General features: G+C 70.1%; 36 protein-coding genes (2 of these 36 cut by a window edge). 28 read left to right on the forward strand and 8 right to left on the reverse strand.

Features of this window, described 5'->3' with window-relative positions:
* The 3 genes from B0293_RS04165 to B0293_RS04175 all read left to right on the forward strand — a co-directional run.
* On the forward strand, positions 1-3,083 hold the 3' portion of the coding sequence (locus B0293_RS04165; protein WP_143254476.1) for a non-ribosomal peptide synthetase. It extends 85 nt beyond the left edge of the window; 3,083 of the gene's 3,168 nt are visible here — the last part of the coding sequence; its start codon lies beyond the left edge, outside the window; the stop codon is at positions 3,081-3,083.
* Positions 3,077-4,273 carry an FAD-dependent oxidoreductase gene (locus B0293_RS04170; RefSeq protein WP_005153046.1) on the forward strand — a complete coding sequence of 399 codons (1,197 nt, stop codon included), beginning with the start codon at positions 3,077-3,079 and terminating at the stop codon, positions 4,271-4,273. The genes B0293_RS04165 and B0293_RS04170 overlap by 7 nt, the downstream gene beginning before the upstream one ends.
* 64 nt (positions 4,274-4,337) lie before the next feature.
* Positions 4,338-5,291, forward strand: coding sequence for a methyltransferase (locus B0293_RS04175; RefSeq protein ID WP_005153048.1), 954 nt, complete (start codon positions 4,338-4,340; stop codon positions 5,289-5,291).
* Between the two features lie 2 nt (positions 5,292-5,293).
* Here the strand turns inward: B0293_RS04175 and B0293_RS04180 are convergent, their stop codons facing one another.
* Positions 5,294-5,737 (reverse strand): helix-turn-helix domain-containing protein, encoded by a 444-nt coding sequence (locus tag B0293_RS04180; RefSeq protein ID WP_005153050.1) that lies wholly within the window; start codon positions 5,735-5,737, stop codon positions 5,294-5,296.
* 190 nt (positions 5,738-5,927) lie between these two features.
* Between B0293_RS04180 and B0293_RS04185 the strand changes: the two genes are divergently transcribed.
* Together B0293_RS04185 and B0293_RS04190 are read left to right on the forward strand one after the other, a co-directional pair.
* Complete coding sequence (locus tag B0293_RS04185) at positions 5,928-6,596, forward strand: O-methyltransferase (protein WP_039916167.1); 669 nt, start codon at positions 5,928-5,930, stop codon at positions 6,594-6,596.
* Between the two features lie 192 nt (positions 6,597-6,788).
* Entirely contained in the window at positions 6,789-8,201 is a 1,413-nt protein-coding gene (locus B0293_RS04190; RefSeq protein ID WP_052014325.1) for an MFS transporter, read from the forward strand.
* A 131-nt stretch (positions 8,202-8,332) separates the two neighbouring features.
* Here B0293_RS04190 and B0293_RS04195 read toward each other — a convergent pair whose 3' ends face one another.
* Positions 8,333-8,938: a response regulator gene (locus tag B0293_RS04195; RefSeq protein ID WP_005153056.1), complete on the reverse strand. Its 606-nt coding sequence runs from the start codon at positions 8,936-8,938 to the stop codon at positions 8,333-8,335.
* Positions 8,935-10,137: a sensor histidine kinase gene (locus tag B0293_RS04200; protein WP_157376418.1), complete on the reverse strand. Its 1,203-nt coding sequence runs from the start codon at positions 10,135-10,137 to the stop codon at positions 8,935-8,937. Before B0293_RS04200 ends, B0293_RS04195 begins: the two co-directional genes overlap by 4 nt.
* Before the next feature lie 650 nt (positions 10,138-10,787).
* Here B0293_RS04200 and B0293_RS04205 point away from each other — a divergent pair.
* The 7 genes from B0293_RS04205 (at position 10,788) to B0293_RS04235 (ending at position 18,187) form a co-directional block, all read left to right on the forward strand.
* A complete protein-coding gene (locus tag B0293_RS04205; protein ID WP_005153061.1) occupies positions 10,788-11,084 on the forward strand; it encodes a hypothetical protein in 297 nt (98 codons plus the stop codon).
* Positions 11,085-11,186: 102 nt separating this feature from the next.
* On the forward strand, positions 11,187-11,924 hold the full coding sequence (locus tag B0293_RS04210) for an ABC transporter ATP-binding protein (protein WP_005153066.1): 738 nt from the start codon (positions 11,187-11,189) through the stop codon (positions 11,922-11,924).
* 155 nt (positions 11,925-12,079) lie between these two features.
* Positions 12,080-12,532 carry a helix-turn-helix domain-containing protein gene (locus B0293_RS04215; protein WP_005153068.1) on the forward strand — a complete coding sequence of 151 codons (453 nt, stop codon included), beginning with the start codon at positions 12,080-12,082 and terminating at the stop codon, positions 12,530-12,532.
* 241 nt (positions 12,533-12,773) lie between these two features.
* Entirely contained in the window at positions 12,774-13,712 is a 939-nt protein-coding gene (locus B0293_RS04220) for an ABC transporter permease (RefSeq protein WP_005153070.1), read from the forward strand.
* Positions 13,712-14,707 (forward strand): ABC transporter permease, encoded by a 996-nt coding sequence (locus B0293_RS04225; RefSeq protein WP_005153077.1) that lies wholly within the window; start codon positions 13,712-13,714, stop codon positions 14,705-14,707. Before B0293_RS04220 ends, B0293_RS04225 begins: the two co-directional genes overlap by 1 nt.
* Positions 14,708-14,717: 10 nt before the next feature.
* Positions 14,718-16,400, forward strand: a complete 1,683-nt coding sequence (locus tag B0293_RS04230; RefSeq protein WP_005153079.1) for an ABC transporter substrate-binding protein — start codon at positions 14,718-14,720, stop codon at positions 16,398-16,400.
* The gene (locus B0293_RS04235; protein WP_077241225.1) at positions 16,397-18,187 is read left to right on the forward strand and encodes an ABC transporter ATP-binding protein; all 1,791 of its coding nucleotides are present in this window, start codon (positions 16,397-16,399) and stop codon (positions 18,185-18,187) included. The genes B0293_RS04230 and B0293_RS04235 overlap by 4 nt, the downstream gene beginning before the upstream one ends.
* 20 nt (positions 18,188-18,207) lie before the next feature.
* On the opposite strand, the gene B0293_RS04240 is transcribed toward B0293_RS04235, so the two are convergent.
* A complete protein-coding gene (locus tag B0293_RS04240; RefSeq protein WP_005151644.1) occupies positions 18,208-18,687 on the reverse strand; it encodes a hypothetical protein in 480 nt (159 codons plus the stop codon).
* A gap of 211 nt (positions 18,688-18,898) precedes the next feature.
* Between B0293_RS04240 and B0293_RS04245 the strand changes: the two genes are divergently transcribed.
* The 16 genes from B0293_RS04245 to B0293_RS44635 all read left to right on the forward strand — a co-directional run bounded on the left by B0293_RS04245 (position 18,899) and on the right by B0293_RS44635 (position 52,203).
* Positions 18,899-19,507, forward strand: coding sequence for a DUF1345 domain-containing protein (locus B0293_RS04245; RefSeq protein ID WP_005151645.1), 609 nt, complete (start codon positions 18,899-18,901; stop codon positions 19,505-19,507).
* Between the two features lie 385 nt (positions 19,508-19,892).
* On the forward strand, positions 19,893-23,315 hold the full coding sequence (locus B0293_RS04250) for an AMP-binding protein (protein WP_005151646.1): 3,423 nt from the start codon (positions 19,893-19,895) through the stop codon (positions 23,313-23,315).
* Positions 23,312-26,782, forward strand: a complete 3,471-nt coding sequence (locus tag B0293_RS04255; RefSeq protein ID WP_005151647.1) for a non-ribosomal peptide synthetase — start codon at positions 23,312-23,314, stop codon at positions 26,780-26,782. Before B0293_RS04250 ends, B0293_RS04255 begins: the two co-directional genes overlap by 4 nt.
* Positions 26,783-26,969: 187 nt before the next feature.
* Positions 26,970-32,300: a type I polyketide synthase gene (locus B0293_RS04260; protein WP_005151648.1), complete on the forward strand. Its 5,331-nt coding sequence runs from the start codon at positions 26,970-26,972 to the stop codon at positions 32,298-32,300.
* A gap of 140 nt (positions 32,301-32,440) precedes the next feature.
* Positions 32,441-35,476 carry a non-ribosomal peptide synthetase gene (locus B0293_RS04265; protein WP_005151649.1) on the forward strand — a complete coding sequence of 1,012 codons (3,036 nt, stop codon included), beginning with the start codon at positions 32,441-32,443 and terminating at the stop codon, positions 35,474-35,476.
* Positions 35,473-40,911: a non-ribosomal peptide synthetase/MFS transporter gene (locus B0293_RS04270; RefSeq protein ID WP_039915652.1), complete on the forward strand. Its 5,439-nt coding sequence runs from the start codon at positions 35,473-35,475 to the stop codon at positions 40,909-40,911. The genes B0293_RS04265 and B0293_RS04270 overlap by 4 nt, the downstream gene beginning before the upstream one ends.
* Complete coding sequence (locus B0293_RS04275; RefSeq protein WP_039915654.1) at positions 40,908-42,179, forward strand: ATP-grasp domain-containing protein; 1,272 nt, start codon at positions 40,908-40,910, stop codon at positions 42,177-42,179. Before B0293_RS04270 ends, B0293_RS04275 begins: the two co-directional genes overlap by 4 nt.
* Positions 42,176-43,441, forward strand: a complete 1,266-nt coding sequence (locus B0293_RS04280) for an ATP-grasp domain-containing protein (protein WP_005151651.1) — start codon at positions 42,176-42,178, stop codon at positions 43,439-43,441. The genes B0293_RS04275 and B0293_RS04280 overlap by 4 nt, the downstream gene beginning before the upstream one ends.
* Positions 43,438-44,373, forward strand: coding sequence for a TauD/TfdA family dioxygenase (locus tag B0293_RS04285; protein WP_005151655.1), 936 nt, complete (start codon positions 43,438-43,440; stop codon positions 44,371-44,373). Before B0293_RS04280 ends, B0293_RS04285 begins: the two co-directional genes overlap by 4 nt.
* 436 nt (positions 44,374-44,809) lie before the next feature.
* Positions 44,810-45,259 (forward strand): MerR family transcriptional regulator, encoded by a 450-nt coding sequence (locus tag B0293_RS04290; RefSeq protein ID WP_005151657.1) that lies wholly within the window; start codon positions 44,810-44,812, stop codon positions 45,257-45,259.
* A gap of 174 nt (positions 45,260-45,433) precedes the next feature.
* On the forward strand, positions 45,434-46,132 hold the full coding sequence (locus B0293_RS04295; RefSeq protein WP_245191842.1) for a FadR/GntR family transcriptional regulator: 699 nt from the start codon (positions 45,434-45,436) through the stop codon (positions 46,130-46,132).
* Positions 46,129-47,322 carry an MFS transporter gene (locus B0293_RS04300; RefSeq protein ID WP_143254478.1) on the forward strand — a complete coding sequence of 398 codons (1,194 nt, stop codon included), beginning with the start codon at positions 46,129-46,131 and terminating at the stop codon, positions 47,320-47,322. Before B0293_RS04295 ends, B0293_RS04300 begins: the two co-directional genes overlap by 4 nt.
* A 399-nt stretch (positions 47,323-47,721) precedes the next feature.
* Entirely contained in the window at positions 47,722-49,374 is a 1,653-nt protein-coding gene (locus B0293_RS04305) for an AMP-binding protein (protein ID WP_039915659.1), read from the forward strand.
* Between the two features lie 59 nt (positions 49,375-49,433).
* Positions 49,434-50,489, forward strand: a complete 1,056-nt coding sequence (locus B0293_RS04310) for a class I SAM-dependent methyltransferase (RefSeq protein ID WP_005151666.1) — start codon at positions 49,434-49,436, stop codon at positions 50,487-50,489.
* Positions 50,486-51,736: a metal-dependent hydrolase family protein gene (locus tag B0293_RS04315; RefSeq protein ID WP_005151667.1), complete on the forward strand. Its 1,251-nt coding sequence runs from the start codon at positions 50,486-50,488 to the stop codon at positions 51,734-51,736. The genes B0293_RS04310 and B0293_RS04315 overlap by 4 nt, the downstream gene beginning before the upstream one ends.
* A 35-nt stretch (positions 51,737-51,771) precedes the next feature.
* Positions 51,772-52,203: a helix-turn-helix domain-containing protein gene (locus B0293_RS44635; protein ID WP_280617623.1), complete on the forward strand. Its 432-nt coding sequence runs from the start codon at positions 51,772-51,774 to the stop codon at positions 52,201-52,203.
* A 196-nt stretch (positions 52,204-52,399) separates the two neighbouring features.
* Here B0293_RS44635 and B0293_RS04325 read toward each other — a convergent pair whose 3' ends face one another.
* The 4 genes in view from B0293_RS04325 to B0293_RS04340 are tightly spaced (at most 17 nt apart) and all read right to left on the reverse strand, a layout consistent with a single transcriptional unit that may run on beyond the window.
* Positions 52,400-53,155: a thioesterase II family protein gene (locus B0293_RS04325; RefSeq protein ID WP_245191844.1), complete on the reverse strand. Its 756-nt coding sequence runs from the start codon at positions 53,153-53,155 to the stop codon at positions 52,400-52,402.
* Positions 53,152-54,291 (reverse strand): acyl-CoA dehydrogenase family protein, encoded by a 1,140-nt coding sequence (locus tag B0293_RS04330; RefSeq protein WP_005151674.1) that lies wholly within the window; start codon positions 54,289-54,291, stop codon positions 53,152-53,154. Before B0293_RS04330 ends, B0293_RS04325 begins: the two co-directional genes overlap by 4 nt.
* Positions 54,288-57,443, reverse strand: a complete 3,156-nt coding sequence (locus B0293_RS04335; RefSeq protein ID WP_245191846.1) for a non-ribosomal peptide synthetase — start codon at positions 57,441-57,443, stop codon at positions 54,288-54,290. The genes B0293_RS04330 and B0293_RS04335 overlap by 4 nt, the downstream gene beginning before the upstream one ends.
* Before the next feature lie 17 nt (positions 57,444-57,460).
* Positions 57,461-57,671, reverse strand: the final stretch of a protein-coding gene (locus B0293_RS04340; protein WP_005151677.1) for a hybrid non-ribosomal peptide synthetase/type I polyketide synthase. The gene runs 7,217 nt beyond the window's last position; the window shows 211 of its 7,428 coding nt (coding positions 7,218-7,428); the start codon falls outside the window, past its right edge; it ends in the stop codon at positions 57,461-57,463.

The raw sequence follows: 57,671 nt of genomic DNA on the forward strand, positions 1-57,671 counted from the left end.
TCCAGCAGGGACTTCTCTACGAACAGCTCGGGCGCCCCGGCACGGGTGTCTACATCGAACAGCTTCGGTTGACCTTCGAGGAAACGGTGGACCCCGCACTGTTCGAACAGGCGTGGCAGGCGGTGGTCGACCGGCACCCGATCCTGCGCACTTCGTTCCACTGGAAACGCGACGGAACGCCCTTGCAGGTAGTGCACGGTACCGCGCGGCTGCCGCTGGAAGTCCTTGACTGGCGGTCCGACGGACCGGCCCGCCAGGACGAACGACTCGACGCGTGGATGGAACGGGAGCGGCTCGAAGGATTCGACCTGGCTGCCGCGCCGCTGATGCGCACGACGCTCATCCGGCGCGCGGACGAGGAATGGGTGTTCGCCTGGCGGTTCTCCCACCTGCTGATGGACGGCTGGTCCTTCACCCTGTGCATCCAGGACTTCACCGAGGCCTATCGCGCGCTGCGCCGGGACGCACCGACGGCGGCCGCCGCCGGACGGCCGTACCGCGACTACCTCAGCTGGTGGCACGGCCGCGACCCGGACGCCGACGCCGCGTTCTGGGAGTCCGAATTGGACGGTTACGAGCCGCCACCGCCGTTGCGGATGGGCGGTGGCGCGGTGGAAGCCGGCGAATCGACACACTCCTTCCTGGAACAGAGCCTCGCCGACCTCGCTCCCGGACTCACCGGACTGGCCCGTGCCGAGCGGCTCACACTGGCCACCATCGCGCAAGGCGCGTGGATGGTCGTCCTCGGCCGGTACCTCGGCCGCGAGGACGTGGTCTGCGGAATCACCACGGCACACCGGCCTGGCGATCTGCCCGGTGCGGAGGCGATCCTCGGCCCGATGATCGCGACCGTCCCGGTCCGCGAACGACTCCGGCCCGGGCTGCGCCTGCGCGACTGGCTGCGCGGGTTCGGGAAGCACGCCGCCGAGGTGCGGGAACACCACACCATGCCCTTGGCCAGGATCCAGGCGAGGTTCGGTGACCACGAGGCGGCGCCGCTGCTCCAGAGCAGCGCGTCCTACGAGAACGTCCCGATGCCGGACTTCGACCTGTCCGACGTCGGGACGCGCATCACCGGCCTCGCCTACGACGGGCGCCCGCACTACCCGATCACGATGGTGATCATGCCGGGCGACGACATGCCCCTGAGGGTGGTCTACGACCGGCGGTGCTTCGCCGACGACGTCGCACGGCGCTTCGCCGACGACCTGGTCGCCGTGCTGCGTCAGCTGGTGGACGAGCCGGAGGCGACACTCGGCGGCCTGGCCTTCACGGGAACCACGGTCCCCGGTCGTCGACCAGCGGAACTCGTCGTGGGCGAGCCGACGTGCCTGCACGAGGCCTTCACAGAGCACGCGAGGCGGACGCCCGACGCGGTAGCCGTGAGCGACGGCGGACGGGAATTCACCTACGGGGAACTGGATCGTTACGCCGACGCGGTCGCCGCGGCGTTGATCAGTGCGGGGGCACCCGGCCGGATCGGCCTGTGCCTCGGCCGCTCCGCCGACCTCGTCGCCGCGATGATCGGCTGCTTCAAGGCGGGCGCCGCCTACGTCGCACTGGATCCCGCCTACCCCGCGGAACGGCTCAGGGACATCCTCGCCGATTCCGGGGCGGAAGTCGTGCTGTGCACCGACGACGTCGTCGAGCGGCTCAGCGGATACGAGGGCCGGACGCTGGAGCTGGGTATCGACATCCGTCCGGACGCGGAAGTCGCCGAAGTCCCGGTCGCGCGCGACCCGGAGACTCCCGCTTACCTGCTCTACACCTCAGGATCGACCGGCAGCCCGAAGGCCGTCGTGGTCACGCATCGGAACGTGGGGAGTCTGCTGGCCGCCGGGCGAGCGGTGTTCGGTTTCGACGGCGACGATGTGTGGACGTTCGCGCACTCCTTCGCCTTCGACTACTCGGTGTGGGAGATCTGGGGTGCCCTGGCCAACGGGGGCAGGCTCGTCGTCGTGCCGCCCGCGGTCAGCCGTGATCCGGCCGCGTTGCGGCGCCTCGTCCACGCCGAGCGGGTGAGCGTGTTCAGCATGACGCCCGCGGTGTTCGAGCAGGTGGCAGCTCAGCCCGGCGAGGAGATGTCCGCGCTGCGCAAGGTCTTCCTCGGCGGCGACCGGCTCGACACGACGATGGTGCGCGCCTGGTTCGACCGGTATGCCGACGCGGACATCGAGGTGTACAACCTGTACGGCGTCACCGAGGCCACCGTGGTTTCGACCTACCACCGGGTGTGGGCGGACGACATCGGCACGGTGCCGATCGGTCGTCCGCTGCCGAACCAGCGGGCCGAGGTGCTCGACGCCTGGGGACGCCCGGTTCCCGAAGGCGGGACCGGCGAGCTGTGGGTGTCCGGACCGGCGGTGGCTGCGGGCTATCACGCGCGTGAAGAGCTTACGGCGCGGCGATTCGGCGTCACCGAGGCCGGTGAGCGCAGCTACCGGACCGGGGATCTGGTCAGGGCGCGGGAGGACGGGGCGTTGTGTTTCCTCGGCCGCGCGGACGATCAGGTCAAGGTCCGCGGCTTCCGGGTGGAGCCCGGCGAGATCGAGGCGGTGCTGCGCGCACATCCGGCGGTGCGATCCGCGGCGGTCGTCGTGCGTGGACCCGGCCGCTCCGCCCGGCTGGCGGGCTATCTCGTCGCCTTCGGCGCGCCGGTGTCCACAGAGGACATACGGGCGTACGCGGCGAAGCACCTGCCGGCACACATGGTCCCGGATCTCCTCGGCTGGATACCGGACATCCCGGTGACGGAGTCGGGGAAGGTGAACTCGCGTGTGCTGCCCGAACTGGAACACCGCGAGGCCGTCGAGTTCGTCGCGCCGCGGACCGAGGACGAGCGGGTGGTGGCCGCCGAGGTCGCGAAGGTGCTCGAACTCGATCGCGTTGGCGCACTGGATCGGCTGGACGTCCTCGGCCTGCACTCCCTGCACGCGATGCGCCTGATGGCGGCGTTGCGGTCGGCGAGCGGGGTCGAGGTGCCGCTGCCGAAGCTGGTGCGCGCCGGGACCGTGTCGGAGCTGGCGGCGGCGGTCGCCGCGGGCAGGGCGGCGGTGGTGGGTGGGGGTGACCGGGCGTGGTGAAGCTGAGCGCGGGGCTTCCTGTCCTCGTCGCCGGTGCCGGCATCGGCGGGCTGACGGTGGCCGCCGCGCTGGCGAGGCGTGGTTTTCCCGTTCAGATCCTCGAACGGGCCGACGCGGTACGCGGTGCGAGTGGCTCCGGGCTGACCATCTGGACCAACGGGCTGGACGCGCTCGACCGGATCGGTCTGGCGGACCGGGTGATCGCCGCGGGCATGCGGCTCGACCGGCAGCAGCTGTGGCTGGCGGGCGGTACCCGGCTCAACGAGGTCCCGGTCGGCGAGATCGGCACCGAGATCAGCAGGCCGGGGATCGGGATCCGCCGCAGGCTGCTGTTGCGGGAATTGCAGGCGGGATGCGCGGGAATCCCCATCCGCTACGAGGCGAAGGTCGTCGAGGTCGGCCAGGACGACACCGGAGTGTCGGTGCGGCTCGACGATGGCGACGAGGTACGCGGCGCGCTTCTGGTCGGCGCCGACGGGCTCCGGTCCCGCGTCCGGCGGGCGATGCTCGACGACGGTGACCCGCATCCCGAGTACCACATGATCTGGCGCGGGATCAGCGACAGCCACGCGAACTACCCGGAGCACACGTCGTACATGGTCTTCGGCCGCTGTGGCGCGAGATCGGTGTCCTGGCCGGTCGGCCCGGACGCGGTGTGCTGGTCGGTCAGCAGGAACGGCCCGCCCGCGGGCCGGGCGGACGTGCCCGACGGGACGAAAGCCGCACTGCTCGAGATGCTCGACGGCTTTCCCGACCCGGTCACCAGCATCGTTTCCACGACACCCGACGAGCGGATCATGCGGACCGACCTCTTCGTCCGGCTTCGCGCCGACCGCTGGGTCGAGGGCAGAGTGGCACTGCTGGGGGACGCCGCGCACGCGATGCCGACCACCTACGGGCAGGGCGCTTGCCAGGCCATCGAAGACGCGGTGGTGCTCGCCGACGCCCTCGCGGGCGCGGATTCCGTCGAGACCGGCCTGAAGGACTACGAACGCCGACGGCTCGGCAGGGTCGGGTGGATCCGGCAGCGCACCTTGCAGCTGAGCCGCTTCCAGGGCTGGGAACTCCCGGTGATGGTCACGACGCGGAACGGCGTCGTGGCGCGGATCCCGCCGGAGAGCCAGCGCCAGACCTGGCGCACCTTGCTCACCTTCGACGACGGAACCAGGGAGCCCGGACATGCCCGCTGACGTGGTTTTCGACGGGGTCAGTGGTGGCCGGGCAGCTTCGCGACGCGCACAGAAAGGTCGTTTCATGACGGTTCCGAGCCTCTCCCCGATGGACCGGACACAGGTCATCGGACTGCTGACCGGCGGATGGGTCGCCGCGGGTTGCGCGGCGGTGGCCGAACTGGCCATCGCCGACCTGCTCGCCGGCGGGCCACAGCCGGTTTCCCTGCTCGCCGAGCGCAGCGGCACACTGGCGGATCCGCTGTACCGCGTGTTGCGAGCGCTCTCGGTCGTCGATCTGCTCGTCGAGTCGGCGGATCAGGTTTTCGCGCTGGCTCCCGCGGGTCACGCATTGCGCACGGACGTCGCGCATTCCTTGCGGGAGGTGGTGCGTCGCGGGGGTGGACCGCTGGCTTCGCCGGCCGCCAGGCTCGTGGAGAGCCTGCGGACGGGCCGATCCGCGGCCGAACCCGTGCTCGGCACGAACGAGCCACCACCGGCACTTGACGACGACCAGGTGCTCCGTGGTGCCCAGCGGCTGGCCGAGATCTCGGTCGACGGCGGAGTCGGCCTGGTGCCGTTGCTCGGCGCGGCCCCTGCGGTCACCGGAACGGTACTGGTAGAGGGGCATCTCGCCGAGACCGTCCGGCGGAGGATCGAGGAGGCGGGGCTCGGCGAGCGATGCCGGGTCGTGGTGGGCGATCCGTCCGGCGAACTTCCCGGCGCGGACCTGTTCGTCCTGTCGCGGTCGCTGCGTCACTGGGACGACGAGACGGCGGGGCGAGTGTTGCGGGAGGTCCGCCGGGCCGTCGGCGCGAACGGCAGGCTGGCGGTGTTCGAACGGATCGTCCCGACCACCCCCGCGCTGCATCCAGTGAAGCTCGAGGACCTGTTCCTACTGCTTTCCGGGCCGGGGCGGGAGCGGACCGAGGTGGAATTCCGGAAGCTGTTCGACGCCGCGGGATTCGAGGTGACCGGACTCGTCGAGCCGCCGGTCGACCCGCGGGCCGAGTGCCGCCTGGAGGCGACGGCTCGATGAGTTCAGACCGCTCGCAGATCGCCGAGCGTTCCTCCGAACGCCTTGATCACCGCGTCGGTGCGGTCCTTGGCCTGCAATCGTACGAAAATCGCGTGCAAATGAGCTTTCACCGTGGATTCCGCGAGCCCGAGCTTCCGCGCGATCTGCCGGTTCGAGAGCCCGCCCCTGGCGAGCAGCTGCAGCACCTCGTTCTGCCGCTGGGTGAGCCCGCTGATCCGTATCACTTCGGCGCATTCGTTGTCTTTTTCGACGGCCGCGAGTTCTTCGAGAACGGTATCCGTGTGAAGGTGACCGACTCGCTGAAGCGGGATGGTGTGCTCTTCCCCATGAAGCATCCCCAGCGCGTAGTTCAGCAATTCGGTCGCCGCGGCCTGACATTTGGCTGCCTGCGCCAGCATGGCCAGCGCCAGTTCGCGCGTGTCACCGCGTTGTGGAGAAACCAGCATCGTGATCCCTTCCGCTCAGGGGGGACGCGCGAACCCCAGAACATCGCGTCGCCACCGACGCGGTGCCGCATCGCCCCCGGCCACACTATTCCGCCTCAAGTGGGCTTGAACTCAACACCTGCGGCGCTTTTCCGCCGGACCGCCATGGCAAGAAACCCCGAACGGCCTAACCTCGATTAAGGAAATTCGCATGAATGAAAAAGTTCCCGTGAAACACGTCACCATCACCTCGGAAATCCAGCAATACGTCGTCGGCAGCGGTCTCGTCCAGGATGACGTCCTGCGCTGGATCGTCGAACGGACCCAGGAGCTGGGCAGGCCCGCGATCCAGCAGATCGTGCCTGAGGAAGGGGCGTTGCTGACCCTGCTCACAGGGCTGACCGAGGCGCGTTTCGCCGTCGAAGTCGGCACGTTCACCGGCTATTCGTCCTTGTGTATCGCCCGCGGGCTCGCCGAGGGAGGCACGCTGCTGTGCTGCGACAACAGCGAAGAATGGACGCGGGTGGCACGTGAGGCATGGCGGAAGGCCGGGGTCGAGGACAGGATCACCCTCGAACTGGCCTCCGCCACCGAGACGATTCGCGCGCTGCCCCGCGAAGAGCATATCGATTTCTCCTTCATCGATGCCGACCTGCGTAATCACGCCGAATACTTCGACGAGCTGATCGTGCGGACCCGCCGGAACGGGGTGATCGTCATCGACAACACGCTGCTGCGAGGTCGGGTGGCCCACCGTGAACGTGACGAGGACGCGGAGATGGTGCACGCGTTCAACGAGCGGCTGCTCGGCGACGACCGGATCGAATCGGTGCTCCTGCCGTTCCACGACGGAGTCACCGTGGTGCGGAAGGTCGGCTGAGGCGCCACCGAGTCTCGCGTGGACGGTGCGACCGGTGTGTGAAGGGCTTCACGATCGCCGGGCGTTGCGTTCAAGCGCACTTGAAGCGGCAGGCTGTGGCCGAGCGGCCGGGGTTCACGGCTGTTCTTTTCGTTCGTCTTCGATGAACGATTCTGCTCAGCCTGCCGAGGGAGAAGAGAAAAAGTGGTAAACGTGGCGGAAGAGGCCCCGGTGTCGGCGGACCGCGCGAGGTCTGGCTGGACCTTGGCTCTGCTGCTCATCGCCGGGTTCACGTACGGCATCTCGTCGGTGATGGTGATTCCCGCGCTCGGTGCCATCGGGGAGCGTTTCGGGGTCTCGACGGGCACGGCGTCCTGGGCGCTGACGATCAACCTGCTCGGCGGCACGGTGGTGACACCGTTGTTCGCCCGGCTGGCGGATCAGTACGGGCGCAAGAGGATGCTGCTCGTGGTGATGGGCGCGCTCGCGGTAGGCAGCCTCGTGTGCCTGGTCGCCGGTTCGTTCGCGATGCTGCTCGCGGGACGATTCCTGCAGAGCCTGGGATCGACCGTGTTCCCGATCGGGTTCGGCGTGATCGGCGCGACCCAGCCCGCGCGCCGCGTCAAGCTGAGCATCGGGCTGCTGAGCGCGATGACCGGGCTTGGCGGGATCGGCCTGCCGATCGCCGGGGTGCTGGTGGATCAGCTGGGGCTGGCGACTTTGTTCGTCCCGGCGCTGGTGCTTTCGGTACTGGTCCTCGGCGGGCTGGCCGTGGTGCTGCCGCACGAGCGACAGGACGGTGCGGTCGCGCGGATGGACTGGCTCGGCGCGGGCGTGCTCGCCGTCGCGCTGACCGCGGTGCTGCTGGGCATCGATCGAGGGCCGGAATGGGGCTGGGGTTCCGCGCCGATCGTGTTCCTGCTGGCCACGGGCGTGGTACTCCTGCCGCTCTGGGTGCTGGTGGAACGCCGCGTGGTCGCTCCACTGGTCAACATGCGGGTGTTCGTGCTGCGCCCGGTGCTGATGAGCAATCTCAGCGCCTTCTTCGTGGGGTTCGGGATGTACGCGGCGTACGTCGTGATCCCGCAGATCGTCGTGGCACCGGTCGCGACCGGCTACGGCTTCGGCGGTTCGGTGACGCTGGGCGGTTTGGTCCTCCTGCCCGCCATGGTGCTGCTGCCCGTGGGCGTGCAGCTGGCGACCCGGCTCGCGCGACGCGCCGGTTCGCGGACCGTGCTCCTGCTGTCGATCGCGCTGATGATCGTGGCGTTCGCGTGGCTCGCCGTCTCGCGCGGTTCGCTCGGCGACCTCATCGCCACCGGTGTGCTGCTGGGCTTCGGTGTCGGCGCGGCCTATGCGGTGCTGCCGAACGTCATCGCCGCGTCGGTCCCCGCCGAGGACCTCGGGGTGGCCACCGGGATCAACCAGATCACCCGGGCCATCGGCGGGGCGTTCGGCACCGCGGTGTCGGCCACCCTGCTCGCGGCGAACAGCACCGCGAACGGAGCTCCGTCTTCGACCGGTTACACGGTCTTGTTCGTCGTCCTGGCGGCCGGTACGGCGCTCGCCTGCGTTTCGGCACTCGGTCTCGCGGGCGAACAAGCGGAGCGGAGCGCCGGCGTGTAAGGCTGGGTCGGCGGTGTTGTGAAAGCCACTTTCACAACCTTCAACGTTGCGAAAGTGGCTTTCACAACATCCGGAGCCGGTACGTTGGCGAGCGAGCAGGACACCCTGCCCTTCACCAAGGTCCGGGGTTGTCAAAGCCAGCCGACTCGCTCCGCGACGTGCACCGCGTCGACCCAGTTGTGGGCGTCGAGCTTGGCGATGATGCGGGTGAGGTGGTTGCGGACGGTTCCCTCGACGAGGCACAGCTGCGCGGCGATCTGGTCGGCGCTCATCCCTTGCGCGGCCAGTCGCAGTACGCTCCTTTCCCGCCGGGTCAAGGGGTTGTCGCCGACAGCGGTGGCGGTCGCCATCAGGTCGGAGCTGATCACCCGCTGTCCGGTGTGGACACTCTTGATGCCGTCGACGAGTTCGGACAGCGACGCGCTTTTCCGCAGGAAGCCGTGCACGCCCACGGCCAGCGCTTCGCGTACCAGCCCGGCGCCGTCGAGCGCGGTGAGCACGAGGATCTTGCACTGCGGGCGGAAGCGGCGCAGTTTCACGGAAACGGAGAGACCGCCTTCACCGGGCAGCCCCAGATCCAGCAGCGCTACGTCCGGCTGAGTCTGCTGGGCGAGCGCGAGTACCGTGTCACCTCGCTCGGCCTGTGCCACGACGAGGATTTCCTCCTCCGCGTTCAGGAGCGCGACCAATGCCTCACGCACTACGCGCATGTCCTCGGCGACCAGAACCCTGATCACGACAACGCGTCCTCCAGTTCGCATACCGGGCCAGTGGGAAGACCGGTCCGTCGGCATCCGGTGCCGGGCACCGTGACAGTGAGGGTGAACCGGCCGTCCTCGAGTTCGGTGCCCAGGGAGCCGCCGTATTCGTGAACGCGGGTGGAAAGGCCGTCCAGCCCTTGTCCTCGCGTGGCCGGTGATTTGGCGATGACGCCGTTGTTGACCACACGCAAGGTGAAGGTGCCGTCCTGCTCGCAAGTGGTGATGACGCATGACGTGGGATCGCTGTGCCGGACGATGTTCGTCACCGCTTCTCGCAGCACCCAGCCGAGAACGGCTTCCGTGCCGGGAGGAGGTGCGTGCTCGTCGCGCAACTCGCAGCGGACCCCGATGGCTTCGAGCAGGCCCACCGCTCCCGACAGTTCTTCGGTGAACGTGGGCTTTCGTGAGCCGTGTGCCACCGCCCGCATGTCGGCGAGCACCTCCTCGGCCGTCCGGTGGATCTCCAGTAGTTGGTGCCGGGTGGCGGCGATGTCCTTGGGCGCCATGCGATCGGCCAGTTGTGCTCGGAGAGCGATCGAGACGAGGCTCTGGCCCAGGCTGTCGTGGAGGTCGCGGGACATGTCCGCGCGTGCGTCCGCGGCGGCGAGCGTGGCAAGGTAGCCCCGCGCTCGTGCCAGCTTGTCGGCGAGGTCGCCGATCCTCAGCAGGCATTGGAGCAGGAGTCCGGACAGCAGCATGAGGACGCCGGCGAGCAGGCCTCCGGCCCAGCTGGGCGAGACCCAGCCGAGTACCGCGCGGCAGACGACGGCCAGGAACACCAGCCACGACCAGGGTGGCCGTAGCAGGATCAGGACCAGCCAGCCCAGGATGAGATCCGCCCCTTGCCAAAGCACGCCGAGCCACAGGTGTGGTAGGAGGGTCACCGCTGCCTCGAACGTGAGCATCGCGAGTGCCGCGCCGGGGTGGTCGCGAACGGCCCTCGTCCGGAACGTGACGCCGAGGCAGAGAAGCGCGGTGGCCACGACGAGGAGCAGCCCCACTTGGATCGCGTCGCCGGGGCTGCCCTTTTCGACCAGCGGCCACAGTGTCGGGACTGTGACCACCAGGGTGGCCATGGCCGCGGCGGCGGCGGTGCGGGCGAGCGTCGTGGACCGCGTCGGCGAGGTCCGGCGCCAGTGCGGCAGAGCGCCTCGTCGCCTTCGCACAGCTGTCATGGATCCCCCCATGGTGATTACCGGCTTCGCGGTGAAGTATCCGGCCGTTCGAGTCCGGACGACGGCCTTCGTCCAGATATACATTAGCGTCGGCCGTCGGGGCACGTACCCGTATCGACCGGGTGTAGTACGTATCCGGCGTGGGTGACGTGCGCATTAATGCATAGGTCTCCTGATGAGTGTCAGAGGTGCGTTGGTGGCACGGTTTCATGCGATAGAGCACCGAGTGGCTCGTGCACGGCCGGTACCAGGTGTAAATCGAAGGTTGTAGCTGGGTCGCTTGGCCCCTTTGGATTCCAGAAAGTCAACCCGATAAAAGGATGTGCGAGCGTCACGTGGCCGGTTTGGGCCATTCGGTCGAGTCTTGGCTGCCGCCGGGGGCGTGGCCGATTCGGTGGTGGCACGCTGCTGCCGTTGCCCGGATCTCTTCCGGTCCAAGAAAATGGCCCGTAGCAGCCTGATAACCGTGAATGATTCATGGTTTTCCTTGCTGTATTCCTCCGTTCGAGGGTTATTGATCGGTTAGGGCTATGCGCACATGTACATGTTCCGGTTAGCATGAGATCGCGGTGCGGATGATTCGAGCGTGCCGATCCGCAATCGACTATCGAGGAATGCCCACAATCACCTATTAAGGAATGTGACGCATCATGTCGACCAAACATCTCGAGCATGTCAACCACGATCACGAGCACGGTGAAGGCTGCGGTCACGTGGCTGTCCCGCATGGCGACCACGTCGACTACGTTCATGATGGGCACCTCCACGTCCGGCACGGCGACCACTACGACGAATGCGAGGTCACCGGCCACACGACCCACGTGGAGCATGCGCACGAGCACGGTGAAGGCTGCGGCCACGTGGCCGTCCCGCACGGCGACCACGTCGACTATCTCCACGACGGGCACCGTCACGCGGCACATGCCGGGCACTACGACGAACACTGAGCAAGGGGAAATGGGGCGGGCGGCGGAGTCGCTCGGCCCCATTTCCCGTGCTGTGAAGCCGAATCCCTGGTTGCCGATTTCGTCGAGAAGGAGCGGGCCCTCGTGATCCCCGGACTGGAGTTCGACAACGTCACCTTCCGGTATCCCGAACGCGACGACCTCGCTCTGCGGCGCGTCTCCTTCAAGATCGGCCCCCGGGAGACCGTCGCGGTCGTCGGACCGTCCGGTGCGGGGAAGAGCACGCTCGTGGCTTTGGCGCTCCGGTTCTTCGACCCGGGCGAGGGCGAGATTCGCCTTGGTGGCCGGGCACTGAGCGGTCTGCCGCTCGCCGAGATCCACTCGACGATCGCGGTCGTTTCACCGGACACCTACCTTTTCTTTGGGAGCGTCCGCGACAACATCGCGTTCGGCAGGCCCGACGCCGGCGAGGCCGGAATAGCGGAAGCCGTCGCGGCCGCCGGTCTCGGGGAGTTCGTCGACGGACTGCCGGAGGGGCTGGCCACTCCGATCGGCGAACGTGGCGTCAGGCTGTCCGGCGGTCAACGCCGGCGGATCGGGATCGCCCGCGCCTTGCTGAAGAACGCACCGACCCTGCTGCTCGACGAGGCGACGTCGAGCCTCGACGCGGACACCGAATCGGCGGTCCAGGAGACACTCGACCGGGTAGCGGGGGACAGGACGACGCTGGTGATCGCCCCTCGGCCGTCGACCATCCGGAACGCGGACCGTGTCGTGGTCCTCGAGCACGGCGAAGTCGTGGAGCAGGGCACCCCGGCCGAACTGCTCGAGCGGGACGGCGTCTACGGCAGGCTGGTACGTGCGCAAGGAGCTGTCACATGACCGGCGGAAACCGACAGCGGCGTCGTCCTGTGCGGGGTCCTTTTCGGACTGTCCGGGGCCGCCCGTAGCCGTTCTGCCGACGAGCCCGCCGGATCGAGCGTCGCCGGCTGAGCGGATCCGCTCGACCGTCTGCTGATCCCTGCCGGATGGGTAGGGTGAGCAGATACGGCATCGAGGGGAACTGGCTGGGCGGCATGGACGAAGCAGGGTTGTTACCGATCGGCGAGGTGGCGGAGAAGTTCGGCATCCGAACCTCGGCGCTGCGCTACTACGATGAGCTGGGCCTGCTGAAACCAGTCGAGCGCAGGGCGGGGCGCCGGTGGTACGGGGCGGCCGAGCTCCGGCGGCTGGTGCTGATCCAGCTCTACGCCGACAGCGGGCAGATGCCTCTGCGGGATGTCGCCCGGATTCTCATGGCGGAGCCGGATGACCGCGTCTCGCACGAAGTGATCGAAAAGCACGTCGACGCGCTCGATCGCCGGATGGCCCAGCTGGCCGGCGCACGGCACCACCTGCGGCACCACCTGACCTGCGAGCATGACAACCCGAGCCGGTGCCCGGCGCTGGAGGAGGACTTGCGGAATCGGGTCGACGAGATCATCGGCTGAGCGGTGATGACGGCGCGGATCAGCCGAACCGGACTTCGGGGATCGCCGTCATCAGCCGTCGAGACGTTCGCGCGGGCGTACGTTTCGTAGGCGAAACGCCGAATTTGTCCACAAAGGACAGCTGGGTGACGGATAGCTCACAGTCCAGCTGGTGAGACGGCGGCGCGAAGACTGGGTGGGACGGTCTTCTTTCTTTAGGGTCCCTGATCGTCACCCGATCAGATGAACCCGAGTAGGTGCTGTGCCCGATCCTTTGCTGCTGCCCGAAGGCATCCCGCCGACGGCGGCGCGTTCCCTGCCGTCCGCGGTGTGGCACGCGGTCCGATCCAGTGGATGGACGTTCACCTGCGCGATCGTCGTGGTGCTGATCCTGGCCATGGCGGCCGCCGCCGACCTGCTCGTCCTCATCGAAGGACAGAGCCTGACCCCGGACATCGCCAACCTCGGGCCGACCGGGCTGCCCGACGGCCCCCTGGGCGGTGTCAGCGGAACCCACTGGTTCGGGGTGGAACCGTTGACCGGGATCGACCTGTTCGCGCTGGTCGCCCACGGTGCCAGGACGTCGTTGCTGGTCGGACTCGGCGCGACGGCGCTGGCCACCGTGCTCGGCGTGGTGATCGGGGCCAGTGCGGGCTATCTCGGCGGCTGGTGGGATCGGGTGGTCACCTGGACCGCCGATGTGATCCTGGGCTTCCCGTACCTGATCTTCATGATCGCGCTCGGCGCGATGGCGCCACCGGACTTCCCGCGCCTGCCCCTCCTGATCGTCGTACTGGGCGTCTTCGGCTGGCCCCGGGTCGCGCGGATCGTCCGCGCGCAGACCCTTTCGCTGAGCGGCCGCGACTTCGTGTCGGCGGCCAAGGTGATGGGCGGGGGACCCTGGCACGTCTTCACCCGCGAGCTGCTTCCGAACCTGTGGGCACCGGTGATCGTCGTGGCGAGCCTGTCGATCCCGTCGATGATCGGCAGCGAGGCGGCGCTTTCCTTTCTGGGGGTCGGTGTCCTGCCGCCCACTCCGAGCTGGGGCCGGACGATCAGCACCGCGATCGACTTCTTCGAGACCGATCCGCTGTACCTGGTGTTCCCGGGGCTGATGCTGTTCCTGGTCACGCTGGCGTTCAACGTCGTCGGCGACGCGGTGCGTGACACGCTCGACCCGCGGTCGGGAGGCAGGCGCTGATGCGTGCCCTGCGCTTCGTGCTCGGCCGGTTCGCCGGCATGGCGCTCGTCCTGCTGATCGTCACCTTCGTGACGTTCGTGGTCTTCTACCTGCTGCCCGCCGACCCGGCCCGGATGGCCTGCGGTCGGCCCTGTTCCCCGGAAAGCCTCGCGCTGGCAAGGGAGTTCATGGGCTACGACGCGCCGTGGTATCGGCAGTTCGCCGAATTCCTCGGCGGTGTCTTCGCCGGGCGGACGTTCGGGACCGGCGTCACCGCGATCCACTGCGACGCCCCGTGTTTCGGCTACGACTTCCAGAACAACGTCGAGGTGCTGACGGAGATCGGCGAACGGATCGAGGTGAGCTTCTCCGTCGCGCTCGGCGCCGCGATCCTGTGGCTCGTCATCGGCGTCGGTCTCGGCGTGCTCTCGGCGCTGCGCCGGGGGAGCGCGGCCGATCGGATCACCATGGCGGTCGCGATGGCCGGGGTCTCCCTGCCCGCCTACCTCGCCGGGATGATCGGCATCACGATCTTCGCGTTCGCACTGGACGTCGTGCCCAAGAACGGCTACGTGCCGATCGGCGAGGATCCGGTCCAATGGGCCTGGCATCTCGTCCTGCCCTGGCTCGTGCTGGCCTTCCTGCACGCGGCGATCTACGCGCGGCTGACCCGGAGCCAGATGCTGGAGACGCTCGGAGAGGACTTCGTCCGCACCGCCCGGGCCAAGGGGCTCACCGAGCGGAAGGTCGTCGGCAAGCACGCGCTGCGCAACGTGCTTCTGCCGGTGGTCACCGTGTTCGGCGTCGACCTCGGCGCCTTGCTCGCCGGGACCGTGATCACCGAACGGATCTTCGGGATGGCCGGGGTCGGCAGGCTGCTGGTCGACGGCATCGCCTCGATGAACCTGCCCGTGCTGCTCGGCGTGACCTTGTTCTCGGCGGTGCTCGTGACGGTCGTGAACTTCCTGGTCGACCTGGCCTATGGCGCGCTCGATCCGCGAGCCCGCCTGATCTGAAGGGGAAACGATGAAACGCAAGGCTTTGCTGAAGGCGGTCGCCGGGGCGGTCGCCGTCACGACGGTGCTGACCGCCTGCGGCGCCAACGACAAACCGGTGGCGACCGGCGGCGAGGTCAAACCCGGTGGCACCGTCCGGCTCCTGAGTGACGGCGCCACCGCGCAGTACGACCCCGCCAAGAGCGGAAGCCTGGTGGTCACCGCGCTCGGCCTGGTGCACCGCAGACTGACCTCGTGGAAGGTCACGCCAGGGCAGGACACCACGATCGTCCCCGACCTCGCGACCGACACGGGCAGGCCGAGTGAGGGCGGGAAGACCTGGACCTTCACCTTGAAGGACAACGTCAAGTACAACGACGGCTCCCCGATCAAGTCTCAGGACATCAAATGGGGACTGGAGCGGACGTACGCGGCCGCGTTCTCCGGTGGCCTGACCTATCACAAGGACCTGCTGTCCCCGGGGCTGGCGTACAAGGGGCCGTTCGAGGGCGGCAAGGAACTCGACTCGATCGAGACGCCCGACGACAAGACCATCGTGTTCCACCTCGCCCGCCCTTACGGTGACTGGAACTGGATCGCGAGCACACCCGCGTTCTCCCCGGTGCCCAAGGGAAAGGGCGAGGAAGCGGACTACGGCAACCACCCGGTCGCGTCCGGCCCGTACGTGCTGGAGAAGTACGAGCGCGGCAAGGAGGCGAGGCTCGTCCGGAACCCGCACTGGGACCGGGCGACCGATGACACCCGCAAGGCCAACCCGGACACCATCGTCTTCCAGCTCGGCCAGGACACCAGCGTCATCTCGAAGCGGCTGATCGACGACAGCGGCGACGACCAGAGCGCGTTCAGCATCCCGTTCGCGTCTCCGGCTCAGCTGGCCCAGATCCAGGCGAACCCGTCGGCCAAGTCCAGGGTCGTCACCTCTGAATCGGGCGCGCTCGCGTTCCTCACGCTGAACACCCAGCGCGGCAAGCTCGTCGATCCGAAGGTGCGCCAGGCTTTCCAGTACGCGGTGGACAAGGCGGCGTACCAGGTCGCCAGTGCAGGCAACGCCCAACTCGCCGGGGACATCGCGACCACGTTGATCACCCCGGGCCTGAAGGGGCGCGAACAGTTCGACCTGTACCCGGCGCCGCCGAGCGGTGACCCGGAGAAGGCGAAGAAGTTGCTGGCCGAGTCCGGTCTGCCGAACGGTCTCGACGGTCTCGTTCTGGCCACCCGCAACGAGAACAGCTACCCGGAGAAGGCCGCGGCGATCCAGGCCGCGCTGGCCAGGGCGAACATCAAGATCACCATCAAGGTGCTCGACGAGGACACCTACACGTCCGAAGTGGACACCAAGGGGATCTCGGACTTCGACCTGACGCTGGCCTCGTGGCAGCCGGACATCCCGTCGGCCAACGCCAACATCCAGCCGCTGTTCCAGTCGACCGAGATCGGCAACGGCGGGGTCAACGAGTCGCGGTACAGCAACCCCGAGATCGACCGGCTGATCACCGAGGCGCAGGCGACGGTCGACCCCGCCGAGGCGGGCAAGAAGTGGGCAGCGCTGGACAAGAAGATCCTCGGCGACTCGCCGGTGGTCCCGCTGATCTACACCCGGAACTCGTTCCTGCACGGATCGAAGTTCGGCAACGTCGTGATCGGCCGGTTCCCGGCGTATCCGGACTATCGCCAGTTCGGGCTGATCCAGTGACCGGGGCCTCGCCGTCCGGTGGGCAGGCGGAGCCGGACGGCGAGGCCGCCCTGCTGGCCTTGCGCGACGTCAGTGTCTCTTTCGGACAGACCAGGGCGGTACGGTCGGTCTCCTGGTCGGTGTCGGCGGGCGAGGTCGTCGCGGTGGTGGGGGAATCCGGCTCGGGCAAGTCGGTCACCGCGCTGTCCCTGCTCGGGCTGCTGCCGCCGGAAGCCGAGGTCTCCGGCCGGGCGTTGTTGTCCGGTCGCGATCTCCACACGCTGACGCCGGACGAACTGCGCGCCGTCCGGGGCAACGAGGTCGGCATGGTCTTCCAGGAACCGATGAGCGCGCTGAATCCGGTGTTCCCGATCGGGGAGCAGCTGATCGAAGCGATCCGCACTCATCAGGACCTGACGCCGAAGGCCGCCCGGCGGCGGGCGCTCGAACTGCTCGGTCTGGTGGGGCTGCCCGCTCCCGAGCAACGGTTCCGGTCGTATCCGCACGAGCTGTCCGGCGGTCAGCTGCAGCGGATCGTGATTGCGATGGCGGTCGCGAACGAGCCGAAACTGCTGATCGCCGACGAACCGACCACGGCGCTCGACGTCACCGTGCAGGCCGAGATCCTCGAGCTGCTGCGGGATCTGCGCGACCGGCTCGGCACGGCGATCCTGCTGATCACCCACGACATGGGCGTGGTGGCCGACATCGCCGACCGCGTCGTGGTGATGTACGACGGCAGGGTGGTAGAGCAGGACAGCGTGGAGGCGGTGTTCACCGCGCCGCGCGAGGACTACACCCGGCGGCTGCTCGGCTCGGTGGTCTCGCTCGGCGCCGCGGCGACGGAAGGGGTCGAGCGGGTGCTCGTGGCGGAGCCCGTCGTGTCCGCCCGTCATCACGCCGCGACCGACCATCCCGCCGGCCGGTCGGTGCCGGACGTCCCGGCGGAAGCACCGCTGCTGGTGGTGGAAGACCTGTCCGTCACCTATCGAGGCCGCTTCCGGACGATGGCGGTCCGGGCGGCGGACGGGGTGAGCCTCCACGTCGAACCCGGCGAGATCCTCGGTCTCGTCGGGGAATCGGGGTCGGGCAAGAGCACCGTCGCCGGTGCCGTCACGGGGCTGATCCCACCCACCTCGGGCTCCGTCCGGATCGGTGGAACCGATGTCGCCCACGCGAAAGGGAAGACCGCCAAGGCGCTGCGCCGCCGGATCGGCGTCGTCTTCCAGGACCCGTTGTCCTCGCTCAATCCCCGGATGACCGTGGGGGACAGTGTGGCCACCCCGATCCGGCTGCATCGCACCCATCGCGGGTCCGAAGTGGACGATCGGGTCGCCGGGCTCTTCGAATCGGTGCGGCTTTCCCCGGATCTGCGCGGCCGGTATCCGCACCAGCTGTCCGGAGGGCAGCGCCAGCGGGTCTGCGTCGCCAGAGCGCTTGCTCTCGATCCGGACCTGCTGGTGGCCGACGAGCCGACCAGCGCTCTCGACGTCACCATCCAGGCCCGGATCCTCGAGCTCCTGCGAAGCTTGCAGAGCGAACTCGGGTTCGCCTGCCTGTTCATCAGCCACGACCTCGCCGTCGTCGAACAGCTCGCCGACCGGGTCGCGGTGATGCATCGCGGTCACGTGGTGGAGCAGGGGCCGACGAAGGAGGTGCTCACCGACCCGGTGCATCCCTACACCCACCGCCTGCTGTCGGCCGCGCCGGTCGCCGACCCCGCGGCACAGCGGCGACGGCGTGAAGCGTGGCGGCGGCTCCGGGCCGACGATCCCTTGCCTCCGAGCAGAAGTTCTTCCCGCACCTAGGACGTAGGGCGGAAGCCGGCTCAGCGACGGTAGTGGAGCTCACCACGCAGAGCGGGTGACGTGGGGCTGCCGCAGCGCTGCTCGAACGTCGCGTCGAGGGCCACGAGCCCCTCGGCGCCGCGTTCGATGCGGTCGATCGTGAACGTCGAGTAGTCGTCGACGCAGGCCAGGCCGTTGGAGACGGCCAGGATGTGTGCTCCCCCGACGTGGTCGTAGGTGCCGGCCCGCAGGTTTCCGGACGGTGCGGTGAAGTCGAGCGCGATGTGGTCGAACCCGCGGTCGGTCTCGGCGTCGACCCGCAGGGTGGCGCCGTTCTCCCAGAACCGCACCTCGTTCTCCGGCGAGGCGGTCCAGTGACCGCTTCGGCCGTCGACCGGGTGGGCGCCCTGTTCGGCTGTGAAGTCTAGACTCGCGACGGGCTCGGCGGCTGCGGCCGGAGCGAACACGGTGACCAGGCCGGCGGCGACGGCGAGCGTGGTGAAGGCACGACGGAACTTCATGGAAACCCCCAGTTTCAGCCGCTCTCCGCGGAGCGGTCCTCACCGATACTGCCGGGATTCCCGCTACCTGCCACGAGTAGAACTACTCAAGAACCGATCGGCGTCATGATCCACCGCGAAGCAGGCGAACAGCTCCCGAACCCCTCTCGACGGGACTTCTCCTGGCCCCCGTGCGTTCGCCCTCGGTGTCGGGCCGGGGGACGATGACGGCGTGACTCGGAAGCTGATGTTCCTGCTCGAACTGGTCCTCGCCGTGCTCGGTGTGGTCTGGCTGGTCTTGTTCCTCCGTGACCGGGCGTCGCTCGTCCCGTTGCTGGCGTGGGACGTGGTCGCGATCGGGTATCTCGGCACAGGCTGGCTGGAGATGCGCCGTGAGCTGCCCGCTCACGAGCCCGAGGATCTGCGCTCGCTCGCCGGTCCACGCTGGTACACGCAGCTCTTCGCGCTGATGATCAGTTGCACCGGGCTGGCCGGAGGTCTCATGGTGATCGCGAACCGTGGCGAGGACGAGAGCAGTCAGGCCGCCCAGGCGGTCGCCGCGGTGACGATCCTGTTGTCCTGGTCGCTGTTGCATTCGGCGTTCGCGCAGATCTACGCGCGGGAGTACGTCGCCGACCGGGGGCTGGACTTCCCGGAGTGCCCGGTGCCGCAGTTCACCGAGTTCCTGTACTTCGCCATCACGATCGGGACGTCCTTCGCGGTCTCCGACGTCACCGTCACCACCCGGCCGATGCGGCGTCGCGTCATCGCCCACAGCGTCGTCAGCTTCTTCTTCAACGCCGTGCTCATCGCCATCGCCATCGACTGGCTCAAAGGATGACCAGGCTGAGGATGCCGGGCTCGTATTTCTGAATCGATTTCGCTGAAATTCTCCGCCGGTTTTCGCAAACGCATTTCCGACACGGTGTCGGTTATTATCCGACACATTACTTTGCGTAGTCATCCGAGTGTCGAAGGTGGCCGGAGGTCGAGCGGGAAATGTCCTCTTTGCTGTCACTTTGCCGGGAAGGCGTGGCTGGCTGCAACGTATGGTCCAAGATCGGTAGGCCATTCGAACCAAATCAACGGAATCCGTATTCCTCCGCGCGGCCGGGCGACTTAACCTTGCGTGATTCTTCGCCTGAATGGTCACTGGGGAGCAAGATGAAGTCCACGCCGTTGTTGTCGCGCGCCCGAAAAAACTCGGAGCGACTGCTCGACGTCCGATGAAAGAACCCGGCTGCGTCAGCCGATTCGACATCCACGCCCGGCAGTCGCCTGGCCGGATCGCGGTCTTCGAACACGGCACCGAGTTCACCTACGCCGGGCTAGCCGGGCTCGCGGGCGGCCGTGCGTCGCGGTTGCTCGACGCCGGTGTCCGGCCGGGGGAGCGGGTCGGGCTCGTCACCGGGCACGGCAGTGCCGCGATCGCGGCGATCTTCGGCACCCTCGCCGCGGGCTGCACCTACGTCCCGCTGGACCCGACCTTCCCCCAGGAGCGTCTCGAGCACCAGCTCGCGGCCGCGCGGGTGACCGCCGTGCTCGCGGATCCGGACTACATCGAGCTGGCGGAGTCTTTGTGCCGCAACGGATCCGCCCGGCTCGTGCGCGTGGGCACGGAGACCGCGCCGCTCCCGGTACCCGAGTCCGATCCGGACAGTCCGGCGTACGTGCTGTTCACCTCCGGGTCCACCGGCAGGCCGAAGGCCGTCGCGCAGACCCACCGCAACCTCCTGCACGTCGTCGACAACCAGATCGCCGCGCTCGGCATCACCGCGGCCGACCGGCTCAGCCTGCTCGCGTCGTTCGGCTTCGACGCGGCGATCCCGGACCTCTACCCGGCACTGCTCAGCGGTGCCGCGCTCGTGCCGATCGACCTGCGCGCGCACGGTCTCGCCCACGCCGCACGCGAGCTGGCCCGACACGAGGTGACCGTCTACCACTCGACGCCCACGGTCTACCGGCACCTGCTCGACGTCCTCGGCGACACCGGCCTCCCGTCCGTGCGGACCGTGCTGCTCGGCGGCGAGCAGGCGACCCACGCCGACGTCCGCCGCGGCCGGTTCGCGCCGGAGTGCGTGTTCGTCAACGGCTACGGCGCCACCGAGGTGACCTTCGCCGCGCACTATCGGACGACCGCCGCCGAGCTGGGCACGGACGCCGACGGTCCGCTGCCGATCGGGCGCGCGCTGCCCGGGTTCACGCTCACCGTGCTGGACAGCGGCGAACTCGAAGTGCGCGGGCGGCACCTCGTCGACGGCTACCTCGACCAGCCGAGCCCGGCGTTCGGGGTGACGGCCGACGGTGGCCGTCGCTATCGGACCGGCGACCTCGGACGGCTGCTGCCGGACGGGAACCTCGTCTGCCTCGGCAGGCTCGACCGGCAGGTCAAGGTCCGCGGCTTCCGGGTGGAGCTGACCGAGATCGAGGCCCGGCTCGCCGAACAGCCCGGCGTGACCGAAGCCCGTGCGATCGTGCGCGACGGCGACCTGCTCGCCTACGTGACCGCGGCCGGTCCGCGTCCGGACGGCCGGGTGCTGCGGGCCGCCCTGGCGGACGTCCTGCCCGGCTACTCGGTACCCGCGGCCGTCGCGGTACTGGACGGGTTTCCGTTGACCGTCACCGGAAAACTCGACGAACTGGCGCTTCCGGACCCACGGGCGGCCGAGGCCACCCCGGCCGAGCGGCTGTCCCCGGCCGAGGAACGCGTGCACCGGATCTGGTGCACGGTGCTGGGCCGCGACCGGGTCGGGCGCACCGAGGCGTTCTTCGACGCCGGCGGCGACTCGCTGCGGCTCGGCCGGGTACAGGTACGGCTGGCCGAAGAGTTCGAGGTGGAGGTCCCGCTGCTCGCCCTGTTCGAGCGCACGACGATCGCCGGGCAGGCTGCCTGGCTCACGGAGTCCACTTCGGACACTCCGGCGCCGGTTACCGAGGACGAGCAGGCCGGGGACCTCATCGCCGTCGTCGGGCTGGCCTGCCGGTTCCCGGGAGCGCCGGACACCGCCTCGTTCTGGTGGAACCTCTGCGCGGGCACCGACTCGATCCACGACTACGCCGACGACGAGCTGGCGGCGCTGGGCATCGGGCCGGGCCTGCGGGCCGACCCGGCGTACGTGCGGTCGGGCGGCCGGATCGAGGGTGTCGAGGAGTTCGACGCCGGGTTCTTCGGCTTCACCGCCGACGAGGCCGCGCGAACCGACCCGCAGCACCGCCTGTTCCTCGAAACGGCGTGGCAGGCATTCGAGGACGCGGGACGCGACCCCGCCGCCGAGACCGGGCCGGTCGGGGTGTTCACGGCCACCTCGGTGAACCGCTACTTCCTGTTCCACCTGTTCGGCAATCCGGCGGTGACCGGCGACGTCGACCCGGACGACTGGGAGGGGCGGCTGACCGGCCGCCAGCTCACCGATCACCTGCCCGGTCAGGTCGCCTACCGGCTCGGGCTGACCGGGCCGGCGGTGGCCGTGCAGAGCGCGTGTTCCAGCTCGCTCGCGGCGGTGGCGCTGGCCGCGCAGAGCCTCTCGGACTACCGGTGCGACGTCGCGCTGGCAGGCGGGGCGAGCGTGACGTGGCCGAGGTACCGAGGCGGCGGGCTCGTCTCGCCCGACGGCCGGTGCCGCGCGTTCGACGTCGCCGCGGCGGGCGCCGGGTTCAGCTCGGGTGCCGGGGCGGTCGTGCTGCGACGGCTGGCGGACGCGCTCGCCGACGGCGACCACGTCTACGCCGTGCTGCCCGGCTGGGCGATCACGAACGACGGTCCGAACCGCGCGGGCTACGCCGTGCCGGGACCGGCCGGGCAGGCGGCCGCGGTCGCCGAAGCGCTGGCCGTCGCGGAGGTCGACCCGAACGAGGTCGCGCTGCTCGAAGCCCACGGCAGCGGCACCCCGCTGGGCGACGCGATCGAGGTGGCCGCGCTCAACCGCGTCTACCGGGACGCGCAGCCGGAAACGTGCGCGCTGGGCTCGGTGAAGACGAACATCGGGCACCTCGACGCGGCGGCGGGCATCGCCGGGCTGATCAAGGCCGTGTTGTCCGTGCGGCACGGCGTCATCCCGCCGAGCCTGCACTTCACGGCCCCGCATCCGGAGGTCGACCTGGCGGGCGGTCCCTGGTACGTCCCGGCGAAGGCCACCGACTGGCCCGACCGCGAGCGGCGGGTGGCCGGGGTCAGCTCGTTCGGTATGGGCGGCACGAACGTGCACATGATCGTGGAGGAGGCCCCGGCCGTCCCACCACGGCAGGCGGCGAGCGGTCCGTTCGTCCTGCCGGTGTCCGCACGTGACGCGAAGGCGTTGCGCGAGGCGGTGTCCCGGCTGCGCGACCGGCTCGCCACGGACGCGCCGGACCTCGGGGACGCGGCGTACACGCTTTCGGTCCGGCGGGGGTTCGCGTGCCGGGCCGCCGTGGTGGCGGACTCGGTCGCGACGGCGGTCGCCGCGCTCGATGCGTTGCTGGCGAACGGAACCGACGTCGAAGGCCCGGCCGGAGCGATGCGGGACCTGGCCGTCCACTGGGCCGAGGGCGGCGAGTTCGAGTGGGGCGCGGGCGGCGAACCCGGCCGCGTCCCGTTACCGGGTTATCCGTTCCAGCGGGAGCGGCACTGGATCGACCCACTGCACACATCCGATCAGGGGAGCCCTCGGTGACCGACACGTTGCCCGTCGCGGGCGGCCATGGCCCGCCACTGTCCTATCCGGACACCACGCTCACCGGGCTGATCCTCGCTCAGGCCACGCGCACCCCGGACGCCGTCGCCGTCCGGCAGGGTGACTCCCGGCTCACGTACCGCGAACTGGTCGCGTCGGCGACCGGCGTCGCCCGACTGCTCCGGTCCCGGGGCGCCGGGCCCGGTACCCGCGTCGGCGTCTGTGCCGATCGGCGGCCGGAGCTGATCTCGACCGTCGTGGGCGTGCTGCTGTCCGGTGCCGCCTATGTGCCGCTCGAACCCGGCGGCCCGAAGGCGCGGCTGGCCGAGATCGCCGCGGACGCCGGGGCCTCCCTCGTCGTCGGTGATCGCGCGCGGGCCGAATTCGGTGCGATGGAAGGCATCGAGGCTCTCGACGTGCCTCCGCCCGCGAACGGGTCTGTCGAGTCCGTCGAGTGTCCCGCCGGGCCGGAGGATCTCGTCCACCTCCTCTACACCTCCGGCTCCACCGGCCGCCCCAAGGGTGTATTGACCAGTCATCGCAACGTGGTCGCGTTCGTCACCGGGTTCGCCGCCGCCCTCGGGCTCCGGCCGGGCATGCGGACGCTCGGGATCTCCTCACTCGCCTTCGACGCCTTCACCATGGACGTGTTCGTCCCGCTGGCGCACGGCGGATCGGTCCAGCTGGCAGGCGCCGCCGACCGGGCGGACCCCGAACGGCTGCGGCGGTTCCTCGTCGAGCACGACGTCGAGTGGGGTTTCGTCACGCCGACCCTGCTGTCCATGGTGGACCCCGCGGCCGTTCCCGGCTGGCGCGTCATCGCCTGCGGTGGCGAGCCGGTGCCCGCGGACCTCGCCGCGCGCTGGCTGCCGGGCCGCCGGTTCTTCAACGCCTACGGCCCGACCGAGACCACCGTCGTGGTCGTCACCGACGAGGTCACCGGCATCCCCGCCGATCCACTGCCGCTGGGCCGCCCGACACCGAACCACCGGGCGTACGTCGTGGACGCCGAACTGCGGCCGGTCGCGCCCGGCGAGATCGGCGAGCTGCTCATCGGCGGCCCGGGCCTCGCGCAGGGCTACCTCGGCAGCCCGGAACTGACCGCCGCGAAGTTCGTCGACGACCCGGTCACGCCGGGCGAACGGCTCTACCGCACCGGCGATCTGGCGCGCGAGCTGCCTGACGGCCGTCTCGAGTTCGCCGGCCGCGCCGACCGGCAGGTGAAGGTCCGCGGCCAGCGGATCGAGCTGGGCGAGGTGGAAGCCGCGCTCACGGCGCACCCGGACGTCGACGCCGCCGCCGTGACGGCCGTCCCCGGACCGGCGGGCAACCGGCTGGTGGCCTTCCTGACCCCGGTGTCCGCACCGTCCGATGTGGACGCACTCGGCCGGGACCGGCTCACCGCGGCGATGCGCCCGGCCGTGATCCGGGTGCTCGACCGCCTGCCCCTCAGCCCTGTCACCGGCAAGATCGACCGGCCCGCGCTGCGCGAGCTGGCCGAAGCGGCGCTGGCGGGACAACGGGAGGACCTCGGCCCGCTCGGCACCCCGGCCGAACGCGCGGTCGCGGCCATCTGGCGGCGAGTGCTCGGCGACGGCGCGGGGACGGACTTCCTGGCCTCGGGCGGGAACTCGATCGCCGCGATGCGCCTGGTCGCGGCGCTGCGGGCGGAGCTGGCCGCGGACGTCGCCACGGAGGACGTCCTGGCCGGCGGCACTCTCGACGGGCTCACCCGGCGGGTCGCGGCCGCGTCGCCGCTGACCGGGCCGGGGCTGACCACCGGGCACCCGCCCGCACTGTCCCCGCCGCAGCGACGGCTGTGGTTCCTCGACCAGCTCGCCCCGGACGCCGCGCCGTACAACATCGCGATGGCGTTCCGGCTGACCGGCGCGCTGGACGCCGACGCGCTGCGCCGCGCCCTGCGCGCGGTCGCCGAGCGGCACGACGTGCTCCGCTGGCGGATCCGGGCCGTCGACGGCGCGCCGCTGGCGGACCTCCTGCCGCCGTCGGACGTTCCGCTGCCGGTGACGCCGGTGACCGAAGACGGGCTGCGGGCCCGGCTGGCCGCCGACGCCGCGACGCCGGTGCACCTCGACCGCGAGGCTCCCTGGCGCGTGCGGCTCTACCGGCTCGGCGAGACCGAGCACGTGCTCGGCTTCACCTTGCACCACGCGGTGTTCGACGGCTGGTCGCAGGACCTGCTCTGCGCCGACCTGTCGGCGGCCTACCGGGGCGAGCCGCTGCCGCCGACGGAGGCGTCCTATGCGGACTACGCGGTGTGGCGGGCCGGACGCGACGCACGCCGGGAGGCCGTCGACGTCGCCTGGTGGACCGGGCATCTCGCCGGAGCACCGTCTACAGTGGACCTTCCCCGGGACCGGCCGCGTCCGGCCGTGCAGACCTACCGGGGCGCGAGCCTGCGTCAGTCCTTTCCGGACGGTGCAGTCGAGTCGGTCCGGGCACTGGCCGCCCGCACCGGCACGACCCGCGCCGGGGTGCTGCTCGCCGCGTTCGGCCAGCTGCTGCGGCGGCTCACCGGCGCGACCGACCACCTGGTCGCCACGGTCGTCGCGGACCGGCAGCTCGCCGAATGCCAGGAGGTCGCGGGGTTCTTCGTGGACATCGTGCCGGTGCGGCTGCGGGCCGACGACGCCGCGGACTTCGCCACGCACGTCCGCGAGGGCGGCGCGGAACTCCTTGCCGCGACAGCACATCCGGCCGCACCGGTCGAGCGGCTCGTCGAGGCGCTCGGCGTGCCCCGCGATCCCTCGCACGCCCCGCTCGTGCAGGTGATGTTCAACGTCCTGAACTTCACCGAGCCGCGGCTGGACCTGCCCGGCGTGGCCTCGGCGTGGCTGCCGGTCGACAAGCCGGGGTCACCGTTCGACCTCACGGTGTACGTCCACGACGACGGCGTCGAACTGCTGTACAACCCGGACCTGTTCGACCACGCCCGGATGGCCGGGCTCGCCGAGGACTACGTCGCCCTGCTCGACGCGCTGACCGCGGCGCCGGACGCACCCGTCGGGACGAGCGTGCCGGAGTTGCCGCGGGCGAGCGTCCGCACCGTCGCGCCCGCCGCGACGACCCGCGCCTTGGCCCGGCCGACGTCGGTGGTGGTCGCGGACCCGGCGGCGCTCGCCGCCACCGAGGCGGTGATCGCTCGTGCCTGGTGTGACGTCCTCGGCGTCGCCGAAGTCGGGCACACCGACAACTTCTTCGACGTGGGCGGGCATTCGCTCGCCCTGGCCCGGGTGCACGCCCAGGTCACCGCCCGGCTCGCCCGCCGGATCCCGATGGTCGACCTGTTCAGCCACCCCACCGTCCGTGCCCTCGCCGCGCATCTGCACTCCGGCGGCGGCGCCGTCCCGGAACTGGCCCGCGCCGCCGAGCGCGTCGCGGCCCGCCGCGGCCGCACCCAGACCAGAAGACCCCGTCGCACCGCCGGCCCGGCCGGTCCCGGATAGCCAGTTCGGCGGAGCTGCGACGCGCCTCACGAAAGGGACATAACACGTGAACCCGCCCCGGCCGAAGGCCCCGCTATCGCGGTGGCAGGGCGCCTCCGTCACCAACATGAGAGGTAAGACCAGGTCGCGCCCTGCCGACGCGATCGCGGACGCGGGTTCACCAACGGACACTGATAGGAGCACCACCGTGAACCACCTCCCCGAAACCGGCACCGGCGATCCCGGAGCCGAACCGATCGCGATCGTCGGACTGGACGTCCGCGTGCCCGGCGCGCGTGACGCGCGGCAGTTCTGGCGCAACCTCGTCGACGGCGTCGAATCGATCGTGCCCGCCACCCGTGAGGAGATGATCGCCCGCGGCGCCGCACCGGACACCGTGGACGATCCGAGCTGGGTGAACGCCACCGCCGTGGTCGACGGCTTCGACGAGTTCGACGCGGAACTGTTCGGCATGACCAGCCGCGAGGCCGAGATCACCGACCCGCAGCATCGGCTGTTCCTCCAGTCGTGCCATGCCGCGCTGACCGACGCGGGCTACGACCCGGCCCGCTTCGACGGCGCGATCGGCGTCTACGGCGGGTCAGGCGGCACCGGCTACCTGACAGAGAACCTGTTGCGCAACGAGCGGCTCCTCGCCTCGCAGCACGGCGGTATCGGCATCTCGACCGGCAACCAGCCGAGCTACCTGACGACCTCGGTGTCGTACAAGCTCAACCTGCGCGGCCCGAGCCTCGCGGTGTTCACCGCCTGCTCGACGTCGCTGGTCGCGGTGCACCTGGCCTGCGAGGCGCTGCGCAACGGCGAGTGCGACATGGCGCTGGCAGGCGGGGTCAACGTGGAGATGCCGCACGGTGTCGGCTACATGGGCGTCGACGGCTTCACCTCGCCGGACGGCCACGTGCGCGCGTTCGACGCCGACGCCAACGGCACGGTCTGGAGCAGCGGCGTCGGCGTCGTGCTGGTGAAGCGGCTTTCACAGGCGATCGAGGACGGCGACCACATCCGGGGCGTCGTGCTGGGCAACGCGATCAACAACGACGGCGCCACCAAGGTCGGCTTCTCCGCGCCCAGCGTGTCCGGGCAGACGGAGGCGGTCGCGCAGGCCGTCGGCATGGCGGGCGTCGATCCGCGCACCATCGGCTACGTCGAGGCGCACGGCACCGGCACCGCGCTGGGTGACCCGATCGAGATCACCGCACTGTCCACTGTGTACGGAAACGGGGTCGCGGACACCGGCTGGTGCGCGATCGGCTCGGTGAAGTCCAACATCGGCCACCTGTCGCAGGCGGCGGGCGTGGTCTCGTTGATCAAGGCCGTGCTCGTCATGGAACACGGGCTGATCCCGCCGACCATCAACTACCAGGAACCCAACCCGGGCATCGACTTCCCGGCGAGCCCGTTCTACCCGGCGCGCGAGGTGAAGAAGTGGGAGGCGGGCCCGGTGGCGCGGCGGGCGGGTGTCAGCTCGTTCGGCGTCGGCGGCACCAACGCGCACGTCGTGCTGGAGGAGGCGCCGGTCCTCGGGCGGCGCCGGACGCCGCACCCGGCGCACCTGCTGCGGGTGTCGGCCAACACCGCGGAAGCGCTCTCGGCCGCGGTCGACGGGCTGGCCGAACGGCTGGCCGTGGACGTCGACCTCGATCTCGCCGACGTGGCCCACACCCTGGCCGCCGGGCGTACCGAGTACCCGCACCGCGCGGTCGTCGTCGCCCGTGACCCGGAGGACGCTGTCGACGGGCTGCGCGACTCCCGGCGCCTCGTGTCCGCGCGGGCCGGGGAGACGAACGTGGCGTTCCTCTTCCCCGGACAGGGTTCCCAGTACGCCGGGATGGGCACCGAGCTGTACGACGCCGAGCCGGTGTTCGCCGCGGCCGTCGACGAATGCCTGCGGCTGCTCGAATCCGAGCTGCCGGAGCTGCGCGACCTGATCTTCGGACGCGGTGGTGAACAGGCGCTGCGGGAAACCCGCGTGACCCAGCCCGCGCTGTTCGTCGTCGAGTACGCGCTGGCGAAGCTGTGGCAGAGCTGGGGCGTGCGACCCGCGGCGATGATCGGTCACTCGGTCGGCGAGTACGTCGCCGCCACCGTCGCCGGGGTCTTCACCCTGCCGGACGCGCTGAACCTGGTCGCCACTCGCGGCCGCCTGATGCAGTCGATGCCCGCCGGGGCGATGCTGGCCGTCCAGCTCGACGAGGAGAGCGTCGCCAGGCGGCTGCCGGGCACCCTCGCGGTCGCCGGGGTGAACGGGCCCGGCACGTGCGTCGTGGCCGGGCCGTCGGACGCGGTCGCGGACTTCGCGGCGACGCTCAGGGCCAGCGGCGTGCAGTGCCGCGAGCTGGTGACCTCGCACGCGTTCCACTCGCCGATGATGGACCCGGTCCTCGCCGAGTTCACCGAGGCCGTCGCCGCCGTCGCCCGCACCGCGCCCGCGCTGCCGTTCCTGTCGAACGTCACCGGCGACTGGATCACCGACGCCCAGGCCACCGACCCCGCCTACTGGGCCTCCCACCTGCGTCAGGCCGTCCGGTTCGGCGACTGCGTCAAGACCCTGTTCGCGCGGGGCGGCCGCTGGGCGCTCGTCGAATGCGGCCCGGGTCACCAGCTGTCCGGGCTGTCCCGCGGGCAGGTCCCGAAGGGAATGCCCGCGCCGCAGCCGAGCCTGCCGGGCCGGACCGAGCGCTCCGGCGACGTCGAAACACTGTATGGCGCCGCCGGTCTCTTGTGGGCCAACGGGGTTTCCCTGGAGCCGGGGACGTTCGGCGCGCCCGGCAACCGGGTACCGCTGCCCGGCTACCCGTACGCGCGCACGCGCTACTGGGTCGACCCGGACCCGATCACCGACACCCTGCCCGCGCGGTCGACCGGCCCGCTGCCCTTGTCCCAGTGGTTCGCGGTCCCGGCGTGGCGTCAGGCGGAACCGGACCTGAGACGCGAGCCCTTCGCGAACGCGCTCGTCTTCGCCGCCGACGGTGTCCTGCCCGGACTGCTGCGCGACGCGGGTGTGACGGTCACCGAGGTGCGTCCCGGCGACGGGTTCACCGCGGCGGAGACCGGCTTCACCGTGCGGCCCGGGGTGCGCGAGGACTACGACGCGCTCGTGGCCGCGCTGCCCGTCCGGCCCGAGCGGATCGTGCACGCCTGGACGCTGGTGCCGCGCGACGAGCGCGGAATGGCGGCCCAGGACCACGGGTTCTTCAGCCTGCTCAACCTCGTCCAGGCCTGGGGCGAGCCGGTGCGGATCGACGTGCTGAGCACCGGCACCGCCGACGTCACCGGCACCGACCTGACCAGCCCCGAGCACGCGACCCTCGCCGGCATCGCCAGGGTGGTGCCGCTGGAGGTCCCGGGCACGGTGGTGCGCCGGATCGACGCCGACGTGGCGCACCCGCAGGACGCCGTCGCCGAACTGTTCCGCCCGGCTGACGCGGCGGCCGAGGTCGCGCTGCGGGCCGGCCGTCGCTGGGTGCTGGACCACACCCAGATCGAACTGCCCGCGACCACCGAGCCGGTGCTGCGCGACGGTGGCCGCTACCTGATCACCGGCGGGACCGGCGGCATCGGCATCACGCTCGCCGAGGACCTCGCCCGCCGGGTCCGGGCGAAGCTCGTGCTGCTCGCCCGCACCGCGCTGCCGCCGCGGCTGGAGTGGGACGCGCACCTCGCCACGCACGGCGGCACCGACCGCGCCGGGCGCACGATGCTCGCCGTGCGGCGGATGGAGGCCGCGGGCGCGGTGGTGCACGTCGCCGCCGCCGACGTCACCGACGCGGCGCGCCTGCGCGAAGTGCGTGAGCTGGCCGAGCGCGAGTTCGGTGGCCTCGACGGGATCGTGCACGCCGCCGGGACGCCCGGCGGCGGCGTCGCCGAGGTGAAGGAGCGAGCCGCGGCCGAGGCCGTGCTGGCCCCGAAGATCGCCGGGACGCTGGCTCTCGCCGAGGCGTTCGCCGACCTGCCGATGGACTTCGTCGCGCTGTGCTCGTCGATCACCGCGGTGGTCGGCGGCATCGGGCAGGTCGACTACTGCGCCGCCAACAACTTCCTCGACGCCTACGCGCGGGGCCGCCACGGCTGGCGGGCGCGGCTGGTCTCGCATGCCTGGGGTGGCTGGGACGAGGTCGGCATGGCCGCCGAGGTGGCCGCACCCGCCACGATCCGCACCGCCCGGTCGCGGGCACTCGGCCCGGTCGAGCACCCCGTGCTCACCACGCGCACCGAGGACGGCGCACACGGCCTCGTCTCGGCTGCCACGCACTGGCTGCTCGACGAGCACCGGATCGCCGGGGTACCGGTGGTACCGGGCACGGGACACCTGGAGACCGTCCGCGCGGCGGTGGCCGCGGCACTGCCGAAACCGGGTGACGGGCACGTCGTCGAGCTGCGGGACGTCGCGTTCCTGGAGCCGTTCGGCGTCCCGGACGGCGCCACCGCGGAGTACCGCGTGGAGTTCGACGGGGACGACTTCACCGTGACCAGCCACATCGCCGGTGCGAGCCGGACCCACGTACGTGGCTCCGCCGGGTGGATCGCGGCCGGGGCGACGTCCACTGTGGACATCGAGGCGGTGACCGGGCGGACCGAGCCGATCGACGACGGGCACGGCTTCGGCACCGGCCGCACCAGCATGGTCACCTTCGGCCCGCGCTGGGCGGCGCTGCGCGAACACCGCATCGGCGCACAGGAGGAACTGGCCACGATCACGGCTCCCGAGTCGGCGGCGGGCGACGTCGGCGTGTGGGGGCTGCACCCGGCACTGCTGGACGTCGCGACCGCGTTCGGCCGAGGCCGGGGGAGCGGGACCTACCTGCCGATGAGCTACGGCCGGATCGTCGTGCACGACGTGCTCCCGGCGAGTTTCCGCAGCCATCTGCGCTACCGCGACTCCGGCGGCGACCAGGTCGTGGCGGCCGACCTCTCGCTGTGCGACGAGACCGGCCGCGTGCTCGTCACGATCGAGGACTTCGTGCTGCGCCAGGTCGATCAGGACGCCGTCGGCGGCGGCCTGACTTCGAAGCCCTCCATGTCCACTGTGGACACGGGGTCGACGTCGACCGGGATCCGGCCGGTGGACGGCGCCGAGGCGTTCGTCCGGGCGCTGGCCCCCGGCCTCGGCGGGCAGGTGGTGATCACCACCCTGCCGGTGCGGGAGCTGATCGAGCGCCAGGTCGGTGCCGAAGAACTGGAGGAACCCGGCGAAGCGACGGTGACCGTGTCGGAGGACGACTACGTCGCCCCGCGCACCGACCTGGAGGCCGAGATCGCCCGCCAGTGGACGGAGCTGCTCGGTGTGGAGAAGATCGGCGTGCACGACGACTTCTTCGCTCTCGGCGGCAACTCGCTGGTCGCCATCCAGCTCATCGCCCAGGTGCGCAAGGCCACCGGCACACGGCTGGCGATGAAGACGCTGTTCGAAGCGTCCACAGTGGCCACCTTGGCCGAGCGGATCGAGGAGTTGCGCGCCGGCAAGACCGAGGCGCCCGCCGAACCCGCCCGGACCACCATCCCGAAACTCGAGCGCTGAGCCGTGACTGCCATTGGGTGCGTCCGGTCCGTGAAGGCCTCCTTGAGGGACCCAGAGTCCCTCAAGGAGGCCTTCACGGACTTGGCACCCGACAGGACAACGTTGCCGCAACCCTCGAGTAAGACTGAGAACAGGAAATCATGAGCGACACGAAGGAATGGACGTTCCCGGCCTCGTTCGGGCAGGAGCGGATCTGGCTGTCCGGTCAGCTCGACCCGGCGTCCCCGGTGTACAACCTGCACTGCCAGGCCCGGCTGGACCGCCCGCTGACCGCCGAGCAGTGGCGCACCGCGCTCGGCGTCATCGTCGGACGGCACGAGGCGCTGCGCACGTCGTTCCGCATGGACGGCGGCGCGCTGACGCAAGTGGTGCACGCCGAGGTGCCGATCGAGCCCGAGGTGCACGACCTGCGGGACCTGCCCGCCGACGCCCGTGACGCCCGGCTCGCCGAACTCGTCGGTGATGTCGCGCGCGAGGCCATCCCGCTCGACTCGCCGCCGCCGTGGCGGGCCCAGGTGTGCCGCACGGCCGACGACGAGTGGGTGCTCACGTTCGTCGTGCACCACACCGTGTTCGACGCCGGCTCGGTGCGGGTGCTGGGGGTCGAGCTGGGCGAGGCGTGCGACGCCGTGTTCGAGGGCCGCGAGCCGAAGCTGCCCGAGCTGGCCATCCAGTACCCGGACTACTCGGCCTGGCAGCGCGGGCAGCTCGAAACGTCGAGCGAACAGCTGGACTACTGGCGGACACAGCTCGCCGGGCTGCCACCGGTGCACGGCCTGCCCACCGACCGGCCGCGGCCCGCGGAGCTGACGTTCGCCGGTGACCAGGTGCACTTCGCCCTCCCGGACGGCCTGATCGACCGGGTCGGCGAGCTGGGCCGGGAGCTCTCGGCGTCGCCGTTCATGGTGCTGCTGGCCGGTTACGCGGCACTCTTGTCGCGACTGTCCCGAGTGGACGATGTCGTCGTCGGTGTCCCGGTCGCCGGTCGCGACCTGCCCGAGCTGGCCGACCTGATCGGCATGTTCGTCAACCAGATGGCCGTACGCGTCGACTGTTCGGGCGCGCCCGCGTTCGCCGAGCTGGTCGCCCGGGTCCGGACCACGCTGCTGGAGGCGATCGATCACAGCCAGGTGCCGTTCCAGGCGGTCGCCGAGGCGGCCGGGGCCGAACGCGACCCCGGCGTGCAGACGCTGTACCAGCTCGGGTTCAACTTCCTGCCCGACTCGGGGCTGGAGCCGATCCGCTCGGCCACCGCGAAGGACGACATCGCGATCGACCTGAGCGCCGTGGACGGCAGGCTCGTCTACCGCACCGACCTGTTCGACCGTGAGACCGCCGAAGCCGTCGCCGAGCGGTACCTGCGGCTGCTCGCCGCGGCGCTGGCCGATCCGGCCCGGTCGATCGCGGACCTGCCCCTGTTGTCGGACGCCGAGCGAGAGCTGGTCCTGACCGGGTGGAACCCGGCAGTGTCCACTTCGGACGTGACCACCGTGCACGCCCGGTTCGAGGACCAGGTGCGGCGGACCCCGGACGCACCCGCGGTCGACTTCGGCGGGGTTCGCCTGACGTACACGGAATTGAACGCGCGAGCCAACCGCGTCGCACACCGGCTGCGCGAGCTGGGAGCCGGTCCCGGCACCGTCGTCGGCGTGTGCGTGCCGAATTCGGCGGACCTGCTGGCCGGTGTACTCGGGGTGCTGAAGAGCGGCGCGGCCTACGTCCCGCTCGACCCGGCCAACCCGGCCCCGCGGCAGGCGCTGATCCTCGCCGACGCGGGTGTCCCGTTCGTGCTGGTCACCGGAGAGTCCACAGTGGACACCAAGACGCTGGCTCTGGACGATCCGGCCGAGTGGTCCGCCGCGGCCACCGAGGACCCGGTACCGGAGGCCGGACCGGGCGACGTCGCCTACGTGATCTACACGTCGGGCTCGACAGGGCGGCCCAAGGGCGTCGAGGTCGAGCACCGGGCCGTCGACACGTACCTGGCGTGGGCGCGTGAGGCGTACCCCGGTTTGGCCGGACGGGCGTTGCTGCACACGTCGCCGTCGTTCGACCTCACCGTGACGACGCTGCTCGGCACCCTCACCGCCGGGGGCGCGGTGGTCGACGGCGGCCGCCCGACGTTCGTCAAGGCGACCCCGACGCACCTCGCCGTCCTCACCGAGGAGCTGTTCCCGACGGGGGAGCTGGTGCTCGGCGGCGAAGCGCTGACCGCCGAGGCCGTCCAGCCGTGGCGGGAGCGGCACCCCGGCACGGTCGTCGTCAACGAGTACGGCCCGACCGAGGCCACGGTCGGCTGCGTCGCGCACCGGATCGAACCCGGGGACGAGCTGCCGTCCGGCCCCGTCCTGATCGGCCGCCCGGTGCCCGGCACCCGCGTGTACGTGCTCGACGAGCGACAGCAGCCGGTACCGCCGGGTGTCCCGGGCGAGCTGTACGTCACCGGGCCACAACTCGCCCGCGGCTACCTCGGGCTGCCGGACCTGACCGCAGGAAAGTTCACGGATGGCCCGTCCGGCCGGATGTACGCGACCGGCGACCTCGTCCGCTGGCGCCGTGACGGCACGCTCGACTACCTCGGCCGCGTCGACGAGCAGGTGAAGTTGCGCGGCTATCGCATCGAGCCCGGCGAGGTCGAAGCGGCGCTGCGCGAGCTGCCGGAAGTGCGGGACGCGGCCGTGGCGGTCCGCGGAGACACGCTCGTCGGCTACGTCGTCGGCAGCGCCGAGGGGGCGGCCGAGGCCCTGCGGAAGACGTTGCCGGACTACCTGGTGCCGACCCGGTTCGTCACGCTCGACGCGCTGCCGATGGCGGCCAGCGGCAAGCTCGACCGGGCCGCGCTGCCGGATCCCGAACCCGTCGAGGCGACGGCATACGTCGCACCGCGGACCGCGGCCGAAGAACTCGTCGCCGAGGTTCTCGGAGAGCTGCTCGGCATCGACGACCTAGGCGCGCACGACGACTTCTTCGCCCGCGGCGGCAACTCGCTGCTGGCGATCCGCGCGATGTCCCGGCTCCGCAAACAGATCGAAGTCGACATCCCGGTGCGAGGGCTGTTCTCGCTCACCACCGTCGCCGGGCTCGCCGCCGAGATCGAGCGGCGGCTCGCCGAGGACCTCGACCAGCTCAGCGACGAAGAGATCCAGCGCCAACTGGCCGAAGGCGAGCCCTCATGACCACGATCGACGAGACCAGCGCGGCCGCGCGCCGCGCCCTGCTCGAACGGCGGCTGCGACGGCGCACGGAGCCGGCCGCGACCATCACGCCCCGCCCCGGCGACGCCGTCGTCCCGCTGTCCTATCAGCAGGAGCGCGTCTGGTTCATGGAGCAGTTCGCGCCGGGCACCGGGTCCTACCACATCCCGGTGCCGATCCGGCTGACCGGAAGGCTCGACGTCACGGCGCTTCAGTCCGCATTGGACACTTTGCCGGTGCGGCACGAGGCACTGCGGATGCGGTTCCCGGCCGGGGACGACGGACAACCGACCGTCCACATCGAACCTTCGGTCACCGTGAGCCTGTCCATTGTGGACGCGGGAAGCGAGGAGGCGGCCCGTGCCGCCGTCGACGCCGCCGCGGCCGAGACGTTCGACCTCGCCGCGGGCCCGCTGCTGCGGGCGACCCTGGCCCGGGTGTCCGACGAGGAGCACCTGCTGGTCCTGTGCACGCACCACATCGTGGGCGACGGCTGGTCGGTCGACCTGCTGCTACGTGACCTCGCCGCGCAGTACCACGCCCTGAGCACCGGCGGCACGGCCGAGCTGCCCGCGCTGAGCATCGGGTACGGCGATTTCGCGCACTGGCAGCGCCGCACGCTCACCGGTGGCGAACTCGACCGGCAGCTGGAGCACTGGCGGGCGCAGCTCACCGGGGTCGAGCCCCTGGAGCTGCCCACCGACCGGCCCCGGCCCGCCAAGCAGAGCTTCGACGGCGCGATCCACGAGTTCTTCGTCGAGCGCGACCTCGCCCGTGCTCTCGGCGAGCTGAGCCGCGAGCACGGAGTCACGCTCTTCATGACCCTGCTGGCCGCCTACCAAGTGCTGCTGGCGCGGTACTCGGGCCAGGACGACTTCGCGATCGGCTCGTCGTCGGCCGGGCGCGGCCTGCCCGAGCTGGAGGGCGTGGCAGGCATGTTCATCAACATGCTGCCGCTGCGCGCCCAGCTGGCGGGCGACCCGTCGTTCGCCGAACTGCTCGAACGCACCCGGCGGCACGTGCTCGACGCGTTCGAGCACGCCGACGTCCCGTTCGAGCGGCTGGTGAACGCGCTCGGCGTGCCCCGCGACGTCAGCCGATCGCCGGTGTTCCAGGCGATGTTCGTGCTGCAGAACTACGAGATGGGCCGGATGGGCGCGGCGGGGGAGTCCGATGTGGACTTCCGCTGGCTGCCGATGGACCTGCCCGCGACCCGGTTCGACTTCGAGTTCCACGCGATCGAGGTCGAACGCGGGCTGATCGGCAAGTTCGTGCACAACACCGCGCTGTTCACCGCGGACACGGTCGCCGGGATGGCCGGGCGGCTGGTCACGCTGCTGAGCTCGATCGTCGACGGCCCGGACCGGCGCCTGTCCGAATTGGACATACTCGACGCCGGGCAGCGCGAACTCGTGCTGGAGCGCTGGAACGCCACGACGGCAGACTTCCCGCAGACCACACTGCACGCGCTCGTCGAGGAGCAGGCCGCCCGGACGCCGGACGCGCCCGCGGTGACCTTCCGCGGCGCGTCGCTGACCTACCGCGAGCTGGACGAGCGGGCCAACCGGCTCGCGCACCGGCTGCGCGGCCTCGGCGTCGGGCCGGGCGTGCTCACCGGAGTGTTCGCGGAGCGGTCGTTCGAGCTGGTCGTCGCGCTCCTCGGCGTGCTGAAAGCCGGTGGCGCGTACGTCCCGCTCGACCCGGAGTACCCGGCCGACCGGCTGGCGTTCATGCTGCGGGACGCGGCCGCGCCCGTCGTGCTGACACAGGCGGCGTTGCGGGAAACGCTGCCGCCGGGGGACGCGACTGTCATAGTTCTAGACGACACTGACGACCCCGCGGAGACGGCCGGGCAGCCGGACACCCCGCCCGAAGCTTTCGCCGGACCGGACGACCCGGCGTACGTCATCTACACCTCGGGCTCGACCGGACAGCCGAAAGGCGTGCCCAACGGTCACCGCGGCATCGTCAACCGGCTCGACTGGATGCAGCGTGCGTACCGTCTCGATGGCACGGATTCGGTGCTGCAGAAGACCCCGGCCGGCTTCGACGTGTCGGTCTGGGAGTTCTTCTGGCCGCTGATCACCGGCGCGCGGCTCGTGCTCGCCGAACCCGGTGGCCACAAGGACGCCGCGTACCTGCGTGAGCTGCTCGGATCCGAAGGCATCACCACCGCGCACTTCGTGCCGTCGATGCTCACGCTGTTCCTGGCCGAGCAAAGCGTCGAGACCTGCACGGCGCTGCGTCGGGTCGTGTGCAGTGGTGAGGAGTTGCCGCTCGACGCCGCCCGCGAGTTCACCCGGCGGCTGCCGGACTGCGAGCTGCACAACCTCTACGGCCCGACCGAAGCCGCCATCGACGTCACCGCCTGGCACTGCACGCCCGACGCGCTCGCCGAGGTCGCGTCGGTGCCGATCGGGGCACCGATCCAGAACATCCGGATCTACGTCCTCGACCGTGCCGGGCGACCCTGCCCGGTCGGTGTGCCCGGCGAGCTGCACATCGCCGGTGCCGGGCTCGCCCTGGGGTACCACAACCGCCCGGAGCTGACGGCCGAACGATTCGTGCCCGATCCGTTCCACAGTGGACGGATGTATCGCACCGGCGATCTCGCGCACTGGCGCCCGGACGGGACGATCGCGTTCCTCGGCCGGATCGACCACCAGGTCAAGCTGCGCGGCCTCCGCATCGAACTGGGGGAGATCGAGACGACCTTGCGTGCCCGGCCGGGGGTGCGCGACGCCGCGGTGATCGTCCGCGAGGACACGCCGGGGGACAAGCGGCTGGTCGGGTACGTCGTGGGTGACGCCGAGCCCGGCGCGCTGCGGACGGCGCTCAAGCAGAGCCTCCCGGACTACATGGTCCCGCCGTCGTTCGTCCCGCTCGACGAGCTGCCGCTCACCCCGAACGGCAAGCTCGACCGCAAGGCGCTCCCCGCTCCGGTCGCGTCCCGGGACGCGACCAAGGAACTGGTCGCGCCGTCGACCCCGGTCGAGATCCTGCTGGCCGGGATCTGGCGGGACGTGCTCAAAGTGGACGAACTGGGCGTAGACGACGACTTCTTCGACCTCGGCGGCCACTCGATGCTGGCCACCCAGGTGGTGGCGCGGATCGGCAAGGCGGACGCCGGCCAGGTCGGCGTCATGGACCTGTTCCAGCACCGCACGATCCGCGAGCTGGCGTCCTTCATGGACGGTGACACCGCCGACCGGCCGCGGCATCTGCTGTACGAACTGACCAAGCCGACGAAGCAGCGGACGCTGACCTACGTCTGCTTCCCCTACGGCGGCGGCAGCGCGATCGTCTACCAGCCACTGGCCGACGCGCTCCCGGAAGGCCACTCGCTCTACTCGGTCGCCATCCCCGGGCACGACGTCGGGCTGTCCGAAGAGGCCGTGCCCTTCGACGACCTGGTCGAGCGGCTGGCCGACGAGATCCTCGACCGCGTCGACGGCCCGCTGGCCATCTACGGTCACTGCGGTGTCGGCAACGCGCTCGCCGTCGCCGTCGCCCGGCTGCTCGAAGAACGCGGCCGCGAACTGGAGGTCGTCTACATCGGCGCGATCTTCCCGTTCGCGCGGATGAAGGGCGCGGTGGGCACGCTGCGCACCCGGCTGGAGAAGCTGCGCAGCAACCGGTACTACTCGAACTGGCTCAAGGGCATGGGCGTCGACACCGACGACCTCGACCCGGCACAGGCCGACCGGATCATCACGAACATGCGCGCCGACAGCCGCGCCGCCGAGGAGTACTTCAGCGGCCTGCTCGACGCCCGCGTGGCCAAGCTGCGCGCGCCGATCGTGTCGGTGGTCGGCTCCGAGGACCCGGTCACCGACTACTACGCCGAGCGGTACCGGGAATGGGAGTTCCTCACCGACACCACCGCACTCGTGGTGCTCGACCAGGCAGGGCACTTCTTCCTGCGTTACCGGGCCGAAGAACTCGCGGAGATCGTCACGCGCGTGCACCCGGCGCTGGACGATCCCGGCGAGCTCGATGTCCGCGTCCGCGGCGAAGACGCGGCGTGGGCGGTGCACGAGACCCATCGGGCCACTGTGGACGAAAAGCCCGCGGTACGGCCGAGCATGGCCCGGTTCGTCACGATCACGATCGGCCAGCTGGTGTCCTCGACCGGCTCCGCGCTGACGTCGTTCGCGGTGCCGATCTGGCTCTACACCCGCACGGGGTCGGTCGCCGACCTCGGCCTGCTGTGGGCGCTCGCGCTGCTGTTCGGCGTCCTCGTCCTGCCGGTGGCGGGCGCACTGGTCGACCGCGGCGACCGGCGGCGGATCATGATCGCGGCCAGCAGCATCGCCGGCGGCATCCAGTTGATACTGGCGTTGCTGCTGATCACCGGGCACGTCCAGCTGTGGTTGTTCTATGTGCTGATCCCGCTCGGATCGGTGGCCTCTTCCTTCCAGCGCATCGCCTATCAGTCGTCGGTGGCGCAGCTGGTGCCGAAGCAGTACCTCGGACACGCGATGGGCCTCGCGCAGCTGTCGACCGGTTTCGCCCAATTGCTGATGCCGGTGCTCGCGGCCGGGCTGCTGGCGACGATCCAGTTGTCCGGCATCCTGATCCTGGACATGGCGAGCTACGTGTTCGCGATCGTGGGCCTGTTGTTGGTGCGTTTCCCGGACATGCTGGGCTGGCGGCCGCGTGAACCGCTGCTGACGGCGATCGCGGGCGGGCTGCGGTACTCGTGGAACCACCGCGGCTTCCGCACGATGCTGCTCTATTTCGCGCTGGCGAACGTCTTCCTGGCACCCGCGCTGGTGCTGGTCTCGCCGCTCGTGCTGTCGTTCGGCTCGGTCACCGACGTCGCGCAGGTGGCGCTGGCCGAGGCCCTCGGCGCGGTGGCGGGCGGGATCGGGATGGCGCTGTGGGGCGGCCCGCGGCACCGGCGGATGGTCGGCGTGCTCGCCGGCAACGTCGGGATCGCGCTCGGCAGCCTGGTGATGGGCCTGCGGCCGTCGCTGATCGTCGTCGCGGCCGGGGTGTTCCTCCTGGCCGCCGCGATGTCCGTGTCGCAGGGCATCTACGCGACGCTGGTGCAGGTCAAGGTGCCGCAACGGTTCCACGGCCGGGTGTTCGCGATCAACCAGACGATCACGTGGTCGACGCTGCCGATCGGGTTCGCCGTGCTGGCGCCGCTGGCCGTCGGCTGGTTCTCGCCGCTGCTCGCGCCGGGCGGCGCGCTGACCGGGTCGGTCGGCGCCGTGCTCGGCACCGGCGAGACCCGGGGCATCGGGCTCGCCTACGTCGTCTTCGCGCTGATCCTGTTGCTGATCAACGTGGGCGGGTTCTCGATGCGGCGGCTGCGCCGGTTCGACACCGAGGTGCCCGATTCGCTGCCCGACGATCTGGTGGGGGCGCAGGAACGCGAGCGCAAGCTCGCCGGGAAGGAAGCCGCATGAGTACGGCAGTGCTGGTCAGGGAGGCCCGCGGGCACTGGGTCGGCGAGGTCGCACCGGCGATGCGGGCGGCCGGGCACCGCGTGGTGCTGCTCGCCCCGCCGATGGACGCGGCCGAACGAGCCGCGCTGGCCGGAGTGGTGGACGACGTCGTCGCGCTCGACGACGTCCACGATCCGGAAGCCGTCGCGGCGAAGGTCCGGGAGATCGACGGCGGCGCGCCGGCAGGCCTCTTCACCGGCTCGGACGGCGCCATCGCGAGTACCGCCCGCGCCGCGGAACTGCTCGGGGTGGCGCGCTGCCCGGCGTCGGTGTTCGCCTTGTGCGCGAACAAGTTCGCGGTCCGGGAGGCACTCGCGGCGGCAGGGCTGCCCGGACCCGCGCACGCCTTGATCTCGTCGGCCGCCGACGCGGCATCGGTCGCTTCGGCTGTCGGGCTCCCGGCGATCGTCAAACCGGTCAACGGGGCGGGCAGCAATCTCGTCCGCACCGTGTCCACTGTGGATGAACTGGCGGCCGCGTACGAGCTGCTGGCCGCGCGGCTGCCCGAGTCCGCGGATCCGCGCTACCACCGTCCACTGGGGACGCTGGATCCTTCGACGACGTTCCTCGTCGAAGGGCTCCTGTCCGGCCCGGAGTACGCGGTGGACGTGCTGGTCCGCGACGGCGTGGCCGAGCCGATCGAGATCCTCGACAAGCCGCTGATCGACGAGCGGAAGTTCGAGCTGGCATTGTCGTGCCCGCCCGCAGGACTCTCCGATGACCGGGCCGGGCTGGTCACCGCGGCGGCCGTCGCCGCCGTCCGCGCGCTGGGTCTCGACAACACCTGCGCCCACGTCGAGCTGATCGACGACGCCGACCGCGGCCCGACGATCGTCGAGGTCAACGCGGGCAGGCCCGCCGGGTCGATCATGCCGCTGCTGGCGAAGCTGCGCACCGGCATCGACGTGTTCGCCGAACTGGCGGCACTCGCGGTGGGCGCTCCGCCGCCGGTACGGGAGCCCGCGAAACTGCCGATCCCGCTGGGCATGCTGATCCTCTACGCGGCCGGTTCGGGCCGGTTGACGAAGATCGGCGGGCTCGACGAGATCGCCGAGCTGCCCGAGGTGATCGACGTCGTCACCACCGTCTCGCCGGGGCAGGTGCTCACCGACGAACAGGAGACCTACGCGGTCAACCTCGTCGTGGCGGGGTTCGCCGATCACGACGACCTCGCCGACCTGCACGCGGAGGCGAGCAAACTCGTCCGGCTGGACCTGGAGGAAGTGTGAACACCGCGTTCGTGGTCCGGGAGACCGCCGGGCAGTGGATCGCCGACGTCGTGGCCGCCGTGCGCGCGAACGGGCTGGGCGTCGAGCTGGTCACCCAGCCCCTGGAACCGGCCGAGCAGGCACAGCTGACGCAACTGGTGGACGGCTTCGTGGTCGTCGACGACGTCCGTGACGCCGAAGCCGTGGCCGTGGCGATCCGCGCGCGGACCGCAAGTCCCGCTGGGGTGGTGACCGCCGCCGAGGGGATCATCGCGAGTGTCGCCCGTGCGGCCGAGCTGCTCGGCGTCGCGCGCTGCCCGGCGTCGGTGTTCACCGTGACGCACAACAAGTTCGAGGTCCGGCAGGCGCTGGCCGCGGCCGGGTTGCCGGGTCCGCGCTGCGCCTTGATCTCCGGTGAGTCCGAGGCGGCGTCCGTGGCCGCGGCGGTCGGGCTCCCGGCGATCGTCAAGCCGGTGAACGGCGCGGCGAGCAATCTCGTCCGCACGGTGTCCACTGTGGACGAACTGGCGGCGGCGTACCGGCTGCTGGCCGAGCGGTTGCCGCTGTCGGAGGACGCCCGGTACCACCGGCTCGTCGGGTCGATCGACCCGCTGAAGGTGTTCCTCGTGGAAGGGCTGCTGCGCGGTCCGGAGTACGCGGTCGACGTCCTGGTGCGCGACGGCGTCGCGGAGCCGGTGGCCGTGGTGGAAAAGCCGTTGATCGACGAGCGCAAGTTCGAGCTGGGCATGGTCTGCCCGCCGCTCGAACTGTCCGAAGAGGACACCGGACGGCTGTTCGCGGCGGTGACGGCCGCCGCGCTCGCGCTGGGCCTGGACAACACCTGCGCGCACGTGGAGCTGATCGACGACGCCGAGCTGGGCCCGGTGATCGTCGAAGTGAACGCGGGCCGCCCGGCAGGCGGCGCCCAGCCGGTGCTGCTGAAGCTCGCGACCGGCATCGACGTCGTCGCCGAGGCTGTGTCGCTCGCACTGGGCACACCACCGCCCGCGCGAGGTGCTGGTCTGCCGGTGCCGGTGGGCTACCTGATTTTCTACGCCGAGGGTGCCGGGCGGCTGGTCCGTGTCGACGGCACCGACGAGGTCGCCGACCTGCCCGAGGTCCTGGAGGTCGTCACGATCGTGCGCCCCGGCCAGCTGCTCACCGACGACCAGGAGATCTACGCGGTGAACGTGCTCGCCGCGGGGTTCGCCGACACCGAAGACCTCGCCGCGCTGCACGCCGAGGCCGCCAAGCTGATCCGATTCGAACTGGAGGAGTCATGACCGCCGAACTCACGGCGAACCTCGGTCACATCGAGGGCAACGAACACACCAAGCTCACCGTGTACGCGGCCACAGGCTTGGACTGGGTGCGCGCGCACCGCGAAGCGCTGCAGGACCGGCTGCGCGAGCACGGCGCGATCCTGCTGCGCGGGATGCCTGTCGACCTGGCGGTGTTCAATCAGGTCACCGAGGAGATCGGCGGATCGCTGCTGACCTACACGGAACGGTCGACACCGCGGTCGGCGGTCTCGGGCAACATCTACACCTCGACGGAGTACCCGCCCGCCGAGTCGATCCCGATGCACAACGAGAACTCGTACTCGGCGAACTGGCCTGCCCGCCTGTTCTTCCTGTGCGACACGGCGGCCGAAACCGGCGGTGCGACGCCGATCGCCGACAGCCGTGCGATGTACCGCCTGCTGCCGCCGGACCTGCGCGAGCGGTTCGAGGGCGGCATCACCTACGCGCGGGCGTTCCGTGAAGGCCTCGGGCTGACCTGGCAGGAGGCGTTCCAGACCGACGACCGCCAGGTGGTGGCGGACTACTGCGCCGGCAACGGGCAGACGTACGAGTGGACCGACGAAGGCCTGCGCACGCGGCACGTGCGTCCCTCCTTCGTCGCGGAACCGCACACCGGCGTGATGGTGTGGTTCAACCAGGCCAACCTGTTCCACGTCTCGAGCCTGGGGGAGGAGGTCAGCGAGGCGCTGCTGGACCTGTACCCCGAGGAGGACCTGCCCCGCAACGCGTACTTCGCCGACGGCTCACCGATCCCGCAGGCGGACCTGGACACGATCAAGGAGACCTACGACGAGGTCAGCTACGCGTTCCCGTGGCAGCCGGGCGACATCATGGTGATCAACAACATGCTGATGGCCCACGGACGCGAGCCGTTCACGGGCAAGCGGCGGACCCTGGTCGCGATGACATAGCCCGGCGCAGGCCGGGTGAAGGTCCGAAGTGGACGGAACCCGGTCCCGGAGCGCCTGTCCGTGAAGGCCTCCTTGAGGGATCCAGCGTCCCCCAAGGAGGCCTTCACGGACTTGGCATCCCAAAGGACACCTTGCCTTGCCCCTCAATGGCCGCCTCAGTACGGGCAGGGGTTGCCCGAGCCCCCGCCCACGGCCAAATCGGTAATGATAATCACTACGAACATAGCCGGAGGGCGCGGTGGTGGCAAGAGTGAAGGAGGGCGGCGGTTCCGGCACGTCGTCCTGAAGTGGCGCGGGTCACCTCTCTTGAACTGTCCGAAGTGGACGACAAGGCGACGGCCGGAGCGCGCCGACATCCCTTGACCCGATCGCGGCTCCGCGTCCACGGCCTGATGGCGGGTTGCGGTGTCCTGGGGAATCTGGCATCACTATTAGGGTGCCCTCACAACAGACAGGACCGGTCTCGATCACCGAGGTGGCGCAGCTGTTCGGGCTGACCGTCTCCACGCTGCGGTATTGGGAGGAACGGGGGCTGGTCTCGGCCTCCGAGCGGCGGGGCGGTCGCCGGTGGTACGGCGGGGCCGAACTGCACCGGATCGGGCTGATCCAGATGTGGCAGGACACCGGCCGGATGAGCCTCGACGAGATCTCGCTGCTGCTCGACGGCGGTTCCGACGGTGTCTGGCGAGCCGCGGTGCTGGACCGGCTCCAGGCGATCGACCAGCAGATCGAGTTGCTCCAAGCGGGCCGTGTGCACCTGGAGCACCTGCTGAACTGTCCACGCGACCAGCCGGCCTCGGAATGCGAATATCTGAGGGAAGCCGTCGTCCAGCGGATGGCCGGTCATCAGACGACACCCGAGCAGCTTCCGCATGCCGAGACTTGACCTCAAGCCGCCTTGAGGATGCACAGTTGAGTCGCGGCGCTTCGGCGCCGCGAATCCACGAACGGCACGGATGAACAGAAGACCTGGTCGGAAGTCTGGCCGGAGTCGGTTAAGGGGTAGGTCCGGATGGACGGGCACGGCGGGGTCTGGCACCCCCACTCATCCAATGATCGGATGAGCGGGGCGGTCATGGAGAAAGTCGCCAGGGGATCCTTGGTGGACCAGGCGATCGACCGGATCAGGGGGGCGATCAGCAGCGGTCAGTGGGCCGTCGGTGAGCGAATCCCGGCGGAGGCGGGCCTGATCGAGGCACTGGGCGTGGCGCGCAACACCATGCGGGAGGCGGTCAAGGCGCTCGCCTACGCCGGGATACTGGAGGTCCGTCACGGTGACGGCACCTACGTCCGGGCGACGGACGAGACCGAGGCGGCGATCATGCGCCGCCTCGAACTCGCGGACCTGCATGACGTGCTGATCGTGCGCCGGGGGCTGGAGGTCGAAGCCGCCCGCCAGGCGGCGGAGCGGCGCCGCCCCGCAGATCTGCGACGGCTCAGCGAGCTGAGCCGTGAGGTCGCGGACGACGAAGAGGCGGACGAGGTCGTCGCCCGTGCCATGGAGTTCCACAAGGCGGTCGTCGAGCTTTCGCACAATCCGGTCCTGATCGAGTTTTACGGGGCGTTCTCGTCCGCGGTCGCGGCCGGTATGCGGCGGATGGCGATCGACGGCGCGCTGCCCCATTTCGACGTCGGTGCGCACAACGAGCTGCACGTGGCGATCGTCGAGGGCGATCCCGACCGGGCGGGCGGGGAAGCCGCACGGCACATCGACCACGTCCTCGAAGGCGTGCGCGAACAGTTGGGGCACGACCGATGAGCCAGGTGAGCGAGGCGCCCGCGCGCGGAGCCCGGATCGGGGCGGGCCAGACACCGCTGCTGGTCGCGGCGTTCGTCTTGCTCAGCCTCAATCTCCGGATCGTGTTCGGCGGGGTCGGTCCCCTGATCCCGAGCCTGGAGCTGAGTCATACCGCGGCCACGGTGCTCACCACGCTCCCTCCGCTGTGCATGGGCTTGTTCGCCCCCATCGCCGCCGGCCTGCGTGGCAGGCTGGGTGACGAGCGTTCGCTGTTCGCCGCGTTGGTGGTGCTGGTACTGGGCATCCTGCTGCGCTCGGTCGGCATGTTCGGCCTGTTCGCCGGGACGATCGTCGCCAGCATCGGTGTGGCCGTCTTGAACGTGATCACCCCGGTGCTGGTGAAGAAACGGTTCCCGCCCGAACGCATCGGGGTGATGATGGGCGTCTACGCGATGATGATGGGCGGGGGCGCCGCGGCGATCGCCGCCCTGTCGGTGCCGATCTACCGCGCGTCCGGTGGTTCGTCCGCCATCGCGCTCGGCGTCGCGGTGATCCCGGCGGTGCCCGCGTTGCTGGCTTTCGCCACCCAGCTGAAGTTCGGCCCGGACAAGGGGCAGGCGGTGGCCACCAAGCGCTGGTCCGGCCTGCTGCGCAACCGCACGGCATGGAGCGTCACCGGGTTCTTCGGGCTCCAATCGCTGATGCTTTACACGATCTTCGCCTGGCTGCCCACGATCTACGTGGCCAAGGACGTCGATCGCGCGACCGCCGGGCTCTACCTTTCGATCTGCGTGATCGCGGTGTCGGTCGGCGGGTTCTTCGGCCCGAGCCTGGCCGGACGGCGAGCCGACCAGCGGCTGCCGGTGCTCGTGACAGCGGCCCTCTGCTTCGTCGGCATCGCCGGCGTCCTGCTCGCTCCGACCGGTTCGGCGCCGGTGTGGGCCATCGTCCTCGGGCTCGGACTCGGTGCGGGACAAGGAATCCCGGGCGTGCTGTACGTGGCGAGGACGGAGGATCGGCAGACGGCGGCCCAGTTGTCGTCCATGTCACAGACGTTCGGCTACGTGATCGCGGCGGCCGGACCGCTGCTGACCGCCGCGTTGTTCGCCGCGTCCGGGTCGTGGACGCTCCCGCTCGTGGTCCTGCTCGCGTTGATGGTGGTGAACGCCGTGATCAGCCTCCCCGCCGGGAGGAGAGGCGTCATCGACTAGTCCTCGTCGCCGGCGCCGACCGCGACCCCCAGCGCGAGGCGGCGCCGGCGGCGATACCCGGCTGGTCCGATTTCAGCGGACCGGCCGGGAAAACGCATTTCGGGAAACGGACATTCATTGGCGGGCATGTATTCCATCGGTCGCGCCCGTTTTATGGCGGTCATGCATTCGTGGTGAGGTTTCGTGCCCACTGCCCGTTCGGTTCCTTGTCACCCTCGGATGTCTCGGGTACAGTCGGATTGAGGGTGAGGGAATGAACCGATGAATACTGTTCGGCGCACTTCCTGAATGGGAGATCTTCACCGCGCGTTTCTCCGGTGTTCATCACATTGGTTCGCACTTCCTTTTCCTGTGAACAAGGGCGGTTATCGAATCCGGCAGAACGAAAGCACTGGGGGCATGGCCGTGGTTTCTCGACTGTTCGCTGATCTCGTGCCAGGCGAAATCAGGGATGGATGGCGACACGACGGGTGGTACAAGGACCAGGATATCTTCACCGCTTTCTCGGCGTGGGCAGCGTATTACCCCGAGCGGGTGGCCGTGATCGACGAGAGTGGCCCGGTCGGTTACCGGGAGCTTCATCGGCGCTCGTTGCGGCTCGCGGCGGGGTTGCGAGCGGCGGGAGTGCGCGCGGGAGACGTCGTCGCGGTGAATCTGCCGAATGGGTGGCGTGCTTGCGCGGCTGATTTCGCCTTGGCCGCGTTGGGTGCGATATCGCTGCCCTATCCGGTCGGGCGGAAACGCCGCGAAACGTTGTCCTTGCTGCGCCGTTCTCGTGCGGTCGCGGCCATCGTCACCCGTTATGTCGGCGAGTTGGACTATGTGGGGTTGCTGGCTGAACTCAGGCCGGAACTGCCCGCGTTGAAGAGCGTCCTCGTCCACGGTGAGGTGGCGCCGGGAACGCAGTCTCTCGACGCGATGTGCGATTCTTCCCACGACGCGATTCCCCTGGGCGATCTGCCCGAGGTGAGCCCGGACGCGCCGGCCAGGATCATGGCGTCCTCCGGCTCCGAAGCGGAGCCGAAACTGGTCCTCTATTCGCACAACGCACTGGTCAGCGGGCAGACGCCCTATCTGACCACCCTGGGCGACGCGGCGGACGGCACGCCACCGCGGTTTCTCTTCTGTGTGCCGCTTTCCTCGCCCTTCGGCTCGTTCGGTACCCCGTGCATCCTGGCCGCCATGGGCGCTTCCCTGGTGACCCTGAACCGGTTCGAGCCGGACGCCGTGCTCGACGCCGTCGCCCGGCACAGGCCCAGCCATCTGCTGGTTTCGCCCGCGATGCTGGAACAACTGGTCGCCTCGCCGTTGCTGAGCGGACCCGACCGGATCGACACGGATTCGGTGACGGCGATCGTCTGCGGCGGGGCCAATGTGCACACGGACACCGTGAAGCGCACGCAGGACTCCTTCGACGCCACCTTTGTCCACTCCTACGGTTCGGCGGACGGAATCGCCTGCCACACCGCACTGGACGACTCCTTCGACGACATCGTCGGTTCGGTCGGCAAACCCGATCCCCGCGTGATCAGCGTGCGCATCGCCGACGACGACGGGAACGACGTCGGTTTCGGCGTCGCGGGCGAACTCTACGCGCGCGGCCCGATGACACCGCTGTGTTACTACAACTCCCCGGAGCTCGACGAGCGCTACCGGCTCGATGGCGGCTGGACGAAGACCGGTGACATCGCGGTGCTCGACGCCGACGGCAGGCTGCACGTGACCGGGCGGAAGAAGGACGTCATCAACAAAGGCGGCGTGAAAGTCAGCGTCGCCGAACTGGAAGAGGTGCTGCATCAGCACCCCTCGGTCCGTTCCGCGGCTGTGCTCGGTATGCCGGACGGCCCGGTGGGAGAGCGGATCGTCGCCTGTGTGGTCCTGCATCGCGATGCGGCTCCGCTCGATCTCGACCTGCTTCGCGCCTATCTGCGCGACGAGATCGGACTCGAAACGGCGAAGTTCCCCGAACGGCTGCTCACCCTCGCGGAATTCCCGCTCACACCCGCGGGCAAGGTCGACAAATCCCAGCTGCGTTCCGCCGTTTCCGCCTGACGCACCGTATTCAGCCATCGCACGTGCGGTTCGCGCGTGCGCTCAAGTGAGGAACGACCATGCCTGAATCCGCGTTGCCCTCTTCCGTCCGTGCACTGACCGCCGAGTCGGTGATGAACCTCCTGACCGGCGTCGAGCGAGCCGGGATCCTCCGGGCCGGGATCGAGTTGAGGGTGTTCGACGCCCTCGCCGACAGTCCGCGTTCCGCCACCAAGGTGGCCTCCAGGGTCGGCGCCGACGCGCGGGCCACCGAAATCCTGCTGGACGCCTTGGCCGCACTGGAACTGCTCGAGGTCGTACCGGCCGCCGAGGGCGGCACGTACTACCGGCTCGCCCCGGTCGCCGAGCGGTTCCTCGTCACCACCGCGAAGAACTACCTCGGCGGTCTCGCCAAGGTGTACACCGGCGACTACGTCTTCGAATCCTTCAAGGACCTCGCGGGGGCCGTCCGGCGCGGGGGGACGGTGCTGGCGGACAACGTCGAGCTCGCCGAGCACTCGTACTGGCCGGAGTTCGCCGAGGGCATCACCGCGACCAGCCGGGCCACCGCCCGCTTCGTGAGTGGGCTCATCGCCGACCGGATCGGTGGCCTCGAAGCCCCCTCGGTGCTGGATGTGGCCTGTGGCAACGGTATCCAGTCGTTCACGCTGGCCGAGGCGCATCCCGGTCTGCGGGTGACCGCGCTCGACTGGGCCAACGTCCTGGAGGTGACCCGCTCCGTCGCCGCGGATCTCGGGCTCGTCGACCGGGTCGAGTTCCTCCCGGGCGACATGTTCGAGGTGCCGTTGGGCGGACCGTACGACGTGGTCGTCTTGAGCCACGTGCTCCACAATTTCGACACTGAAACCTCGATCAAGCTGGTGAAGCGGCTCGCCGAGGTCGTCCGGCCCGGCGGGACCCTGGTGGTCAACGAATTCCTGGTGGTGTCGCCCGTTCCCGCGGAGGACCCGGTGCCGCGGATCTTCTCGGCGCAGATGCTCGCCATCAGCAAAGGCGGGCACACCTACACACTCGACGAGTTGAAGGCCGTGCTCGACGGCGGCGGGTTCACCTACGGCGAGTTGCACTCTCTGCGAGGGATGCCCATCCACACCGTGCTGGCGACCCGCCGATGACCAGGATCGAGGCGGGCCTGCTGATCCCCGGCCGCGGCGAACCGGTGCCGGACGGTGTCGTGGTGCTCGACGGGACGCGGATCGGCTACGCCGGACCGGCGGTGAACGCGCCGACGGCCGAACCGGGCGACGAGGTGGTCCGCGTTCCGGTGGTCCTGCCCGGATTGTGGGACTGCCATACGCATCTGGTCGGACTGCGTGACTCCATCGGCTCCGAACAACTGGTCCTGACACCGTCGCAGGTGGCGGCGGCACGGTCGGTCAAGGACGCGGAAGCCGCGTTGCAGGCGGGGTTCACCAGCATCCGTGAGGTCGGTGGGTACGGAGTCTATCTGGCGAGAGTGATCGACGAGGGGACGGTGCGCGGCCCGAAGGTGTACGCCGCGGGCAGCGTGCTCAGCCCGTCGGGCGGGCACTCGGACGTGCACGGCCTGCCCCATTCCTGGGTGACCGATCCCTTGCGGCCCAACGGGATGCTGCAGGTGGCCGACGGGGTGCCGGAATGCCTGCGGGCGGTACGGCTGCAACTGCGGCTCGGCGCGAAACTGATCAAGGTCTGCACGTCGGGTGGGGTGATCAGCGAACTGGACCACCCGCAGCACCAGCAGTTCGGCGACGAGGAACTGCGCGCGATGGTCGAGGAGGCGGCCCGCGCCGACCGGGTGGTCGCGGCACACTGCCACGGCCGGGCGGGCATCAAGGCGGCGCTGCGGGCAGGGTGCCGGACGATCGAGCACGGTACCGACCTCGACGAGGAAACCGCGGCGGAGATGCGGGAGGCCGGGGCCATCCTGGTGCCGACGCGGAGCATCTACGAGGCGATCCTGACTCGCAAGGAACTGGTTTCCCCTGCCGCTCGGCGCAAATTGGAAGAGATCGAGGCCCGGCACTCCGAAGCCATGGGCATCGCGCACCGGATGGGGGTGCGGATCGCCCTCGGCACCGACCTCGGCACCAGCGATCCGGAGTCGCCGCTGGCGTGGGGACGCAACGGGCGGGAGTTCGGGTACCTGGTGGCAGCGGGGTTGAGCCCGCTGGAGGCGATCGAGGCGGGGACGGCGACCGCCCCGGAGACCCTCGGGCCACAGGCGCCACGATCCGGGCTGCTCGCGGCAGGCCATGACGCCGACGTGATCGCCGTGAGCCGCAATCCACTGGACGACATCGGCGTGCTCGCCGAGCCGGACGAGATCACACACGTGTGGAAATCGGGAACGCCGGTCAAGGTTCCCACGGCGGGTAACTAGCTACGGGCCAGGCCCGGATGGGGTGCGAGATGCCGATGACAGGACCGAACAACGACGTGGAAGTGGCCTTGAAGACCATCGACGACGTCCTGGCACACCTCCAGGTGCTGGGCGACGTGGCACGTGACGCGCGATTGCGGCTGGCCGCGTATCCGGGAGGGATGCCGTCGGAGGAGACCACCGACGGCGGCGAAAAGGAACGGGCGGAACCGGTGTCGCCGGCACCCCGCCCAGCGGACCCTCGACAGGTCCGGCTCACCCGGCGACAGCAGCAAGTTCTGGAACTGCTGGCCCAGGGGGTGTCGAACCGGCGGATAGGCAGGTCACTGCACATCACCGAACAGACGGTGAAGTCGCATCTGCACATGATCTATCGCAAGCTCGGTGCGACGGATCGCACGGAGGCCGTGGTGATCGCGCTGCGGACCACCCTGATCAACGGGTCGTCTGCCACGGCCCAAGGGTGAGCACCTAGGCCGTGCTCATGTCGCGAAAGCCACTTTCGGGACACCAGACGTCCCGAAAGTGGCTTTCGCGACACATCCGACAGCGCTGAGACCTCTGGCCACGGTCGCCCCGACCGGCAGCCCACCCCCATCGACGTTGCGAAAGAGGCTTTCGCAACACGCCATCTTTGGCTTACCCCTCATTATGAACCACGCCCTAGGCCGACCTGGCCGGCGCGAAACCGGCGAGTTCCGCCACGAGCAGCCGAAGCAGTGCGTCTGGGGAAGAACTGAAGTAGAAATGCCCACCCGGCAGGATTTCGGCACGGAATCGTGCCGAGGTGTGCCTGCTCCATGATTGGAGTTCGGTGGTGCCGACGTCGGGATCGTCGGCACCACCGAACGCGGTGACCGGGCAGTCGAGCGGTGGGCCGGGCCGGTGGACGTAGGTCTCGGACACGGTGAAGTCCGCTCGCAGGACAGGCAGCATCATCCGGAGGAAACCGGGATTGTCCAGCACGGTCTGGGGAGTTCCGTCCAGTTCGCGCAGCCTGGCCACGAACTCCCTCTCCGGGAGGTGATGGATCTTCCTCTCGCGCATCGGCAGATGCGGCGCACGGTGGCCGGAGACCAGCAGCCTGGCCGGCGGCCGTCCCGCGTCACGCAGCCGCCCAGCGGCCTCGAACGCGAGAATCGCGCCCAGACTGTGTCCGAAAAGGACTGACGGGAGATCCGGCTCTATTCGGGGCAGTACTTCGCCGATCGCCTCTTCCAGTGTTCGCGGCGCCCGGTCCCGCAGCCGCTCACCATGTCCGGGCAACTGCACCGGGCAGACCTCGATGTACTCGGGCAGCGTCCGCGACCACGAGGCGAACATCCTGGCGTCACCACCGGCGTGGGCCAGGCAGTACAGCCGGACGGTGGCGGTGCCCGCGCGTGCGGGCGCCCGCCGTTGCCTCCGGGGCCCGGTCACGAGGTGCCGCCGAGCAGGGCGCCCGCGATGCCGTGCAGAAGGACGTTGGACGTCCCCTCGTAGATCTTTCCCGCCTTGGCGTCGCGGTAGAACCGCTCGGCCGCGTATTCACGGGTGTAACCGTTTCCGCCCAGGACCTCCAGCGCGCGGGAAGCCGCCCGTTCGGCGACCTGCGACGCGAAGTACTTCGCCATCGCGGACTGTCGCAGCCGTTCGGCGAGATCCGTGCCTGCCTCGACCACGCGGGTGACCTCGTAGAGCAGGGCTCGTGCGGCGGCGATCTCCGTGGCGATGTCGGCGAGGGTGAACTGCACAGCCTGGAACCCGCTGATCCGCTTCCCGAACTGCTCCCGTCGCCTGCTGTAGGCCACGGCCTCGTCGAGTGCACCTTGTGCGAGGCCGACCTGCTGCGCGGCGATGCCGATCCGGCCGATGTCGAGTGCGGCGATCGCCACGCCTTCGCCGTTGCCGACACCGCCGACACACTGCTGAGGGCGCACCTCGACGTCCTCCAGGAGGACGTCGGCGGTCGAGGCCGCACGCACCCCGAGCTGTTCGGTACGCGGCTCGATGCGCACGCCGGGTGCGTCCCGTTCGACCAGGAAAGCCGACCAGCCATGACCTTCCGTGCGGGCGAAGACCAGGAACAGGTCTGCTTCGGCGGCATTGCTCGTCCAGCGTTTGCGGCCGTTGAGCAGATAACCGTCGCCCTTGGCGGTCGCCGTGCTGGTACCCGCGAAGGCGTCGCTACCCGCGTTCTCCTCCGACAGCGCGAACGCCCCGATCTGCCGGGTGGCCAGCAGCGGAAGGTACCGGCGCTTCTGGTCGCCGCTGCCCTGCCGGAGCAAGGTCGCCACGATCAGCGCGTTCTGCACGTCGACGCCGACGGCGACACCCGGGTCGACCCGGGAGATCTCTTCGATGGTCACCATCACCCGCGACAGGCCGCCGCCCTGGCCGCCGTAGCGGGTCGGGGCTTCGACGGCCATCAACCCGGCGTCGAACAGCCGCTGCCGCAGCCCCGGGTCCAGCCGGGCGGCCCGGTCCATTCCCGCGGACAAGGGCGCGATGTGTTCGCGGGCGAAGGCGGCGACGTGATCCCGCCAGGCTTCGTCCTCGGGCGTCAGGGCACTCATGCGCGAGCCCCTTCCACGAGCAGCGCCAGGTCTTCGAGGGTCTGGGACACGTAAAGCTCGCGCAACGGAACCGAGACGCCCCAGCGCGACCGCAGTATCGTCATCAGCCGCATCAGATGGGCCGAGTGCAGACCCAGCTCGGCGAACCGGTCGTGCCTGCCGATCTCCCCGGCCGCGACGAGTCCGGAAAGGACGGTCGCCAGCTCTTGCTCGATGCCGGTACGAGGCGGGACATGCCCATCGCGGCCGCTGATCTCCAGGCCGGGCAGCGCGTGCACGTCGATCTTGCCGCCGACGGTGGTCGGCAGGTCGTCGAGAACGCCGATCGCGGCGGGCACCATGTGCTCGGGCAGTTGCCGGGAAGCGAACGCACGCAGCTCCTCGGCGTCCAGATCACCTTCGGCGGGGACGGCGTAGGCGACGATGCTCGCCGTGCCCGAACCGTCCGGCCTGGTCGTCGCCACCACCGACCGCACTCCCGGGTGGCCGCGGAGCACGGATTCGATCTCGCCGAGTTCGACGCGGTGGCCGCGCACCTTCACCTGGCCGTCGCCTCGGCCGAGGTACTGGAGAGCGCCGCCGGGCAAGGCCCTGGCGAGGTCGCCCGTCCGGTAGAGCCGTGCGCCGGGCGCGGCAGGCTCGACGCCGAACCGCCGCGCGGTCAGCTCGTCGCGGTCATGGTATCCGGCGGCGACGGCGGGACCGGCCACGCACAGTTCGCCGCGTGTGCCTTCGGGTACCGGACGGCCTCGCTCGTCGAGCAGGTAGATCCGCTGGTTCGGCAGCGCCCGGCCGATCGGCAGCGGCGCGTCGTCGCGGACGTCGCCGTCGGTGATCCGGTGGTAGGTCGACACGACCGCGGCTTCGGTGACGCCGTAAAGGTTGTACACCTGGGGAGCGGAGTCGCCGTGGCGGTCGAACCAGGTACGGACCGGCGCCGAGTGCAGCCGGTCGCCACCGATGAAGATCCGCCTCAGCGCCAGTTCACCGGGAGCCCTGGCCTCCGCCTCGGCGAAATGCTCGAACAACGTCGGAGTCTGGCTGCAGACGGTGACTCGTTCTTCGCGGACCAGCGCGAGGAACTCGTCCGGCGCCCGGACCGTCCACTGTGGAACCACGACGAGCCGGGCGCCGTTGCCGAGCGCGCCCCAGATCTCCCAGACCGAGTAATCGAAGGCGAAGGAATGGCTGAAGGTCCAGACGTCGTCGCCGTCGAAACCGAACACCTCACGTCCGGCGGCGAGCAGGCTTTGCACGTTCCGGTGGGTGACCACGACCGCCTTGGGACGTCCGGTCGAGCCGGAGGTGTAGAGCACGTAGGCGGCCGAATCCGCGTCCGTTTCGACAGCGGTGACGACACCCGGTGTGCTCAGCACCGTTTCGTCGAGGACGAGTACCGGGATCGTCGTGTCCGGTACCCGGCCGGCGAACTCCGCGGTGGTCACGACGGCGCCGGGCCGGGCGTCGGCGACCATGCCGGCCAGCCGGTCGGCCGGGTGCTCGGGGTCGAGCGGGACATAGGCCGCGCCCGTCTTGAGCACCCCGAGGATCGCGGTGACGAGAACGGCCGATCGGTCGAGGCAGAGTCCGACGCGGTCGCCCGGGCCGACGCCGAGCGCCTGCAATCGTGCCGCGACCGCGTCGGAGCGGCTGTCCAGTTCGCCATAGCTGTACCGGTGCCCACCGAACGAGAGGGCCTCGGCCGAGGGGTTCCGCCGGGCGTGCCCGGCGAACGTCGCGGGCAGCGTGGCGGATTCGACCTCCAGCGTCGCCGAGCCGGAGATCGGGCTCGCGGCGGCCGCGCCGGGGGAGAGCTCGCCGAGGGTGAGCTCGGGGCGGTCGACCATACCCTTCAGCACGTCGCGCAGCTGATCGCAGAAGCGTTGCGCGGCAACGGAGGAGAACCGGCTCCGGTCGTAGATGACCCGCAGCGGCATGCCGTCGCCGGGCATGATCACCATGGTGATCGGATAGTGCGGCCTTCCGTCATACCGCATCCCGGTCAGCTTCATGCCGGTCTCTTCCAGCGCGAAGTCCGGCATGGGCATGTTCTCGTAGGACACGCTGCTTTCCAGCAACGGCACGTCCAAGGGCCTGCCGAGGACTCGCTGGACGTCGAACAGGGGCATCGTGGTGTGCTCGCGGACCGCCGCGATGTGCACTTGGAAGTCCTTCAGCCAGGACAGCGCGGCGCGGGTCGGCTCCAGTACCTCGCGGACCGGCATGGTCGCGATCAGCGGGCCGAGAATCGTTTCGGCGCCGCGGAGTTCGGCGGGCCGGTGGGCCATGGTGAACCCGCACGCGACGTCGTTGGTGCCGTAGTAGTGCGACAGCACGATGAGCCACGCGCCTTGGACGATCGTGTTGAGGGTCAGCTGGTTGACCCGTGCCAGCTCACGCAGGCCCGGTTCGAGGTCGGTCAGCATCAGTTCGACGAAACCGTGGCTGGGCTCGCCGTCGGCGGGCGGCTCGCCGCCGAGGAAGAGCGGTTCGGGAGGTTCGAACCCGGCCAGTTCACGGCGCCAGAATTCGAGGCTGTCCGTCCCGTCCCGGCCACTCCACCACGCCACGTAGTCCCGGTACGGCCGCATGGGGCGGAAATCGACCTGATGGCCGAGGCACTCCGCGCGGTAGGCGGCGATGAAGTCGCTCACCGCGAGCCCGAACGACCAGCCGTCCATCAGCAGATGTGACAGGCGCCAGGCGAAGATCCAGGTCTGGGGTTCGCTGCGGATCACGGTGATCCGCATGAGCGGCGCCTTCTCCGGTTCGAAGCCCTCGATCCGTTCCCGGTCGAGCCAGGCGTCGATCTTCTCCTGCTGCTCCGCCACCGGGATGTGCTGCCAGTCCAGCACTTCGAGGGGGAGTTCGGCGGTCCCGTGCACGACCTGCAGCGGCAGGCCTTCCGGCCGCCAGTGGAACGACGTGCGCAGGATCGGATGCCGGTCGACCACCTGCTGCCAGGCCCGCTGGAACGCCGCGGTGTCCAGGGTGCCGGCGAAGGTGAGGAGAAGCTGCTCGATGTAGACGCCCGCCTCAGGACGTTTCAGCTGTTCGAACAGCAGACCCTGCTGGATCGGGGCGAGCCCGTAGACGTCTTCGATGCCTTTGCGGCTGCCGGGCGTGGTCCCGGCTGCTGGGGTTGAGCGCACGGTCGGGCTCTCTTTCGTCATCGCTCGAGGTCGCTTTCGAGAGTGCTCAGGAACGCGGCCAGCTCACCGGAGCCGAGGTCGGCCAGCGGGAAGTCGGACGTCTCGTACCGGCCGGCGCCGGCTCCGGTGCAATGCGCGGTGAGGGAGTCGACGGCCGCGGCGAAGGCTTCGGCGACCGCGGCGATCCCCTCGGGGGAACCACTGTGGCGCCAGGAAAGTCTCAGCTCC

Origin of the sequence: Amycolatopsis azurea DSM 43854, from assembly GCF_001995215.1 — a bacterium.
GTDB lineage: Bacteria > Actinomycetota > Actinomycetes > Mycobacteriales > Pseudonocardiaceae > Amycolatopsis > Amycolatopsis azurea.

Bases quoted from the DNA above. Each gene is read 5' to 3' on its own strand.
- B0293_RS04200 (WP_157376418.1), bottom strand. From the start codon at position 10,137: ATGACAGCTGTGCGAAGGCGACGAGGCGCTCTGCCGCACTGGCGCCGG.
- B0293_RS04265 (WP_005151649.1), top strand. From the start codon at position 32,441: ATGAGCGACACGAAGGAATGGACGTTCCCGGCCTCGTTCGGGCAGGAG.
- B0293_RS04185 (WP_039916167.1), top strand. From the start codon at position 5,928: ATGAATGAAAAAGTTCCCGTGAAACACGTCACCATCACCTCGGAAATC.
- B0293_RS04250 (WP_005151646.1), top strand. From the start codon at position 19,893: ATGAAAGAACCCGGCTGCGTCAGCCGATTCGACATCCACGCCCGGCAG.
- B0293_RS04300 (WP_143254478.1), top strand. From the start codon at position 46,129: ATGAGCCAGGTGAGCGAGGCGCCCGCGCGCGGAGCCCGGATCGGGGCG.
- B0293_RS04175 (WP_005153048.1), top strand. From the start codon at position 4,338: ATGACGGTTCCGAGCCTCTCCCCGATGGACCGGACACAGGTCATCGGA.
- B0293_RS04275 (WP_039915654.1), top strand. From the start codon at position 40,908: ATGAGTACGGCAGTGCTGGTCAGGGAGGCCCGCGGGCACTGGGTCGGC.
- B0293_RS04180 (WP_005153050.1), bottom strand. From the start codon at position 5,737: ATGCTGGTTTCTCCACAACGCGGTGACACGCGCGAACTGGCGCTGGCC.
- B0293_RS44635 (WP_280617623.1), top strand. From the start codon at position 51,772: ATGACAGGACCGAACAACGACGTGGAAGTGGCCTTGAAGACCATCGAC.
- B0293_RS04240 (WP_005151644.1), bottom strand. From the start codon at position 18,687: ATGAAGTTCCGTCGTGCCTTCACCACGCTCGCCGTCGCCGCCGGCCTG.
- B0293_RS04270 (WP_039915652.1), top strand. From the start codon at position 35,473: ATGACCACGATCGACGAGACCAGCGCGGCCGCGCGCCGCGCCCTGCTC.
- B0293_RS04225 (WP_005153077.1), top strand. From the start codon at position 13,712: ATGCGTGCCCTGCGCTTCGTGCTCGGCCGGTTCGCCGGCATGGCGCTC.
- B0293_RS04205 (WP_005153061.1), top strand. From the start codon at position 10,788: ATGTCGACCAAACATCTCGAGCATGTCAACCACGATCACGAGCACGGT.
- B0293_RS04315 (WP_005151667.1), top strand. From the start codon at position 50,486: ATGACCAGGATCGAGGCGGGCCTGCTGATCCCCGGCCGCGGCGAACCG.
- B0293_RS04230 (WP_005153079.1), top strand. From the start codon at position 14,718: ATGAAACGCAAGGCTTTGCTGAAGGCGGTCGCCGGGGCGGTCGCCGTC.
- B0293_RS04295 (WP_245191842.1), top strand. From the start codon at position 45,434: ATGAGCGGGGCGGTCATGGAGAAAGTCGCCAGGGGATCCTTGGTGGAC.
- B0293_RS04305 (WP_039915659.1), top strand. From the start codon at position 47,722: ATGGCCGTGGTTTCTCGACTGTTCGCTGATCTCGTGCCAGGCGAAATC.
- B0293_RS04310 (WP_005151666.1), top strand. From the start codon at position 49,434: ATGCCTGAATCCGCGTTGCCCTCTTCCGTCCGTGCACTGACCGCCGAG.
- B0293_RS04330 (WP_005151674.1), bottom strand. From the start codon at position 54,291: ATGAGTGCCCTGACGCCCGAGGACGAAGCCTGGCGGGATCACGTCGCC.
- B0293_RS04285 (WP_005151655.1), top strand. From the start codon at position 43,438: ATGACCGCCGAACTCACGGCGAACCTCGGTCACATCGAGGGCAACGAA.